The sequence below is a fragment of the Magnetovibrio blakemorei genome, assembly GCF_001746755.1.
GTDB lineage: Bacteria > Pseudomonadota > Alphaproteobacteria > Rhodospirillales > Magnetovibrionaceae > Magnetovibrio > Magnetovibrio blakemorei.
The window spans coordinates 57,672-105,305 of sequence record NZ_MCGG01000020.1 but is presented as its reverse complement, the minus strand read 5'-3'; the positions used below and the strand labels follow the sequence as shown (position 1 = coordinate 105,305).

Here is a 47,634-nt window from a genome sequence, read left to right as displayed (position 1 = left end):
TCTGGGGGTCGTGAGTTCGAATCTCGCCGGGCGCACCATTCTCTCTACAGAAGTCTGTATAGCGTCCCCGTCTTGCTATACAGTTGAGGCTCAGTTGAATCGCAACCTTTTCGGCGGAGCTGATGTGCGCATTTTAACAAGCATCACGGCAATCAGAATTTTAATTGGCGGGTTCGGGTTCATAGCCCTTCTCCTGGTCGTTATGGCCGCCGTTTCCATTCGCCAGACAAACATCTTGGCGGATCAAACGGTACGCATGTACCAGCACCCGTTAACCGTGAATAATATTGTCCTTAAAGTGAATATTGGCATCAGTGCCATACAGCGGCGCATGAATGATATTGCGGTGACGCAAAGCCGTGCGGATTTGGAAAAATTCGCAGCCGAAATTGAGGATATTGAAAAAAATCTTTATCCCTATTTTGACCTCCTTTCTGAGCGGTTCCTTGGCGATCTGTCCACAATAACTGACGCCCGCAAAGCCTTTTCGGATTGGAAAGACAGCCGCACAACCGTCATCGAATTGGCACGCGCCCAAAAGCATTCCCAAATGGACTCATTGGTCAAGGCCAAGAGCGATGAGAGCGCCCAATCTCTATCCACACAGATGAACGATATCGGAGACTTTTCCCGAAACAATGCTGCTGACTTTCTCTTGGAAAGTGAAGCCATTCACGACCAAAGTGTTTTGGAAATCGTCTTGTATATGGCGGTCCTGTTGATTGCGGCCGGGGCAATTGCCTTTTACGTGGTGAAAACAGTGATGCTGACGGAGCGTAATCTCAAAAACATAATCGTCGATATGGACCGCCAGGAACGCCTGTTCAAAAGCATGTTTCACGCCACTTCGGACGGTATCGTTTTGACCGATACGGATCGCAAAATCATCATGGCGAATAAAGGTATGAGAACGACTTTTGGCTATGAAGAACACGAACTTCTCGGCCATAAAACATCAATACTTTACGAAAGCATCGAAGAATTTGAGCGACAAGGTCGAATTCGCTTCAATATGTCAGCCGAGGAAAAGGCAAAACCCTACGTTGTCCGTTACCGTCACAAAGATGGCCACGTCTTTCCCGGTGAAACCATCGGCACGATCATCAAAGACGAGAACGGTGAAGTCCTCTCTTTTTTGGGGGTAATGCGCGATATTTCCGAGCGGGTAACAATGGAAGAGACGCTACGCCATGCCCAAAAAATGGAATCCCTCGGCAACCTCGCTGGAGGCATTGCCCACGACGTAAACAACATGCTGTTGCCGATTATTTCCTTATCTGAGATGACACTCAAAGATGTTCCCGAAGAAAGCCAAGCCCACAAGCGCCTTGAAAAGGTTATCCAGGCCGGAATAGCGGCAAAACAGTTGATTGCGAGCATTCTGACGTTCAGTCACCGTTCTGATTTAAAGGTCAAAAAGGAAAAGGTTAATATTGTGAGCGTGATTGAAGACGCCCTAAAATGCCTTCGCCCCTTGGTGCCATCCAACATTTCCATGACAGACAATTTAGACCCCAATACCGGTCACGTTTTCTGTGATAAATTTCAAATTGGCAATATTCTCAATTACTTGACTACAAATTCCATCGACTCCATAGAAGATCGGGTTGGATCAATTCACGTTTCTGTATCCCAAACCACATTGACGCCCCCATTGGCCGATAAAATTGGCAAATTAGCCCCTGGAAAGTACGCCCATATATCTTTTTCGGATACGGGGTGCGGAATTGATGCTGACAATATGGTCAAAATTTTTGATCCATTTTTCACCACCAAAGACGTGGGCAAAGGTACCGGGCTTGGTTTGTCCATGGCCTATGGCATTATTGAAAGGCACGGCGGTGTCATAAACGTTTCAAGTCAAGTTGATGCAGGAACGACATTTGAAATTTATCTGCCCCTCATGGATCAATCGGGCTCATAGCCTTTTTTGAATATGGTTTTTCTCATAATCACGCCATTGAATGCTGGTGTGCGCCCTTGATGTGGGTAAAATTTTCGAGATCGGATCATCAAAAGCTGGCTTAAAAGACGTTGCTGAGGCACACTACCGGGCAAAACGTTTTGTAACGTTTAAACCGCGAAATCCTCCCCCTTAACACAACGGTCTTCGATGCGTATCCGCGAAATTCCATACAACTACACCTCTTATTCCGATCGCGAGATCATTGTGCGTCTCTTAGGTCTTGAGATGTGGGATGTTTTGAACCAGTTGCGCTCCAAGCGGCGCACCGGGCGATCCGCACGGATGCTGTTTGAAGTGTTGGGCGACATTTGGATCGTGCGCCGCAATCCGTTCATTCAAGACGACTTGACCACCAACCCGAAACGCTTCTTGGACTTGCAAGACGCCATGATCAGACGCTTGAACCTGATTGATGAGCGCGCGGCCGGCAATCAACTGGTTTTGCAATTGGCCAAACGGACCCGCGAAGTCGCCGTGGAATTCATCGCTTGGCTGGGCCAGCAAAAAGCCCTGCGCAGCAAGGCCGAAAAACACTATTCCCGCTACACCCGGCGCGATCATATTGATTTCAGTGGCGAAGCCCGGGTTGCCCATGTTACCGACGCCACCGATTGGCGCGTGGAATATCCTTTGGTGGTGCTAACGCCGGGCGAAGAGTTGGAAATCGCACCGCTGATCAAGGCGAGCATCGAACTGGGCCTCACCGTCATTCCGCGCGGCGGCGGTACCGGCTACACCGGGTCCGCGGTGCCGCTCTATGCCGACACCGCCATCATCAACACCGAAAAACTTGATTTCATCGACCCCATTGAATGGCAAATCATTCCCGGTCATTTAGCCCCCGTCGCCACCATCCGCGTGGGTGCGGGCACCGTGACCAAGCGGGTGTCCGAGGCCGCTGAGCGCGCCAATTGTATTTTTGCCGTTGATCCCACGTCGCAAAATTCATCCACCATCGGCGGCAACATCGCCATGAATGCGGGCGGCAAAAAGGCCGTCATGTGGGGCACCACGTTCGACAACCTGTTGTCTTGGCGCATGGTCTCGCCCGACGCCGACTGGATAGAGGTCACACGCCTCAACCACAACCTGGGCAAAATTCACGACCAAGCGGAAAGCCAATTCGAAGTGCGGCGGTTTGCCCCTGATGGCGTCACCCCCATCGGCGAGGTGGAAATCATCACCCTAACGGCCGAAGAAATCCGCAAGCCCGGTCTGGGCAAAGACGTCACCAACAAAGTGCTGGGCGGATTGCCGGGTATTCAGAAAGAAGGCTGTGACGGTTTGGTCACCAGTGCGGTTTTTGTTTTGCATGCCAAGCCCAAACACATCCGCACCGTGTGTCTGGAATTTTACGGTCAAGAATTGGGGGCCGCCGTTCCGGCCATCATCGAAACCTTGGCCTATCTGGAAAGCCAGCCCGGTGTCGCCTGCGCGGCCCTGGAACACCTTGACCAGCGCTACGTGCGTGCCGTCGGCTACAGCCCCAAATCCATGCGCGACCAATTGCCCAAAATGGTGTTGGTGGCCGATGTGGTGGGCGAAGACGATGCCCGCGTGGCGGAAGCCTCCGCGCACATTGTGGGCTTGACCAAAGCCCGTGGCGGGGAAGGCTTTATCGCCACCAAGCCCGCCGCACGGGCTCAGTTCTGGGCCGACCGTTCCCGCACCGCCGCCATCGCGGCACATACCAACGCCTTTAAAATTAACGAAGACGTGGTGATCCCGCTGCCACGCTTGGCGGATTATAGCGAAGGCGTAGAGCGCCTTAACATCGAACAGTCCATGACCAACAAAATCCGTCTGGTCGATGCTGTGCGCGACTACATCAAAGCCGGTGCCTATACGCATTTGCTGCCCGCTGATTTTACCGCCGGAGGCGTCAACGCCGACATCGTCGACAACAAGCAAGCCGCCGCCCTTGCGCTGTTGGATCAAGTGTCCGAGCGCTGGAGTGCGATCGTCAACAATTTTGACAAAGAGGCCTACAACTGTCCGACGCTGAACAAGTACGCGCCCCCACCTGGCGAATTTCCGACGGCCTGGGAAGGGCAAACGGTCATTCGACTTTTGCTGCGGGGCGACATTCGCATTTCCTATCGCCAAGAAGTTGAACGGCCGCTGAAAAATATTTTGGCTGGTGATTTGTGGGTGGGTGTCCGCGAGGCCTTAGATGGTCTGCATGCCGATGTACGCTCCAGCCGCTTGTTCATTGCCTTGCATATGCACGCGGGTGACGGCAACGTGCACACCAACATTCCGGTGAACTCAGACGATTACGAAATGCTTCAAGAAGCGGAGCGTCTGGTCGATCACATCATGGCTTTGGCCCGCGAACTGGGCGGTTCCATTTCCGGTGAACACGGCATAGGCCTCACCAAGTTCGCCTACTTGGACGACGACAAGATCGAAGCCTTCCGTGTCTACAAAAACAAGGTCGATCCCAACGGTCATTTCAATCGCGGAAAACTTCTGCCCATTTCCGCACAGCACGAAGCCTACACACCGTCGCTGCGTCTGGTTCAGCAAGAAGCGCTGATCTTGAAAGAAAGTGCGTTGGAAGTTCTCAACGACATGACCCGCCATTGCCTGCGTTGCGGCAAGTGCAAAGAGGTCTGCGCCACCCATGTTCCCGGTGCCAACTTGCTGTATTCACCGCGCAACAAGATTTTGTCCTTAAGCCTCATCATCGAAGCGTTCTTGTACGAAGAACAAACCCGGCGCGGCGTGTCGCAACATCACTACGATGTGCTGAACGACGTCGCCGATCATTGCACCGTGTGCAACAAATGCGTAACGCCCTGTCCGGTGAACATCGACTTTGGCGAAGTCACCGTAAAAATGCGCGAAATTTTGCTCAACATGGGCAAACGAAAAACTTCGGTCGGGGCCAAGTTGGCATTGGCTTTTCTGTCCACCTCCAGCCCTCGGGCCATTCGCTTGGCGCGCACCGGCTTCATTCGCGCCGGCTACGCCGGACAAGCCCTCGCCCATAACGTTGCGAAATTCAGCGGTGCGCTCAAGCACGACCCGGAACCGCCTGCGACCACGGGGGCCGCGGGCCCCATCACCGGGCTGACCCATATGCTGCGCACCCCGCTGCCCATTCAGCAGGTTCCGGCTAAGTCGGCGCGCGATTATCTGGACATGCGCGACGATGGCGCCAGTGTGCCCATCGTACGCTCGCCCAAGTTCCCCGACCCACGCCAGGAAACCGTCTTTTATTTTCCCGGCTGCGGCTGCGAACGCTTGTTCAGCGATGTGTCGTTGGCCACCGTCGCCATGCTCAACGAACAAGGCGTGCAGGTTGTTTTGCCGCCACAACAAATGTGTTGCGGCTTCCCCCAAGCCAGTGCCGGTGACGCGGCGCTCGGTCGGTCCATGACCACCAGCAACCGGGTGTCGTTTCACCGGGTTGCCAACATCCTCAATTATCTGGACATCAAAACGGTGATCGTGTCGTGCGGAACGTGTCGCAAGCAACTCACCAACTATGCCTTCGACCAAATTTTTCCAGGCTCCAGGCTTTTGGACATTCACGAATTTCTCTATGAAAAGAACGTTCAGGTAGAGCAATCGGAAGATGACGGCGGCTATATTTTCCACGAACCGTGCCACAGTCCTTTTTCGGTTTATTCCCCCACCGAAGTCGCCGCCAGCTTGCTGGGGCGTCCGACCAATCTGACCGAGCGGTGCTGCGGCGAGTCGGGAACCTTTGCCGTCAATCGCCCGGAAATTTCCACCCAGGTGAAGTTCTCCAAATCCTCATCCATCGCCTCGGCATGTCAAACCAGTCAAGAGCTGACCGGACATGCGCCGCAAAAGATGCTGACCTCGTGCCCATCTTGCCTGCAAGGACTGGCCCGTTTTCAAACGGAAGCAGGGGTTCCCGATGCCGAGTTCCTGGTTGTGGAACTGGCCAAAAAAATGCTCGGCGACGATTGGCGCAAAACGTTTTTGCAAGACGCCCGCAATGGCGGAATCGAATACGTTTTGCTGTGAGCCCGTGCCTATAAGTGGCGCTTCAGGTGCGCGTTTATTGCCTTTGTTTTCTTGGCCTTGGCTGAAAAAATCGGGCGCAATCAACCAAAAGCATTTTCTTGGCGACAAATTTCGCTCATACTCTGCATCATAAATTGTGTGCACACTGTGTAATGCAGGCGTGGGGGTTGTTTTTTTCTAAGGTTATTCGAATTTGAAACGTCTCTTTTTGGCAATTTCAATGCTCGCGCCTATTTTGGCCACCCTGTTGTTCACCCCGCAAAGCCGTGCGGAAACGTTGGTGTGGGGCACGACCTCCTTTCCCCCCGGTTACATCACCGAAGGACCGGACAAAGGCAAAGGCTACGCTGATCTTCTTGAACAGTTTATGCGCGAAAAACTACCGCAGTATGAGCATAAAATCGTTGAATCGCCGAACTGGGAACGTCAGTTGCGAATGATGAGGCAAGGCCCGCTGGTGTGCACCTCGATTTTGTTTTATCGCCCTCCCGAAGACCGCGCGGCGCTTAAAGGCTCCTATATCCTGTCCGCGCCGAACAGCGTTTTTTTTCTCCACGACGTGGTCGTGCACAAGGATAATCGACATCAGTTCGGTGAGGAAGTTTCATTTGCCAAGCTGCTGCAAAACCAAGATCTGACGTTTGGATACAACCGTCCTTATGGCGTCGTCTACGATCAGATTTTAGCCGATTATATTGGCATTCCAGACGATGTCGCGTTTGACGCCCTGGAGTCGGTGACGCGTAACACATACCTTACATCACGCAAAAATATCTTCGTGCGAAATGGGGCCAACATGATCGACGGCATGCTGGAAATGTTGCGACGCAAACGCGTCGACTACATCTTAGAATACGAGGTCATGTCGCGTTATTACCAACAACAAGAGGGTCGTGCGAATGATTTGGTAGCCATCCCTGTTACCGAAGTCAAAGGCAAGGTCAATCTCACCGCTTTTGCGTGTTCAGATACACCCGAAGGGGAAAAAGCCATTGCAGACATCAATTCCGTATTAAAAAAATACAGAGAAACCGATGCATTTAAAAAGACACTGTCTTTGCTCATTCCTTCCGGTCGGGATGATCTGTATTGGCGAGAATACGAAAAAATATTGAACATATACGAATAAGAGCACATCTCGGTTTCTCACTCGTCCGTCCCTGATCAGATGATCTTTTGAACCCCTTTTTGAAACAACAGCTACGTTAGCAACTTTTTTGCCTCCCTTTTTATTCTACAGTACACAACCATAAGAATACCAGGAGCGAGAAGATCAATACAGACCCTCTAAACCGCAAGGATCAACGCCCCCAGGTTGATGATCTGACACAGTGTCCAGATGCGCAAAACCCATCCAGCAGCGCAAGCTTTGGCGCGTCCCTGATTCACCCCGGCGTTTTTAGAAAAAGCATCAGCATGCGCCTGCTGATCAACATTCTCCTCTTCAGCTCCTTTATCACCCTCCTATTGACGACCGCACAACTCTATCTCGATTATCACCGCGACGTCTCCGCCATTGAACAGCGTCTGAATGAAATCCGCGAAGGCTACGCAGACAGCATCACCGCGAGCCTCTGGAATATCGATAAAAATCTTTTGCAGAGCCAACTTGAAGGCATTGCCAGCCTTCCCGATATTGTCCAAGCCACGGTCACGGAAACCGTTCGTGATGATGGGAATACGCTGATCATTTCTGCGGGCCGAAAGGATTCCGAAGTTCACATCTGGCGGGATATTGACCTTTTCGACAGCAGCCGCGGACAAAAACAGCACATCGGAATCCTCCGGCTTGGGGCGACGTTAAGCGATGTTTATCGACGCCTCATCGACAAAACGATGATCATTTTGCTTAGCCAGGGCCTGAAAACCTTTATCGTTTCCTTTTTTATTTTGTATGTGGTCCACCAACTGATCACCCGCCACCTGATTAAGATTTCCAATTTCGTTTCGCACATGAGCCTTCGCGATAAACTTGCCCCCCTATCGCTTGATCGAACCGCGCCCAGGCACTTCGACGAATTTGACCACATGATCGATGCGTTCAATGGCATGCAGATCAATTTGGAAGCCGCATATGATCAACTGCGCCAAGCCAACAGCACCTTGGAAACGCGCGTTCAAGAACGCACCCATTCTCTCGAAGACCAGATTGTTGAACGACAAGCCATCGAAAATTCCCTGCGCGAAAGCGAAGAACGGTTTCGTGATGTCGCCGAAGCCGCGTCGGATTGGTTTTGGGAGCTTGATGCCGATCTTGTTTTTACCTTCATTTCCGTGCGGATTTTTGAACTGACCCAATTGCCCCATGACGCCCTGATCGGCAAAACGCTCCCTTACCTCATGGATAAAGGGTATCTCTCGATCAATGGCGACAACGCGGAGACTCTCCGGGTTTTGCTTAACGAGCACCATCCCCTTCACGCCATTGAAGGGCGCATTCAAAGCGCCAACGGGAAGGGTTTTGATATCCAAATCGATGGCAAGCCGCTCTTTAATGCCGATGGGGCATTTATCGGTTATCGGGGTGCTGGACGCGATATTACGATCCGCAAAGCGGCCGAAGAAGCCATCAAGCGATCACACAAAGACCTAGAACTTCTGGTCGAAAAACGCACCGCAGAAGTGCATAAGCTTTCGCAAGCGGTGGAACAAAGCCCCGTTTTGGTCACCATTACCGATACCATTGGGACCATTGAATACGTCAACTCAGCCTGCATGAAAATTTTCGGCTACAGCTGCGATGCGTTGATTGGGCAAAATATGTCCATCTTGCGAAGCGGCCTAACGCGCAACTCGACGTACCATGATCTTTGGCAATCGATTTCATCGGGAAACGAATGGTCGGGGGAAATTCTAAACAGCAAAAAAGATGGCTCCACCGTGTGGATGCAAGTGCACATTGCCCCGGTCAAAGATGAAGACGGCATCATCAGTCATTACATTGGCATTGAAGAAGATATTTCTTTGCGCAAGGAACACGAAGAACGCATCCTTCACCAAGCCCAATATGATGACCTGACCAATCTGCCCAATCGCATGCTGGCGATGGATCGCCTCAACCAAGCCATTATCATGTCTAGCCGCAACAATACCCAGGTCGCGCTGATGTTCATCGATTTGGATGACTTCAAAAAGGTCAATGACTCATTGGGTCATGAAGTCGGCGATGCGCTGCTGGTGGAAGCCACGAGCCGATTGCTGAACGCCGTGCGCGAAGGGGACACCGTCGCGCGCCAAGGTGGGGATGAGTTTCTGATCATCCTTGCCGGGCTGCACAATCCCAACGATGCAGAGCCCGTCATTCAGAAAATACTTTCTGCCTTCACCGCGCCCTTTGTGATCAGTGGTTCTGACTTTGTGATATCCCCCAGTATCGGACTTTCCATTTATCCAAACGACGGAAACGACGCTGTGACGTTGCTGCGCAATGCCGATGCGGCCATGTACAAAACCAAAGAACAAGGCGGCAACGGGTACAGCTATTTCACCAATTCAATGAACGAGGAGGGTTTGAAACGTTTGGATATTGAGCGGCACCTGCTTGGTGCCCTTGGGAACAATGAACTCAGTTTAGCTTACCAACCGATCATCGATGTCAAAACCAGAACGATCGTTGGTACAGAAGCTTTGATCAGGTGGAACAGTCCAACGCTTGGTTTTGTCAGCCCCGAAGAATTCATCCCCATAGCGGAGCGCACGGGTCTGATTATTCCCATCGGCCACTGGGTGATGGAAACCGCCTGTGCTCAGGTGTCTGATTGGAACAAGCGCTTTAACTTCAACCTGGGCCTGGCCGTAAACGTATCGCCCCGCCAGTTTCGCAATCAACATATTTTGCAAACACTCGACGTCGGCCTGGCTACGGGATTGGCGCCTTCCCTGCTTGAAATTGAAGTCACGGAAGGTCTGCTGATCACCAATAAGGCCCCCGCGGTCACCTTGCTGAATGCCCTGAAAGAAAGAGGTGTCAACCTCTCCATGGATGATTTCGGCACTGGCTATTCATCGCTGAGCTACCTCAAAACCTTGCCCTTCGATACCTTAAAAGTGGACCGCAGTTTTATTCGCGACATTGTCGATGATCCAGATGATTTGGCCCTTGTGTCTGCTGCGATCAGTATGGCGAATGCGCTTGGGTTAAAAGTGATTGCGGAAGGCGTCGAAACTCAAGAGCAATTCAAAATTCTCAATGCGCTCAACTGTCACCAGGTCCAAGGGTACTTCTTCAGCAAACCTATCGCAGCCCCCTTGTTTGAGGCCCTGCTGATGGAAAATAAAACATTTGGGCACGTGCAAGCGTAATACCCAAGCGACACCAACAGCCGGCAACTATTTTTGTGGGCTCCAAACGGCGCTCATCAAGATAGCATCGCGTTTGTTTTCATTGCCCACCCACGAGGCTTGGCGCGCCTTGAGAAGGCTCTGCCCTGGCCAATGGTCTTTATGACTGTCGACAAACTCCAGCGCCGGGGCGTTTGGCGTGTCCACGACGGGCCAGGCCATCAGCCCCAAAGCTCCGGCAACGGCTAACGGCAAAACAATGCGCATCTTCTCACCCCTCTATTTGCGCCAGTATGGCGTGGCTCACTCTTCCAGGATGGTATTTAACGCACCTTTTGCGTCCCTTTCCGGGCGGCATTAAGGCCTTTTTCAGGCACAAAAAACCGGGCCCAATCGGACCCGGTTTTTTTGTTTTGGCCAAAGTGCCAAGCGGTGCGCTTAGATCACTTTGCGCATCTCAATAATGAAGGCGTCCATTTCGTTGCCAAGCACAACTGCTTGTTTGGACAATTCGCCCGCGGCACCCAACACGTCGTGCGCGCTGTGGCCTGTTTCGTTGGCAGCTTGAGTGACCTGGACGATATTGGTCGTCACCTCGGTCGTACCGCCAGCAGCCTGTTCAACGTTGCGGGCAATTTCTTGCGTCGCAGCGCCTTGTTCTTCCACCGCCGCCGCAATGGCAGAAGCGATTTCGTTCATTTTGCTGATGGTGCCGCCAATAGAACCAATGGCCGCCACGGCCTCTTTGGTCGCCCCTTGAATGCCACCAATTTGCGCCGAAATTTCTTCGGTCGCTTTGGCCGTTGCATTGGCCAGGTTTTTGACTTCAGAAGCCACAACCGCAAAACCTTTGCCCGCTTCACCGGCACGCGCCGCTTCAATGGTGGCGTTCAAGGCCAGCAAGTTGGTTTGATCGGCAATGTCCGTAATCAACGCAACCACTTCGCCAATTTTGTTGGCCGCATCGGCCAGTCCTTGAACCTTGGCGTTGGCGCTATCGACTTCGATAACCGCAGCACCGGCGATTTGCGTGGACTGGGAAACCTGACGGGAAATTTCGGAAATCGAGCTGGAAAGCTCTTCCGCCGCACTGGCCACCGTTTGCACGTTGGTCGAAGCTTCTTCCGCAGCCGCGGCCACCGTGGTGGCCTGTTGGCTTGTGGCCTGAGCCGTGCTTTCCATGCCCTGGGCCGTGGATTGCAATTCCGTCGCAGCGGCGGCGACGGTGTCGACGACCTGCTTCATGTTGCTTTCAAAGTTGTCAGCAACCTTGGAAAAATTATCCACCTTGGTCTTCATGGAATGGGTGGCTTTGTTGACCGTATCGGCAGCGGTTCTAAAGCTGCCCACCATGCCTTTGGTCAATATGGTGCGAAAATATTTGTTCGCCGCCACATAATCCAAGCACGCCATCGATTCACGCACGTACGCATCGGCGCGGTTGATCATGCCGTTGACCGAATTCTGCATTACGCCGATATCGCCGCCTTCAACGATGCCGATGATACGGACCTCAAAGTCACCCCGGTCTGCCGCTTGGCAGACGGCGACGGTGCGTTTGATTTCACTGGTGACCTTGGTCACAAAATACAGACCGCTAAAAGCCGCAATAAAACTGATCGCCGCCAGAATTTCGTTCAGATACACAGGCAAGCCAATGAGTTCGCCAACCCCCGTTGCAACACCGGCAAGACCGGCAACAATCAGCGCGATCTTAACGTTGGAGAGAGAAGATGAACTCATCGTACGCGACCCCTTTTTCTTCAAGAATTTTCAGCAGTTTTTTGAAAGCCGCATTCATGCCGTCTTTGGCATTGGAATGGCTCTTTTCGATATCGAGCAACTGTTTGTAAAGCGGCTCAATCACGGTTTTGATCACCTGCTTATCAACCGTACGACGGTTGGAGTGATAGCCAACAATCTCGCCGCTGGGGCCGAAGCTTGGCGTGACGTGGGCCAAAACCCAATAGTGATCGCCATTCTTTGAACGGTTGACCACATACGCAAACAATTCTTTGCCCGCTGAAATGGTGTCCCACAGCAGCTTAAAAACACAACGCGGCATTTCAGGATGACGAATAACGGAGTGTGGTTGACCAAGTGTTTCCGCTTCCGTCATGCCCGCCAGACGCAAAAAAACGTCATTTGCGTAGATTAGGCGGCCAGAAGGATCGGTTTTGCTGACGATGATTTCATTGTCATCGAATGTGCGCTCGACCCCAGTTAGAGTTACATCTCTTGCCATAGAACGGTTCCAAATACCCAAAAATTACATAATAACCAATCCAGCCAAATTTCATCAGCATCCCCATCCTGACAAAATTACGCTGAGCGTATCTTTCAACTGCGCAGATATGCATCTCTAGTGCTCTTCGAGCACGCCCACCCACTTATAAATATAGAGTATAGAATGCCAGAGTTAAGACAAAATAAACAATATGCTATGTATCGTACTAAAAATCACACCATGCGGGTATTGCGCGCCCGCAAGCTCGCATTGGTCATCATTTCAATTAAAAATACATACTATTTATCATGTAGGCGATCTACTTTGCGGTTCAACCGCGCAATTCGCCACCCGTCGCCTTTTCAACGTTTGACACCAGCTTTTGCGCAATCGCCTCGATTTCTTCATCGGTCATGGTTTTGTCGAACGGTTGCAGCGTCACTTGAATGGCGACGGATTTTTTACCCTCGGCCACCCCTTGGCCCTGATACACGTCAAACAGCTGAACGTCGCTGATCAGAGTCTTATCTGCTCCATAGGCGGCGCGCACAATGTGCGCGACCTCAACACCCGCGTCCACGACGAAGGCAAAATCACGCTCCACGCTGTGAAACGCAGACAGCTTAACCAACGGCCGGGCCTGGCTCTTTTTGTCTTTGAGCTTGGGCAAATTGTCGAGAAACACTTCGAACGCCACAAGCGGTCCTTTGACGCCCATTTTCTTGAGCGTGCCGGGATGCACTTCACCAAAACTGGCCAACACCGTTTTCGGCCCCAGGCGCAAGGTGCCGGAGCGTCCGGGGTGATACCAGTTCGGCCCGCCCTCTTCAGCCGCAAAGACCTGGAGATTGTCCGTCGGTGCACCAGCCGCCTGTAGCGCGGCAATGGCGTCGGCTTTGGCATCAAACGCATCGACTTGACGCGCCGGGCTCGCCCAGTTGCGCCCAACCGCTTGACCCGCACGCACCCCGGCGGCGACCAAGCTTTGATCCGTCGCCGCGTCCCCTGCAAACTGCGGCCCCACTTCAAAGAGCGCGCCATCATCAAGACCGTGCGCCGCGTTGCGCCCAATGGCCGCGATCAAGTTGGGCAGCAAGTTCGGGCGCATCACGTCCAATTCCGCTGAAATCGGATTGGTCAAGCGCAAGCCGTCGGGCACACCGCCAACGGGAGCAAACAGGTCCGCATGGGCGCTGGGCAAAAACGAATAGGTGACGGCTTCGATCAAACCCCGGCTGGCAAGCGTACGACGCACCGTGCGACGGCGACGCATCGCCGGGTTGATGGCCGGGTGCGGCAACGCGTCCAAGCGTTCCATGGAAACGTGGGGAATGTTGTGATAGCCGTTCACGCGTACGATTTCTTCCACCACGCACGCTTCGCCGACCATATCGCCACGCCAGGCGGGAGCCTCAACATTCCAGCTGTCCGTACTCTTGGCGACGGTAAAGCCCAAGACGGTGAGGATGCGTTCCATTTCCGTTTCGTCAACTTGAACGCCGGTCAATCCGGCGACGCGGCTGGGGCGAAACGCGATGGTCTTGCGCCAATTTGGCCCGTCGCCTGCAACAATGATTTTGGACGGCTCACCGCCGCACAGTTCCATCACCAAGCGGGTGGCATTTTCGCAACCATCCACGGCAAAGTCGTTATCAACGCCGCGTTCAAAGCGATAGCGCGCATCGCTCATAAGATTCAGTTTGCGTCCCGTAGCTGCGGTGCGCACGGGATCAAAAAGGGCGCTTTCGATGAACACGTTGACGGTGCTTTCTGTGCACCCTGATTCTTCGCCGCCCATGACGCCGGCAATGCCTTCGGCCTTTTGGTCGTCGGCAATCACGCACATCTGATCGTCCAAGGTATAGTCTTTGCCGTCCAACGCCAGCAGCGTTTCGCCGTTGCGTGCCAGACGCGCCGAAATGTTGCCCGAAACCTTGTCGGCATCAAACACGTGCAAGGGACGACCCAAATCGATGGTCGAATAGTTGGTGATGTCCACCAAGGCGGAGATCGGGCGGAGGCCTATGGCGAGCAAGCGGTCCTGCATCCATTTGGGGCTGGGGCCGTTTTTCACCCCGCGCACATAGCGCCCGACAAATTGCGAGCACGCCGAAATTGCGTCTTCGGGAAAATCCAGTTTAACGTCGATGGGACTGTCGAATACACCGGCAATCGCCTGGATGCCATGCGCTTTGAGTGTCCCCAACCCCGATGCCGCCAAGTCCCGGGCAATGCCGCGCACGCCCAAGCAGTCGCCGCGGTTGGGCGTAATGGCGATTTCAATCACCGGATCGCTGAGCCCCATGACGTCCACCGCCGCCGCGCCAACGGGCGCACTTTCATCGAGTTCAACAATGCCCGTGTGCGCATCGCTCAAACCCATTTCACGCTCGGAAAGCATCATACCGTTGGAATCGACGCCGCGAATGGTGGCGGCTTTGAGCGTCACGTCCAGACCCGGCACGTACATGCCCGATGCCCCAAACACACCCTTCAAGCCTTTGCGCGCGTTGGGCGCGCCGCACACGACTTGCAAAATCTCAGAGCCGTTGTTGACCTTCAGAATTTGCAGCTTATCGGCGTCGGGGTGTTTTTCGGCCTCCAAAACTTCACCGACAACAAAGTCTTCCAGACCTTTTGAGCGTTCTTCAATGCCTTCGACTTCCAGGCCCAACATGGTCAGGCGTTCGGACACCTGTTGCAAGGTTGCGTCGGTGTCTAGGTGGTCTTTGAGCCAGCTGAGTGTGAACTTCATTGGTTGAGCCCTCCCACCATGGATGGCACATCCAAGGCTTGAAATCCGTAATGGCGCAGCCAGCGCAGGTCCGATTCATAAAAAGTCCGCAGGTCGGGTATACCGTATTTCAACATCGCCAAGCGCTCAATTCCCATGCCAAAGGCAAAGCCCTGGTATTTGGTGGAATCGATGCCGCAGTTTTCCAAGACCTTGGGATTGACCATACCGCAGCCCAAAATTTCCAACCAATCCGCGCCGCCGATTTTGAATTCGCCGCCTTCGCGCGAACAGCCGATGTCGACTTCCGCCGACGGTTCGGTGAACGGAAAATAACTGGGGCGAAACCGCACCGGCAAATCGTCGACGCCAAAATAAGCGCGACAGAAATCGATCAAGCAGCCTTTCAAGTGACCCATGTGGGTGGCTTCATCCACCACCAAGCCTTCGATTTGATGGAACATGGGGCTGTGGGTGGCGTCGTAATCGCAGCGATACGTGCGTCCCGGCGCAATGATGCGCACCGGCGGCGTGCTGTTCAACAAGGTACGAATTTGCACCGGCGAGGTATGCGTGCGCAAAACCTTGCGGCCCTTATCACCGACACCGGGCAGATAAAACGTATCGTGTTCTTGGCGGGCGGGATGGTCTTCGGGAATGTTCAAGGCGGTGAAGTTGTACCAGTCGTCTTCGATCTCGGGACCTTCGGCGACCTGAAAGCCCANCTCCCCCAAAATCGCCACGGCTTCTTCGATGGTCTGGCTGATGGGGTGCACATAACCACTCGATTCAGGACGCGTGGGCAAGGTCACATCGATTTTTTGCGCCAGCAGTTGGGCGTTCAACGCGTCATCGGCCATGCGCGTTTTTTTGGCGTCCAGGGCGGCGGCGATTTCGTCCTTCAAAGCGTTGAGCGCTTGACCTGCGATTTTGCGTTGTTCGGGATCCAGCGCGCCCAGATTTTTCATCTGCGCCGTGATCTCGCCTTTTTTACCCAGGGCGGAAACGCGCACATCTTCCAATGCGGCTAAGCTGTCAGCGGCATCGACTTGAGCCAGCAAAGCGGCCTTGAGTGTATCCGTGGATGATTGCAAATTCGGCACGTGTATTCCCCCAACTGGGCTTAAATAGGCAAACAAAAGGGGCCAGCGTCAGGCGCCGGCCCCTCTCGAAACAACTCTCAGATCACGCTGTGACCCGGTGTTTTACTTGGCGAGAGCGGCCTGGGCCTGTTCCACCAAGCTTTTAAAGGTTGCCGGTTCGCGCACGGCGAGGTCGGCAAGCACTTTACGATCCAGTTCAATGCCGGCCACATTGAGGCCGTTCATGAACGTGGAATAGGTCATGCCGCTGAGGCGTGCGCCAGCATTGATGCGCTGAATCCACAATTTGCGGAAATCGCGCTTTTTGTTGCGGCGATCACGGTAAGCGTATTGCAGACCTTTTTCGACGCGTTCAATGGCAACGCTGTAAACGTTTTTACTACGACCGCGGTAACCTTTTGCGGCTTTGATGACTTTTCTGTGGCGGGCGTGTGTTGTTACACCACGTTTCACACGGGACATATCTTTTCTCCGTCTCTTATATCGGCTGCGATGCTATTTCAGCACGCCGTTATTTGGCATAGGGCATGTAGCTCAGAACAATCTTTGCATCTTGGGCACACAGAATCATTGTGCCACGAGCTTGGCGTTTCATTTTCTGAGAACGCCGACGCAACATGTGCTGGGTACAAGCGGCACCGGAGCGAACTTTGCCGGTACCCGTGAGACGGAAGCGCTTTTTGGCGCTGGATTTCGTCTTCAGCTTGGGCATTTTGCTTATCCTTAGTCTGGGGATGCACGGCCGAAGGAGGTGCATCCGATTTTGCAGTTCTAGGCGATCCAGGCATGCCCTGCCATGTCGCCCGTATAATCCCTTCCCGCAGGCTCATTGAGCAGACGGGGCAGGAACGCCGGGTTATAGCCAATGCCCGGGACCAATGCAAGCGGTGAATCGCTTGGAAACTTGGGCTCTTGCAACCAATTTACGGCAAAAGACGCCCCCCGCGCCAAAATCGAGTGCGCGGGGGGCGTTTTTCAGCCGTTTTAAGCCGCCAAAAGGTCCGGCATTTCGCGACTGAGGCTCTGGCGGGCTTTGGTTTCAGAGCCGGTTAAGGCAAAACCCAATTGTTCACCCGCCTGACCGATGAAGACCGCGCGGCGGTTTTGCCCCTGGCCTTCTAAAACCCATCTACCCTCAACGCCCGGCGAAGGTGGGCACACCACGGTGGGCAGAGCCGGCGTCTTCACCGTCACAGCCAAGGCGGGCAGGCTGAGCGGCGTGGGCGTGCCCATCAATGTCTTTGCCAGGGCGCGAGCGGCGCCCATCAGCGGCAAGATGAAGGGCAACACACCCGCATCGGTTTCGGCGCAGTCGCCCAAAGCAAAGACGTTTGGATCAGAGGTACGCAACAGCGCATCCACACGAATGCCGCGTCCGACCTCCAACCCGGCACTTTGGGCCAGTTGGGTGTTGGCCACCAAACCGATGGCGGTCAACGCCGTGTCAAAGGCAATGCTGGTACCGTCATCCAATGTTGCCGTGTTGCCGTGAGAACCTTGGGCGACCCGGGCAATGGTGCGGCCCATATAAAAGGTGATGCCTTGGTCCGTTAGCGCGTCTTGCATCACTTGACCCAATTCATCGGGCAACAGCCGCGACAAAGGTTTGGGGGCGGGGTCCACCAAGGTGACGCTATAGCCCGCAACGGCCAGATCATTGGCAAATTCCACACCGATCAATCCCGCGCCGACAATCAGCACTCGCGCCCCGTCTTTCAGATTGGCCCGCCAACGTCCATAGTCAGCCAAGCTGTTGACGGCGGGCAGAGCCACTTCATCACTGCCGTCGACCGTGTAGGGGCGCGGATTGGCCCCCACCGCCAGCACCAAATGGGTGTAGGTGATGAGGCCTTGGCCTTCCGCTCCTTCTACGCTGACCGCCTTGGCGACGCGGTCAATGGTGTGCACGCGGTTGAAGGGACGGACTTCGATGTTCAGCTCTGCCGCCATCTGTTCTGCGCTTTTTTGCACCAGTGTGTCGGGTGTTTTGCCTTGCTTAAAAGCGTTTGAAATCATTGGCTTGGAATAGACCGCCCCGTCGTCGGCAGAAAGCACGGTGATGCGGGTTTCCGGGTCCAAGGTGCGCAGCTCGCGTGCCAAGGTGTACCCGGCCATGCCGGAACCAATGATAAGCGTGTCAGCGTGGGTTTGATCGGCGGTCATGGCTTTGTCCTTTTCGTTTTGAATGGCCAGGAGGGGCGGCTTAAGCCGCCTCCTCCATCGCTTCGAAGTCGGCTTTCGCCACACCACAATCGGGGCATTCCCAATCGTCGGGGATATCGGCAAAGGCGGTGCCGGCGGGGATACCGTCTTCGGGCATGCCGACGGCGGGGTCATAGACGTAGTTGCAAACAACGCAGATGTATTTTTGGTTTTTCATAGCTTGATATCCTTATGGGTTTTGATGCTCTTCAGCGGTTATTCGGCGGCAACCGATTTGGTGCGAACTTGGTCGAGTGCGGCTTGGTAATGTCCGGCATGGCGTTCTTCAACTTTGGCCAGTGCGGCAAAACGTTTGGCGGCTTTTTCCAATACGGCGGCGAACATTTCAGCATGTTCACGGCTTTCTTCGATTTGTTCGTCCATTTCCTTCACCGCGTCCATGCGGCCTTCTTCAACGGCCAAGTGGCGGAACTTGGGATACATTTCGGTGTACTCGTAGGTTTCCCCTTCAACGGCCAGTTCCAGCATGCGTTCGACAGTTAATTCGCTGGACGGATACAAAAGTTCCAAATGACCGAAGGCGTGGGCGGTTTCTTGTTCCGCAGTGGCTTCGAAAACTTCGGCCACGTCATCCATGCCCAAAGCCCGGCAGCGGCGTGCGAAATAGAGGTATTTGCGGTTGGCCATGGATTCCCCGGCAAAGGCCGCTTCCAGGTTTTGAATGGTGACGGAATTTTCTGCTGTTTTGCTCATGTTGGTTTCTCCTGGTTGAGTGTGGTGCTGTTCGTTGAAAGCACCATACGGCCCTTGAATAAATCGATCCAATTGATTAAACTGTATTCAGTTAGTGAAGGAATCGATTATGTATCTGCCCACTTTGCGCCAATTGGAATACTTGATCGCGGTCGTAGATTTGTGCCATTTCGGCCAAGCGGCGGAGCGCTGCCACGTGACCCAATCGACGCTCAGTGCCGGATTGAGCGAATTGGAAAACCTGCTGCAGGCCGAATTGGTCGAACGCACCCGACGCAAAGTGCAGCCGACGCCCTTGGGTCTTGAGATCGCGGAGAAAGCGCGCACCGTGTTGGAAGGGGCACGCGACATTGCGGAAGTCGCCACCGCCGCAGGTCTGCCGCTCAGCGGGCGCATGCGCATGGGCATCATTCCCACCATCGGGCCATTTGTGCTGCCCCGCGTATTGGGCGGTTTGCGCCAAGCCTACCCGGACTTAAAGCTCTACTTAACGGAAGGCCAAAGCGCTGATGTTTTGGACCAACTGCACAGGGGCGATTTGGAGGCGGCCATCATCGCCCTGCCGTACGACACAGGAAACCTCAAAACCTTCGATTTGGGTGGCGATGCTTTTTGGGTGGCCTTGCCCAAGGGTCATGCTCTGGCCAAAAAGCGCAGCCTTTCGCCCGCAGACTTGCCAACCGACGAGCTTTTGATGTTGGCAGACGGTCACTGCCTGCGCGATCACGCCTTGGCCGCGTGTTCTCTGGCAGGCTTCAAGCACTCGGGCGAGTTCGCTTCCACCAGCCTCTACACCCTGGCGGAAATGGTTGCCAATGGCTTGGGCATCACGTTTTTGCCGGAAATTGCCCTGAACTCGGGCATGATCAACACCCAGGCGTTGGAGCTGCGGCCGCTGAAAACCAACGGTGCGCCGCGTCAAATTGCGTTGGTGTGGCGCGCCTCATTCCGCCGCGATTTGGACATCGCGGCACTCGGCGCTTACTTGCGCGGGCGCATGGCGGGGCTGCGGGTAAAACGCAAAATTTAGATCGTCACTATTTTTACAGGGTGATCAGTCGAACATCGCATCGATGTCGGCTTGGCTGACGCTTTCTTCACTGGCCAGCGCCGGACCATGCATGGCCTCGCCATTGTGTTCGTCTTTATCCGTGGGCTGCACCGGCAAGGCGGCGATGGAATCTTTGCCGATGATTACCACCAGCGAGCTCAGCGTGCCTTCCAAAAGGTTCATGGTTTGCACGATTTTGCCAATGCGCTGTCCGGTGATGTCTTGAAAGGTGCACGCTTCAAACACTTTGTTGGCATTATCGATGATCAGATCCAGATCATCCGTCACTTCCCCAATGCGGATGTGATCTTTCAACTTTTCGGCAATGGTCGACGTGGCTTCCGTCGCGGCCATGATGGTGTTGGTTGCTTCTTCGGTGGCGGTGACGATGGCGGCCAGTTGATCGGCGGCCTTGTTAAAGTGATCCACCTTGGAATTGGGGTGCTTTACGGCCGCAATTTCGCTCTTAATGCGCTCCATATAGCCATAGAGCTGCACAATTTGGCGCGACAATTCGTCATACTGGGCATTGTGGATGTGGTCGGTCATTCCCTGAATTTATCACTCCCCAGGCCGTCATGCACGCATGTTTACAGGAAACTTTTTGGGGCTGCCCCAGCTAACCAAAATTTACAGGTTTTCATGGAGCAGCCCCAAGTTATATTGGCGTGGACGCCTGAATTTAATCAAGCAAACCGGGATACACATCCAATACATTTGTATTGTCGAGACGATCAAAATAGCGCGCCCGATAGATCAACCGTTTGTGCGTTTCATCGTCGCTGAAGCCTGAACGGTCATGCAAAACGTTGGTGCTGACCAGGCCCATGCCCGATTCCAAACGACCTTGATAAATATAGGGGCTGTCGCTTTCCAAAAGTTTTTCCAAGAACGCAATCGCTTCCAAGGTGACGGCATCATTTTTCCACAATACATTTTGCTCGCGGATGGTATAGCGCATGTGCAGGTTGCCTTGGGCCGTGACCGAAAACACCGGACCGGGTTGGTCTTTGCGTGCCACGGTGCCGCCTTCATCGATGCGTGCCGGAATGGTCATGGCATCGGGAGCACACAAAGCCCGGATGTAATCCGGATTTTCCCGCCGCAGTTCCATATAGGCGATTTCATGATCCATCAGGCGATTTTCGCCGCCTTCGGCCGCGGGACAGACACAATGGAGATTGAGCGTCTGGATTTGCTTGTCGGCGGTGTTGTAGTAGCCGTCGGTGTGCCATTTGATCAAACGATTGGTGTAGGGAATGTAATGGTGGCGGGTGCCGTCATCGACCACGGTCAAAGACGTCAAACCATCGTCGTCAGCCAGCCAGTTGTGGTTCAAACCCGCCGCGCCCAATTGGGCCGCCAATTTCAAGGGAATGGCGCGATCAGGATCGTCGCCCGTACCACCAACGTAAACCGCCATGTTGGCCTTTTGCAGACGCACCAACAAGGCGCCATGTTCAGCCGCCGTCAAAGCGCGGGGGTCTTTCACTTCGACCACCAAATCGCCCAAAGAACTTGGGTAATCCTTTAATTTTTGCTCACACCACGCATCAAACAATGCCGTGTTGGACAGATCGAAGGGGCTGTTTATTAAGTCTTGATGGGCTTGATGAGCGCGCATGTTAAAATCCTTATGGGTCAAAACAACGTTCTCCCTCAGCCCACATCGGAAGATTTTCGACGCACATAATACAAAGTACGTATAGCGCATCCTTGACCGTCGTCAGGCGGCCTTGTAGTCCCCCCATAAACCAAAAACCCCCGCCGAAATTGGGCGGGGGTTTTGAATTCTTGTGGTCTTTGACGTCTGCAGCGGACCTATTTAGGCGCGAGCACCATCGTCATCATGCGGCCTTCGGACTTGGGCATTTGTTCGACCTTGGTCAATTCCTCAAGTTCGTCGCGCATTTTAACCAAAACTTTAAGGCCTAAGTCCTGGTGAGCCATTTCGCGGCCACGGAAGCGGATGGTGACTTTCACCTTATCGCCATTGTCCAAGAACTTGCGCGCGGCCTTCATCTTGACTTCATAGTCATGAATGTCGATGCCGGGGCGCATCTTGATCTCTTTGATCGCGATGACCTTTTGCTTTTTCTTCGCCTCGTTGCGCTTTTTCTGTTCCTCGTACTTGTACTTGCCATAGTCGAGGATTTTGCACACCGGCGGTTCTGCGTTGGGGGAAACCTCAACCAGGTCCAGGCCGTGTCCGACTGCGATTTGAATAGCTTCCTGGGTGGTTTTAACGCCGATCATTTCACCTTCGGGTCCGACAAGGCGGACTTCCTGGGCGGTGATACGTTCATTGATGTTTGGTCCATCAAAGGTCGGCTTTTTGTTAAATGGTGGTCGGGCGATGGCCCTTCTCCTTCTGTTATGCGCTTCCGGCGGCGCTTAAAAACGTACAGTGCTGTTATTATATGGGACGAAAATGACCTCAACTTCCGGACAGCGGGCCCTTTGCCTCGGCCGAGAGGATATCAATTGCCTCTGCAAGCGCAAGGATTTCTTGATCTTTACCGTCAAGACGGCGCACCGCCACCTTGTTTTCTTCGGCTTCACGTTTGCCCACGACAAAAATCGCGGGGACTTTTTTGTGGCTGTGCTCGCGAATTTTGTAGTTGATCTTTTCGTTGCGCACATCGATTTCGGCGCGAATTCCCGCCGTTTTCAAGGCTTCATAAACATCCAGCGCATAGTCGTCGGCGTCCGACGTGATGGTCGTCACGACCGCTTGAACGGGGGCCAACCACAGGGGGAATTTGCCCGCATAGTTTTCCATCAAAATTCCCAAGAAACGCTCAAAGGACCCCAAAATGGCGCGATGAAGCATGACCGGGCGATGCTTTTCACCGTCCACACCGATATAAGTGGCGTCCAAACGTTCAGGCAAAACGAAGTCGACCTGCAAGGTGCCGCACTGCCAATCGCGACCGATGGCGTCACGCAGCACGAATTCCAGCTTCGGTCCGTAGAACGCCCCTTCGCCCGGATTGAGGGTCCACTCCAGCCCTGCGGCCTCGGTGGCTTCCTTCAGCGCACTTTCGGCCTTGTCCCAGGTTTCATTGCTGCCGGCGCGGACTTCGGGGCGGTCGGAGAATTTAACCTTCACCTCTTCAAATCCGAAATCTTTGTAGATTCGCAAAAGCAAGTCGCAAAAATCTTTGGTTTCCGACGTGATCTGGTCTTCGGTGCAGAAAATATGCGCATCGTCTTGGGTGAACGCACGCACCCGCATCAAGCCATGCAGCGCGCCCGAAGGTTCGTTTCTGTGACAGCTGCCAAATTCCGCCATGCGGATCGGCAAATCGCGATAGCTGGTGGTGCCTTGTTTAAAAATCTGCACATGACACGGGCAGTTCATCGGTTTGATGGCCAACAGGCGGTCTTCGGATTCGGCCACAAACATGGCTTCACGGAATTTTTCCCAGTGCCCGGAATCTTCCCACAGCTTGCGATCCACCAGTTGCGGGGTGTTGACCTCAACATAGCCCGCCGCTTCCAAATTGGTGCGCATGTAATCTTGAACGGCGCGATAGAGCGTCCAGCCCTTGGGGTGCCAGAAGACGCTGCCCTGGGCGACGTCTTGCAAATGGAACAGCTCCATTTCCCGGCCCAAACGCCTGTGATCGCGTTTTTCGGCCTCTTCCAACATGGTCAAGTACGCGGCCAATTGCTTTTTATCAGTCCATGCGGTGCCGTAAATGCGTTGCAGCATTTCGTTGTTGGAATCGCCGCGCCAATAAGCCCCCGCCAGCTTCATCAGCTTGAACGCTTTGCCCAGTTTACCCGTCGACGGCAAATGTGGGCCGCGGCACAGGTCGATGAAATCGCCTTGGCGGTACAAGCTGACGTCTTGGTCTTCGGGGATGGCTTCGATGATCTGGGCTTTATAATGTTCGCCCTTTTGTTTGAAGAAATTGATGGCGTCGTCGCGCGCCCACACTTCGCGGGTGATGACTTCGTCGCGGTCGACAATTTCCGCCATGCGCTTTTCGATCTTTTCAAGATCTTCAGGCACAAACGGTTTTTCGCGGGCAAAATCGTAATAAAAGCCGTTTTCGATGGCCGGTCCGATGGTCACCTGGGTGTCGGGATACAGCTCCTGCACCGCTTCGGCCATGATGTGCGCGGCGTCGTGACGCAGCACTTCCAGCGCGTCTTCATCCTTCGCGGTGACAATGGAAAACGCGACATCTTCGGTTATGGAACGCGACAAATCTGCCAGTTCCCCGTTGATTTTGACCGCCAAGGCGGCCTTCGCCAAACCCGGACCGATATCCGCAGCAACGTCTGCGCCCGTTATGGGGGCGTCATACTTACGGATGGAACCGTCGGGAAGTGTCAAGTTAACCATTAACATATGCCTTCGTTCGATGAAGCGTGCTTGAAAAGCGCGAATGTAAGGGGATTCAGGCCTCTGTCAAGGCACCAAAGCGGCTGTACGCTCTACCACGTCCCAAACTTCCGCCACCGAAACGTCTTCCAACCGCGTTTTGCGCACAATCTCAACGCTGGGGCCCCGTTGCGCGCACAAGGCCGGGTCACTGTCGGATGAATACAGCACAATGCTGGGGCAGCCCGCCAAGGAAATCATATGCATCGGACCGGTATCGTTGCCCACCGCCAGCGCCGCGCCACGCGCCAGCACGGCGATGTCGATAAAATCGGTTTTGGCGCACAGGTTCACCGTGCCGGGAGCATCCCGTTCAATCAGGGTCAAAATCCCCTGTTCCGCGCGCGCGCCCAACAAGACCGGGGTAATGCCCTTGACAAACAGGCGGTTGGCCAGTTCTGCGAAGTCTTTTGCAGGCCAGCGTTTGGCCGGACGGTGCGGCGCGCCGCCGGGAACCAAAAGCGCATAAGGCTTTTCAATACCAAAACGATAAATGTCTTTTTGCGCGAAACTTAAATCCGCCATGCCGACATCCGTAATGCCCGCCACCGCCAATTGATCGATTTGGCGTTCAATGGTGTGCATCCGGTCGCGTTCCGGATGGGTATGACGGTGCGAACAGCCCCGGGCAATGCCCGACCACAGGGGACGTTTAAAGGGGCCGAGAATATGAAAATAAAAGCTTGAGCGATCCGACGTCTGCAAATCGTAAACGTGGGTAAAATGGCCCGATTTCAGCTTTTCCCTTAAACGCCGAACCCGCCCGATTTGCCACGGCTTGGGCCGCTCTTCATCAACCCAAACGTCGTCGAACAAACCCGTCGCCCGCGCCAAATCAACATACGGCTTGGTGGTCAGTAAAATAACCGAAGCGGCGCCCAACGGGCTTTGATGATGACGGCGAATGGCCGCCATTGGCCCCAAAGCTTGGACAAAATCGCCCAATGCCCCCAGTTTGATGATGAGAACCCGTTCGACCGCGCCGCCCACCAGACTAGATGTCCTTATAGCGCTCTGGATCGCGCTCCTGCAGAACTTCTCTGTAAACGCTCAAGGTTTTGGCGCACATCAAGTCTTTGGAAAAATGCTCGCTAACACTTTTTGCCGCCTTGGCGGCAAACGCACGGCGTCCGTCCTCGTCCAGATCCAAGGCTTTTTGCATCACCGCCGCCAGCGCCATTTTGTCGCCGGGCGGGAACAGCCAGCCGGTTTCGCCATCGATGATGGTTTCGCACGCGCCACCGTGATCGGGCGCCACCACCGGACGGCCCAGGGCTTGGGCTTCGACCACGACCCGGCCAAAGGCTTCGGGATCGGTTGAGGCCGACACCACCACGTCAGCCATCATGTAAGCGGCGGGCATATCGTCGCAGTGATCGACAATGCGCACCACCGAATTCAAACCGTTCGCTTCGATCAGGCGTTCCAGTTCTTTGCGGTAGCCGCTGCGGCCTTGATCGGAACCGACCAAAACGCAGCGAATGTCTTTGCGCCCCAACGCCGCAATGGCTTCGATAAACACCGATTGGCCTTTCCACCGGGTCAAGCGACCGGGCAACATCAACACCGGAAAGCCATCGTCCAAGCGCCACGTTTGCGCCAGCGTGATCACCCGTTCGGCGTTGACCAAAGCCGGATTGAAACTATCCAGATCGACGCCGCGATGAATGACGCGAATTTTTTCCCCCGGCGCGCCGTACATTTGTTTTAAGTGCCCGGCGATAAATTTAGAAATCGCAATCACCCGGTCGCCGCGGGTCATCACCGAATTGTAAATGCGTTTGAACGCCGAGCCGACCGAATAGGTGCCGTGAAAAGTGGTGATAAACGCCGTATTGGTGCGTTTGCAGGCATAATAGGCACTCCACGCCGGGGCGCGCGACCGCACGTGCACCAGATCGATGCCTTGGGTCTTGATCAGCTTTTCCAGCTTGGCGATGTTGGCGTAAATGGTCAGCGGATTTTTGGAATGCAGCGGCAATTCGATGTGCTCAGCACCCGCGCGCTGCAACTGATACACCCGCGCGCCGCCGCTGGACGCCACCAAGGAACGCCAGCCTTGGGCTGAAATACAGCCGGCAATTTCCACGGTGCCGCGTTCCACGCCACCACTGCCGCCCAAGGCGGGCAGAACCTGCAACACGGTCACAGGGGCGGGTTTGACAAGGCCTTCGCCTCCGCCAACGCCTTGTGTATCCGGCGCGCACAAACGTGCCGGAGGAAAAATGGTCAGGTTCTGCTTAATGGTCTGGGCCCCTTATTGTCTTGACCGTGCGGTCACTGAATGTATTTTTATCATGTAACTTCTGGCACGGCCAAATAATCGTTACAGTTCATAGGTGAGGTGTCCAGAGAAATGCAAGCTTCTTCTAACGAAACGCCCCCCCAAATCCTCACCCGTGAAGACGGCGCGACCATCGCCTACCACTTCACGCCGGGCCAAGATTTACCCCAAAACACCCCCGAATCGACGCATAACCGAATCGGGGTGGTGTTTTTGAGCGGTTATAAATCCGATATGCAAGGCTCCAAAGCGCTCGCCCTGGAAGCGTGGTGCCAAGCCCACGGACGGAGCTTTTTGCGCTTTGATTACACCGGACACGGGCAATCGTCGGGCGCTTTCATCGACGGCACCATCGGCCAATGGGCCAATGATGCGATCTATGCCCTGGATCACTTGACCCAAGGGCCGCAAGTTCTCGTCGGCAGTTCCATGGGTGGGTGGTTGATGCTGTTGGTGGCGCGCGAACGCGCTGAGCGTCTGCGCGGCCTCATCGGGCTGGCCGCCGCACCCGACTTCACCGAAGATTTGATGGCCAACGCCTTCACCGATGCGCAGCGCCTGGAACTGGAACAGACCGGCCAAGTGGCACTGCCCAGCGACTACAATCCGCAAGACCCTTACATCATCACCAAGGCTTTGATTGAAGACGGCAAGACCCATCTGGTGCTGCGCGAGCCGCTCAACCTGAAAATGCCCGTGCGCCTGATCCAGGGCATGAAGGATTTGGACGTACCGTGGCAAACGGCGCTGCAAATCCAGGACGCTTTGGTCAGTGATGACGTCGAAATTCAGTTTGTCAAAAACGGCGACCATCGATTGTCCGAAGAGGCCGACCTCAAACGTCTCACCCGCACGCTGAACAATTTGTTGTCTGATTTGGAAAGTGAACCTGTATGACGCCCATTCTCAACAAACTGATTTTTGGCTTCACGTTTTTTCGCGAAAAATATTTTTCCGAACGCAAGGACCTCTACCGCCGTTTGGTGCGCGACGGGCAACGCCCGAACATCGCCATGGTGGCGTGTTCCGATTCCCGCGTTGACCCGGCCCTCGTTTTGCAATCTGATCCCGGCGACATCTTCGCCATTCGCAACGTCGCCAATCTGGTGCCGCCGTTCGAGGAAGACCAAGCGGGCGAAACCTCTTATCACGGCACCTCGGCGGCTTTGGAATTCGCCGTCGAGCAATTGGGCGTTGAGCACATCGTCATCTTCGGCCACGCCCACTGTTCAGGTGTCAAAGCCATGGTCATGGGCCAAGAAGGCACGCCGGTGGCGGGACGATTTGTGCCGTCGTGGACCTCTATCGTCAACAAAGCCTACACCCTGGCCAAAAGCAAAAACCCGTCAGCCGAAGGCGAAGTCCTGGACCGCTGCTGCGAACGCCAAGCGGTCATCGTGTCCCTGGAAAACCTGATGACTTTCCCCTTCATCCGCGAGCGCGTGGAAAACCAAACCCTGCAAATTCACGGCTGGTATTTGGACATCGCCGAAGGCGAACTCAGCAGCTACGACCCCGCCCAAGATAAGTTTTCACCGTTGGTGTAAAACCTAAGTTCTGCAGGCCACGGAACGTCATTGCGAGAAGCGCAGCGACGAAGCAATCCATCTCACAGCACGCCCGCTCCCCCTGGATTGCCACGCGCCAGATAGGCGCTCGCAATGACAACAGGCGGAGGCAAAATGCCCCTACACCCCCTCCGCTTCCAGCACCGCTTTGAGGCCGGACTTGTAGTCGGGGTAGAGGAGTTTGACGCCCAGTTCGTCTTTGATTTTGTCGTTCATGATAAGACGGTTGTCGGCCCAGAAGGTTTGCGCCATGGGGGACATGGTTTGCACCGCTTCTTCATAGGGGATTTCTTTGGGCACGGGTTTGCCCAGCAGTTCGCAGGCGTACTTGATGACGTCGCTGGGTTGGGCCGGGTCGTCGTCGCAGACGTTGTAGATACCGCCCGGATCGGGCTTGGCCATGGAGGCTTTCAGCACGTTGGCGATGTCGGCCACGTGGATGCGGGAAAACAAATGTCCGGGGCTGTGGATGCGCTGAGCGCGACCGGCGCGGACTTTGTCAAAGGGGCTGCGGCCCGGCCCATAAATGCCTGCCAAGCGAAACACCTGCAACGCCAAGCGGCTGCGCACCGCCAAATTCTGCCAGCGGGTTTCGGCGAGGCCGCGAAAGCGTGAGCGTTCTTGGGTTGGCAGCAGCCGGGACGTTTCGTTCACCGGTTTGCCGCCAGTGTTGCCATAGACCCCCACGGTGGATAAATAGCCCAGCCACTGGATATGAGCCGCATGACGGGCCAAATCTTGGCCGTGCACGTCCAACACCGGATCACCCGCACCATCGGGCGGCACGGAGACCAGCACGTGGGTGACGTCGGCGAACAGGATATCGAAGTCTGCTAAGGGGTGATCGCGGTCAAAGACCAAGCGATTCTCATCTGAGGCCTGTTCGCGCGTTTCCTCGCCAAAACGATGCGTGCCGGAGACCCGCCAGCCTTCGTTTTTCAACTCACGCGCCAGCCACCGGGCCGAATAGCCCAGGCCAAAACAAAACAGATGCGGCGTTTTATTGATCATAACCACCCTTGCTTTTTTTCCATCAGAAGGCAACTGTAGCCATCATGACGCGCCCGATCCAAATGACAACCGTGATTATTCTGTGCGCCCTCTCTTTGACGGGGGGAATGGCGCAGGGCGAAACCACCCTCGATGCACACATGCGCTATAAGGCCTGCATGGACAAGGTGCAAACCCATGCCGAGGCCGCGTTTGACGACGCCACCACTTGGGAAGGTCTGGGCGGCGGCTATCCAGCACGCCATTGTGCCTTGGCCGCCTTGGTCAAAATCGGCCATTACGGCGAGGCGGCCCAGGGCCTGGAAAAACTCGCCGATCTGGTCCACGCCAACAAAGCCTTTAAGGCCAAATTGCTGATGCAAAGTGCCCGCGCGTGGATTGCCACAGACGACCCCCAGCACGCCGCCGCCGTTCTAGACGCCGCATTGACCCTGTCCCCTGGTGAGCCACACATTTTGCTGGTGCGCGCGCAAGCCTTCGCGTTGCAAGGCGCATACGACCAAGCGGTTGAAAACCTCAGCCTCATTATAGAAGGCGCACCCGGAACTGATAAAACCTTCGTCGATGCCACCTTGGGGGTGGACGCTTTGGTGCTTCGTGGTGCCGCTTATCGCCAATTGGACAAGAAGGACTTAGCGCTTGCCGATTTGGACCAGGCCTTAAGCCTTGACCCGAACCATCCCGAAGGCTTGTTGGAGCGCGGCATCGTGCATCGACTGGCCGGACACAACGAAGCGGCACGCGCAGACTGGAAACAGTTGCTGGACACGGCCCCCAAAACGGATGCCGCCCGCGCCGCCGCCGCCAATGTGCATATGCTGGATAGTGGTCTTGAAGGTGGGGAATAACTGGTAAGCGTGGCCCAGGCTCCCTATATTAGACGAAACTCATTTAAGGGCCGGCATATATCGGCTGCAAAAAAATTAATTAGGGACGCACCATGAGCAACAACACCCACTTAGACACCCCGGACTTTCCGCTTCATTCCAGTGGCGATGTGGACGGGCCAGCCCACCGCCAAGCCCACGAAATCGGTTGTGGGGCCGTTGTCATCCGCACCACCAGCGACAACGACGGAAACCGCCATACGGTCTGCCTGAAACTGAACCGCATTGGCAAAGAATACCTGCATCACTATGTCGTCACCCTTGACCCCACGGCCAAAGACGCGCTGGCGCTGATTTATGTCGACCCTGAGGAGCTGCTGTTCGATTGCTTTGCGACCTTGGAGTTGGACTTAGGGGCCAGCGCCGACATTGCTCCCGAACCCGGCCATGCGTTTGAAAACAAGGACGGCCATTTCATCAAGGTTTTGGACGATCCCAAAAGCCAGAAAATGTTCGGCTTCATCGAGCCCGCCAGTGGGCTGGTAAAATTGCGCCAGGAACGCAATCTCAAAAGCGTCCACCCCAACTGGACCGCGCGCGCCAAGCTCAACGACGAAATCGTTGAACTGACACACCTTTTGCAACGTTTTGCCGCACAGCTTTAAGATTAGCGCCTTAAGCTTAAATCGATTCGACGCATTCATTTAGGCTCAATTACTTAAACACAAATAATTGAGCCTAAATTTCATTCTGCCGATGGAGCCGGATATACGCCATTTTCATCGTGCACTTCCAACCCTGACAACGGCGGATTGAAGACGCATATCATGCGCATTTCCTGTTCTGCGCGCAGCAAATGTTTTTCATGGCCGTCCAGCGCATAGAGCGTGCCCGGTTCGATGGCATAGGTTGGGCCGTTGGGCAGAACTTCGATTTCGCCTTTGCCGGCAATGCAGTACACGGCCTCGAGATGGTTTTGATACCAAATCAAGGTTTCCGTGCCCGTATGGATCAAGGTGTCGTGCATGGAAAAGCCCATGCCGGCATCTTTCAACAGCAAGCGACGACTGGTCCAGTTGCCGCCTTTGACCTCGTGCTCGGTGCCCAGCACATCGTCCAGTGTTTTAACGATCATGTATAAGGTCCTGTCTTAAGCAACGGACTTGCCATAGGCATTGGGGAAACGACGCGCCGCCACCTGGGCAATCGCGTTTTCTAAGATGTCGAGGCCTTGTTCCAAAACCACTTCATCTATGGTCAGCGGCGGCATCACCTTGGCGACTTGCGAACGCACCCCAGCCGTTTCCATAATCAGACCGTTGGCGAACGCTTCGGCACAAATTTCTTCGGCGAAACCATCCAGTTTGCTTTCCAACGCCTGAATCATGCCGCGTCCACGCGCGACCAGTTGCGCTTTGGGAAATTGCCCGGCCAATGCGTCTAAGCGTTCACGCACCCGCAAGCCCTTGAACACAATGCCTTCTTCAAGCTTGTCGTCGCGCCAATAGTCCAGCGCTTTGGTGGCGGCGACAAAGGCTAAATTGTTGCCGCGAAAGGTGCCATTGTGTTCACCGGGCGACCACACATCCAAATCGGGGCGAATCAACACCAACGCCATCGGCAGACCCATGCCGCCGATCGCTTTGGACAGGCACACCATATCGGGGTGGATACCCGCGATTTCAAAACTGAAGAACGTACCGGTGCGGCCACAGCCCATTTGAATGTCATCGACAATCATCAAGATGTCATGGCGACGACACAATTTTTCCAAATTGCGCAGCCACTTCCAACTGGCGACGTTGACGCCGCCTTCGCCCTGCACGGTTTCAACGATAACCGCGGCGGGTTTATCCTGACCTGAGCCGGCATCGTTCAGGAACGCCTCAAAATACGCCAAGGTATCGGCATCGACGCCCAAGTAACCATCAAACGGCATCGTCGTGACGTTGCCCAGCGGCACCCCGGCCCCGGCGCGCTTGGTGGCATTACCCGTCAACGCCAGTGAACCCAGCGTCATGCCGTGAAAACCGTTGGAAAACGATACCACTTCGGTGCGCCCGGTCACCTTGCGCGCCAACTTCAACGCGCTTTCCACCGCGTTGGTGCCGGTGGGTCCGGGGAACTGAATTTTGTATTCCAGACCGCGCGGCTTCAAGATGACGTCGTTAAAGGTTTCCAAGAAGGTGCGCTTGGCTTCGGTGCCCATGTCCAGGGAATGGGTGATGCCATCACCCATCATGTATTCAACCACCGCCTCTTTGATCTTGGTGTTGTTGTGGCCATAGTTCATGACCCCGGCGCCGGCGAAAAAATCGATGTAGACGTTGCCGTCTTCATCCACCATGTGGGCGTCTTTGGCGGTCGAGAAAACCACCGGGAAGTCCCGGATATAGCCACGTACGTTGGATTCAAGCTTATCAAATGTTTTCATCGTTCGTTCCTCTGTTTCAGATTTAGCAAATCAATCGATGGGATGAAGGGGATGAATAACGAACAGGCGTTCCGCATCACCCGGCGCATCGTCGGGAAAGTCTGTGCTGGCAAAACCTTCACGAATGTCCAAACACGCACCTTGGGTTTTTGCAAACCCCCTAAACAGCGCTTCTGATGCGCCGTTGGATGGCGTGACGGTGGTTTCCATCGTGCGCACCGTGGCGCAGCCTGGAAGCGTGACCAAGCCGTCCAGCAAGCGCTGGCCTATGCCCAAACCGCGAAATTCGGGCAACACCGCGATCTGCCACACAAACAGCACCTGGGGGCGTTTGGGCAGGCGGTAGGCGGTCACAAAACCTGCGGGCTGGCCATACACTTCAACCACGGCCGACGTGTCGCAGAAGTTTTGACACATCATCATGTACGCATAGGGTGAATTCAAATCGATGCCCTTGGCGTCGCGGGCGATTTCCCACAACAGGGCACCATCGCTTTCCAGCGCCGTGCGCACGGCCACGCCGTCTTTATCAAGAAGAGCTTCGCTGTCCTTGATCATCGCCGCGGACATTTTCATGTCGGCATTTAATGAGGGGGTTTGATGTTGCGATGAGCCTGTGCCGACACCTTGGGGTGTCACATAAAGATCAGTCATACTGTCCTGCTTTTTCTGTTAGATGGTGACGCAATGTGGCCCGCCAATGCCTCGACAAACGCAAGGACGAGCAGGGGTAAACAGTCGATACTGCTATCGACGGGTCATGCGCTCAATTTAAGAAGGGAATGAGATGCTCGGAATGGGGCATGCTATGGGCCCCCACAAACACCCACCCCAGAGGACGACTGTTGCGCGTCGCGGTGTTCGAAACACTTAACGCACACGTCCCTGCGCCAGCCACTTCGCGCGGAGCAAAGGTCAGCGTTTTATCTTCAGGTTCCAACGGGGTATTTTGATCTAACATCAGCTTCAATGGTAAGGATTTGCGCAACAATGTCAAATCCGTCCCTGTGAAAAGCATGTGAAGAGTTTGTAACAACGCCGATTAGGCTTAAAAATCAAGGTCCTGGTAGTGTCTTGGCGGGGGTGCGCCGGGAATGTGATCTTGCAGCAAGGACCGAAAACTGGGGCGCGATTTGATCCGGGCGTACCAGTCTTTGGCCAAGGCAAAATTCGCCCACGGCACGTCGCCCAAATAATCCACGCACGACACATGCGCGGCCGCCGTAATATCGGCCAAGGTCAGATGATCGCCCGCCAACCAGGTGCGCCGTTCAACCAAATAGCCGATGTACGCCAAATGGTGATTGATGTTGGCCTTGCCCGCGCGGATGGCCGTGCTATCTGGCGAACCAAGACCCAAGAACCGCTTCATGATTTTTTCGCCCACCAAATTGACGGTCACTTCGCGGTCGAATTTTTCATCAAACCATTGGCACAGACGCCGCACTTCGGCGCGTTCCAACGGCCCCGCTCCCATCAAGGGTGGGGTGGGGTGAGATTCGTCCAAATATTCCGAAATCACTTGGCTACCGGAAATCGCCGTGCCGTTGGCTTCCACCAACACCGGGACTTCACCAGCGGGGTTCAGGCGCAAAAAGCCTTCACGTCGCTCCCAGGTTTTTTCCACCTCAAGATCGAACGCCAACTTTTTTTCCCCCAAAACAATCCGCACCTTGCGGGAATGGGGAGACAGCCAATTGTGATACAGCGTGCGCATGGCAACCTTATACAACAAATTTTGCGGCCCAAAATAGTCTCTGAGCCAAAATAGACAGAAAGAACGTCCCGGCGACACAACCGCTGTAACCTTTGGCGTCTTTGGGCGAATACCATCAATAACACCATGAAACCGCCGCATTGAAACCTTACCTGTAGAACAGTTAAAAAAGATTATCGGAGTGACCCATGCTGATCAAAATCCCTAAATCGTGGCAATTGCGCGACTCTGACGCGACCCCTCAAAACATCTACAAGGATCGGCGGCGCTTTATGGCCGGTGTTTTGAAGGGCACGGGGGTCGCCATGGCGGGCGGCATAGCGGGCAGTTTGATCGGCCGGGACGCCTTTGCCGCTTGGGTCAGGGGCGAAAAACTGGCCAACGTGGTGAAAAGCCAATACACCGTGGATGAAGACCTCACCCCTTACGAATCGGTCACAGAATACAACAACTTCTACGAATTCGGCACCGGCAAGGATGACCCGTTCGACAACGCCAAAGATTTTGTCACCCGCCCCTGGACCATCGAAATCGCGGGCGAAGTCGCCAAACCCGGCACCTATGACATTGAAGATTTGCTCCGCTCCGAACAGCTGGAAGAACGCGTTTACCGACACCGCTGCGTCGAAACGTGGTCAATGGTGGTGCCGTGGGTGGGGGTGTCGCTGGCCTCCATCATCAAGCGCTTGGAACCCACGTCCAAGGCCAAATACGTGGCCTTTGAAACCCTGCTCGACCCCGAACGCATGCCCGGACAACACCGCCGCGTGCTGCAATGGCCCTATGTCGAGGGCCTGCGCCTGGATGAAGCCATGAACCCGCTTACCTTGCTGGCCACGGGCGTCTACGGGGAAGTTCTGCCGCCGCAAAACGGCGCACCGATCCGCTTGGTGACGCCCTGGAAATACGGCTTCAAAGGCATCAAATCCATCGTCCGCATCACCTTTACCGAAAAAGAACCGCCGACCTCTTGGAATTTGTCGGCCCCTCATGAATATGGCTTTTACGCCAACGTTAACCCCGACGTTTCCCATCCCCGTTGGTCGCAGGCCAAAGAACGCAAAGTCGGCGAATTTTTTAAACGCCCAACGGTAATCTTCAACGGCTATGGTGAAGAGGTCGCAAGTCTGTACACGGGTATGGATTTGGCGAAAAAATTCTGATGAGCACGCGCACCTTGACCTTACCAAACAGCCTCTCCATCCAAGCGCCCTACCGCGTCACGTGGTGGCTGATGTTCACCGTCATGGCGTTGCCGTTGGCGTGGTTGGTGGGCTTGGGTTTAACCGGCGGGTTGGGGGCCAACCCCATTGAATTCATCAATCGCTATTTGGGCGATTGGGCTTTGCGTTCGCTGTTGGTGACTTTGGCCGCAACACCGTTGAAGATTTTGTTCGGCTGGGTTTGGCCGGTGCGTATGCGCCGTATGCTGGGGCTGTGGGCGTTTGCCTATGTGGCGCTGCACTTGACCAACTATGTGGTCATCGACAACTTTTTTGCCTGGGGCGACATTTGGAAAGACATCGTTAAACGCAACTTCATCACCGTCGGCATGATCGCCTTCCTCATCCTTTTGGCCTTGGCAGCGACGTCGTGGAACGGGGCCATCAGGCGCCTGGGCGCAAAGTCATGGAAACGCCTGCACAGGCTGGTGTACGTGGCGGCGGCGTTGGGGTGTTTGCATTACATCTGGATGGTCAAAGCCGACTTGCTGGCCCCCACCGTGCACAGCGTTATCTTGGCCCTGTTGTTGTCGGTTCGTGCTTGGCATATCTTCCGATCACAGCCCCGCTAGACAGACTTTTAAATTGTCGGCAATTGATAATCGTCGGTATGGTCGATGTCCCCTTCCTCAAAAATGGACATCAATTCGGCATAAAGCTCCAGCTTCGGCGTCATATAGGGCACATTGATGATGCTGCGCTGATCGTGGGGCTGGCCCAACGGAATGCCGAAATCCATGAAGATGTTGTCAATCCACAGATCGAACAACATTTGCGAGACATGACCATAACTGACCAACAAATCATAATACGTAAAATAGGCCAGCACGCTTCGGTACATACCAAAGCTTCCGCCACCGTCCGGGGGCTCTGCCGCTTCTGCAATACCATCGGCAAATTCATTCCACAGCAAATTGAAGCACCCCTGCAAAGCGATGCCGCCACCGCCCATGGCGACTTCAACCGCATTGCGCACGGTCATATAGGTGCCATCCTTTTTCATATAATAAAATAATCGAGTCCGGTTTTCCGGCGTAACCGGATGGGGTGAACTTGATATGCTGGACACAGTTGTACGCATCCATGATCCCCAGCACCGCCGCGACGGCTGCGGGCATGGTCGCCGGCGTGACGTTGATGCCGATGCGCCAATCTTTGCCCACCACGCCACTGCGCGCCAGCGGCAACGTGACATGCCCACCTGCACCGTAAACCGTGTTGGCGGGATAGACGTGCAGATAGTTATCGGTCGCAAGTTGGGCCTGTTCAGACAAATCCACGTTCAACGGCTGTTGATATTCCAGCAACAGATTGGCGTTGTTCAATTGCGGCCAATCGTCATCTTGCAACACCACCATACGATTGCCGAGCGTCGTAAACGTGGTTGCCATTGCGGTGCGCAAGGGCTGATCGACCAATGCCACCTTGGCGACAATTCCTAAGGGAAGTGTCTGCGCGTAGATGTCATAAATATCATCCATGGCGATTTTGATATCATCGATATCGGTGGTCAGGTCAAGTCCTTGACCCTCAAGAACCTGCATGCGGTTCCACACCAAAGTTTTAAACGTAGCAAAGGATTGTGCGGACGTCGTCGGCATGGCATTTACTCCCATCAGTATGTCAAGTGGACGATGTGCTGCTCTTCAGCCAAAACGCCGTGGCCGCACCGCTCTCCCTGCGAAGCTTTTTCAGCTTGCTCGGGTCAACACTGCCTTTAAGTCGACGAACCACATCAAGTGCCTTAAGCGTGGCACTGTTCAGGTCAGGCTCTGTTTTATGGGACGAACCTGACGCAGATTGAACGGCCGCATTCAGACCCGCCGTTATCTTGTTTACGAAGGCATTTAGGTTGGCCACCAACGCCGCGTCTGCGCCTGATTTCAAGGCTGCGGCTAAAGTCTTCAATCCCGGTTGGTCAAGCGTTGCCGCCTTGGTGAGGTTTTTGAGGTCCATACCCTCCACCCCCGACAAGGCCGTTTCAACGGATGATTTCTGCGCAGACATCAGCGTCATTAAATTCGAAATTTGGGCGGTGGCACCACCATCTTTAATCTTGCCGGATGCAATGTCCGTCTCCAGCGTATCCGCCTGATCGGCGAGAGCCGCCATCTTGACCAACGCGTCTGAAACACTTTTAAGGGTTTCAGAGGTTCGAAACGCATAAGCGGATTTATTCATTTCCGCTTGCCATTGCTGCGTAAACTGATTGCTATAAATATCAAAAAGACTGGCATAGATCGTGGATCTGTCGGCCATGTCAGGCACCCTCAGACTCTGAAATGTGAGCGCGCAACGGCACGCCCTTCCATTATCAGGACGGTCCAGAGGTCAGTTTGTGATGCAAATAATGCTTAAGCGTTTACGGCTTTGCGGGCGCTGTGGATACAAAATACAAAACGGCCCTCACCCCTTTTGGGGGTTTGTCAGACATCCCGCGTCCAGGCTCGGAAGGCGTGCCCTCAATGGGCATCATCCCAATTGGCGCCGATGCCGACATCCACCACCAGTGGCACATCCAGGGTCGCGGCGCTTTCCATCACCGCTTTGACCAAGGTGCGGGTGGCATCCAATTCGCTGTCCGAAACTTCAAAAATCAATTCATCGTGGACCTGCAACAACATGCGCGCCGATAGTCCGGCCTCCGCCAACGCGCCCGGCAAATGCACCATGGCGCGTTTGATGATGTCGGCCGCTCCGCCCTGGATCGGCGCATTGATGGCGGCGCGTTCGGAAAATCCGCGGACCATGGGGTTCTTGTCATTGATACCGCCGACATGACATTTGCGTCCGAACAAGGTGGTGACATAGCCGTGTTCAGCGGCAAACGCCTTGGTGTCGTCCATGTATTTTTGAATGCCGGGGAAACGTTCGAAATAGGCCTTGATGTAATCGCTGGCTTCGCCGCGTGAAATGTCCAACTGGCGCGCCAAGCCGAAGGCGGAAATGCCGTAGATGATGCCGAAGTTGATGGCCTTGGCCCGGCGGCGCACCATCGGGTCCATGCCTTCCAAAGGCACGCCGAACACTTCCGACGCGGTCATGGCGTGAATGTCCAAATCCGCATGAAAGGCTTTTTTCAACTGTTCGATATCGGCCACGTGGGCGAGCAGGCGCAATTCAATTTGTGAATAATCCGCGCTCAGCAATGTGTGTCCCGGCTCGGCGATAAAAGCCTTTCGGATCTTACGGCCTTCTTCGGAACGGATGGGAATATTTTGCAAGTTGGGATCAGACGACGCCAGCCGCCCGGTCGACGTTCCAGCCATGGAATAAGACGTGTGCACCCGTTTGGTGTCCGCATTGATTTGGTTGATCAAGGCATCCGTATAGGTGCTTTTCAGCTTTGCCAATTGACGCCAGTCCAAAACCCGCGCGGGCAGCTCATGACCTTCAGCGGCCAAACCTTCCAAGATATCCGCACCCGTGGCATAGGCCCCGGTCTTGCCTTTTTTGCCGCCTTGAATGCCCATCTTGTCGAACAGAATTTCGCCCAACTGTTTGGGCGAGGCGATGTTGAAGGGCTCGCCCGCGATGGTGTGGATTTCAATTTCCAGATCGCCGAGGCGCTTGGCAAAATCATCCGACAGACGTTTCAGTTCCGTGGCATCGACCTTGATGCCTTCACGTTCCATCTGCACCAAAACCGGAATCAGGGCGCGTTCCAAAGTTTCGTAAACCGTGTTCATGTGCTCAGATGCCAATCGCGGCTTGAGCCTTTTATAAAGCTTCATGGTGACGTCGGCATCTTCGGCGGCGTAATCCAAGGCCTTGTCCAAATCGACCAAGTCGAATGTCACTTGCGCTTTGCCGGTGCCGGCAACGTCTTTGAACTTGATGGTCTCATAGTCCAGATGCAGACGCGCCAGTTCGTCCATGCCATGACCGTGCTGACCGCATTCCAAGACGTAGGAAATCACCATGGTGTCATCCACCGGGGCGATGTTGACGCCGTACCGGCTGAGCACCACCATATCGTATTTGATGTTTTGCCCGACTTTGAGAACGCCCGGATTTTCCAACAACGGTTTCAACAATTCCAGCGCGCGCTTCAAGGGAATTTGCTCCGGTGCGCCTTGGGCGGGGCTGTCTGCGCCGTCGCCAAAATCAAAACCGCCTTGAGCTTGCGGACCTTTGTGAGCCAGCGGAATGTAACACGCGCGGCCCGGCGTCACGCACAACGACACCCCCACCAACGCAGCCGACATGGCGTTGAGCGAAGTGGTTTCCGTGTCCACCGCGACAAGCCCGGCATCTTGGGCCTCAGCAATCCACGCCGCCAAAGCGGCTTCGCTTTGCACAAGTTCGAATTGGACCGCGGGGAGCGGTTCTAATATAGGCGCTACACTGGGTGGGACGCCGGACAAGCCCCCCGATGCAACAGAGACTTTGGCATTGCCGTTGTCGCCGATGGACAAGCCCAACGCTGCGACCTTGGCAAACAAGGATTTAAAATCTTGTTCTTTCAAAAACGCCAACAGCAAATTGACGTCGGGACGCACCACGTCGAAATCATCCAACGGCACGTCGACCGGAACATCTTGGCACAGCGTCACCAATTGTTTGGAGATGCGCGCATTGTCGGCTTGTTCCATCAATTTTTCACGGCGCTTGGGCTGCTTGATGGTGTGGGCGTTGCTCAGCACACCTTCCAAATCGCCAAAGGTGTTGATCAGTTCCGCGGCCGTTTTGACGCCAATGCCCGCAACGCCCGGCACGTTGTCGGAACTGTCGCCCGCCAACGCCTGCACGTCGATGACCCGATCCGGGCCGACACCGAATTTCTCAAACACTTCATCGGGGCCGATCATGCGGTTTTTCATGGCGTCCATCATCACCACGCCGTCGCCGACCAACTGCATCAAGTCTTTGTCCGACGACACGATGGTGACCTGGGCGCCCTTTTCGCGCGCTTGGCGGGCGTAGGTGGCGATCAAATCGTCGGCCTCATAGCCTTCCATATCGACGGCCTTCAAGCCCATCGCCCGGGTCGCTTCGCGCACCAGCTCAAACTGCGGAATCAAATCGTCCGGTGCGGGCGGCCGGTGGGCTTTGTATTCGGGATAAATGTCGGAACGAAAGGTTTTGCGCGCCCGATCAAAAATCACCGCGATGTGGTCCGCATCGGTGTCGGCCAACAACTTCAGCACCATGGCGGTGAAGCCGTACACCGCATTCACCACGGTCCCGTCCGGACGCTTCATGGAATCGGGCAGGGCGTGATATGCGCGAAAAATAAATCCCGACCCATCGATGAGAAAGACGTGTTTCATACCGCTTAGTGCGCTTGGACTTTGGCGTTGGCATCCAGCACGAACACTTGGGAGCAATACGGGCACACCGCCTTGTGCGTGTGCGGGTCAAGCTTCACGTAAACGCGCGGGTGACCGCCCACTGTGTGGTCGCCATCGCAAGCGACGGTGGTGGATGTCACGGTGGTGGGGGCCGTGTCAGTCATGGCATCTGTTCCTTCAGTATCGGGATGGTCGAAAATGGATAACGGGGAGGCGGAATACACCCTTCTATATAAGTAGACTTGCACCGCCGTGCAAAGGGCTTACATTTCACACGAAATCAAATCCCCGGTCAGCAGGCAATTTTTTGTGATGATACCTGAAGATCGGGCGGTTGCAATGCACTGAGGAGTTAATATTCGTGACCTCCCTGACCCAAAGCGGGCCCGAAAACGCGGTCGAGATCCGCAATTTGTCCAAGACCTATAAAGCCCAAGGCCGACGGCCTGAAATGAAGGCCCTGTCCGACCTCACCTTGGACATTCCGCGCGGCTCGTTTTTTGGTCTTTTGGGGCCAAATGGCGCTGGAAAGTCGACTTTAATCAACATTTTGGCGGGTTTGGTATTGAAAACGTCGGGTTCCGTGAACATTTGGGGTCACGACATTTCCACCGATACCCGCGCCGCCAAGCGCGCCATCGGGATTGTCCCGCAAGAGCTGAACATCGACCCATATTTCACCCCCAGCGAAGCCTTGGAAGTTCAAGCCGGCCTTTACGGCGTGCCCAAAAATCAACGCAGGACCGAAGAAATTCTGCATGCCGTAGGGCTATCGGATAAATCCCACGCCTATGCACGCACCTTATCGGGCGGCATGCGGCGGCGTTTGCTGGTGGCCAAGGCCCTGGTCCATACCCCGCCGGTGTTGGTTTTGGATGAACCGACGGCGGGCGTTGACGTCGAATTGCGCCGCCAATTGTGGGCCTATGTGCGAAAACTCAACAAAGAAGACGGCGTCACCGTCCTGCTCACCACCCACTATTTGGAAGAAGCCGAACAGCTATGCGACCGCATCGCCATCATCAACGGCGGGCAGCTGATCGCGTGCGACACCACCAAACACCTGATGGGCAAGTTGGACAGCAAACGCGTCACCGTCATGCTGACCGAGGATTTGGCCGATGTGCCCGACAGCCTCAAAGGCTTTAACGTCGCCCTCATAGACAGCCGCGAATTGCAATTCACCTATCAGCCGAGTTTGGTCAGATCGTCAGACATCATCACCGCCGTGCAAAGCGCCGGACTGAAGTTTGCCGAATTGTCGACCCAAGAACCGGAACTTGAAGACATCTTTGTGCAACTGACGACCAAGACCCAAGACCCTGTCGTTCGTCCCTAAACGCGAAAATACGGGATTTAACCATGACCAAAATTGATGCCCCAATTGGCGACGAAGGGTATCTGCTCGATCCCAACGATTGGACCGAGGCCATCGCCGAACAATTCGCCGCAGCCGAAGGCCTGGTCCTGACCACTGATCATTGGCAGGTGATTCGCTTTGTCCGCGATTGGTACAGCCAGCACGGCGTCGCCCCCAGTGGTCGTGACATGAGCGCATTTGTGAAAGCCAACAACCTGCCCCGAAACCGCGTGTTCGAGCTATTTCCCTATGGCTATGTGCAACAAACCTGTAAGATTTCCGGCATGCTGAAGCCCCGTTCGTGGAGCACCGGCTGAACGGTCATGGTTGAACGGTGTTATAAGGTTTTGAATGCTCGATATCCTCTTGGCTCATCCCGCCGCCAATTTGGTCGGCATTGTCTGCGTCGCCCTAGGTGCAACGTGGCCGCTTTATAAAACGCGCAGCAGTTTGCTGTGGGCACAGGTTGCCGTGCATGGTGCATTTTCCCTGCATTTTTATTTGCTGGAGGCCTTTACTGGCAGCATCATGAATGCCCTTGGCGGCGTGCAGGCGATCAGCGCAATTCCGCTGGGCACCCGTCCCGGTTTTAAAATCATTTATCTGTTGAGCTTGCCGCTGATTGCCCTTGGTGCGTATCTGACGTGGCAAGGCTGGCCATCGGTGTTTTCATCCCTCGCGTTGGCCTTGTTCAGCTTGGCGCGTTATCAAAGCACCATCTTGCCATTGCGGCTGTTGATGATGCTTGGCATTGTGTGTTGGACCGTCCATGACGTATTGGTCATGTCCATACCCGGCTTGTCCGCCGATGCCCTGTCCCTCACCACATCGCTGTGGATGATCTTCGTTGAGCACAGAAAACGTTTGGAAGTTGTCCGATGAACAAAGACAGTTTGCGTATCGCGTTCGTTTCTCTGATCATTTTGGTTGCCGGATTTGGCATTGCCTATCAATTTGTCGAACCCGCTCCGCCCCGCGCGATCACCATCGCGAGCGGCGGTCCCAGCGGTGCCTACTTTGCCTACGCCAACCGCTACGCCGAAATTTTGGCCCGCCAAGGCATCACCTTAACGGTCTTGGAAACGGCAGGTTCGCTCGAAAACATCGACCTGCTGGCGAGCCACAAAGTCGATGTGGCATTTGTTCAAGGCGGCACCGGCGATGCCCACAAAAATCCTGAACTGGTGTCGTTGGGTTCGCTCTATTTCGAACCCCTGTGGGTTTTTGTGCGCGCCGGCCTACAGGTGGAAAAACTCAACGATTTAAACGGCCTTAAGATTGCGGCCGGGGCCATGGGCAGCGGCACCTGGGCGGTGGCGCAGCAACTGCTCGACATCAATCAAATGCCAACAGACGCCCCCACGATCCTCCACATGGGCTCGAACGAAGCGGCAGAGAGCCTCCTCAAGGGCGATGTAGACGCAGCCTTTTTTGTCACCTCGCCAACCTCGGCCCTGATCGGTCAATTGTTGGCGGAGCCCGCACAATCTCAAGTAAAGCTTTTGAATTTTATCCGTGCCCCGGCCTACACCCGCCAATTGCGCGCCTTATCCGCTGTGACCTTAAACCAGGGCGTCATCAGTTTGGGGCGCAACATCCCTGCCCACGACATCACCCTGCTGGCCCCGGCGGCGACCCTGGCGGCACGCGAAGACCTTCACCCCGCCCTGCAGACCTTATTGGTGCGCGCCGCCAGTGAAATCCACAAAGACGGTGGTTTGTTTGAGGAACCCGGCCAGTTTCCGTCCAGTCGCTATGTGGATTACCCCATGAGCGACGACGCCGAGCGTTTCTTGAAAAACGGCCCGTCGTTTTTGGAACGCTATCTGCCGTTTTGGGCGGCGGTGCTGGTGGACCGCTTGAAGGTCATGCTGATTCCGCTGCTGACATTGATGATTCCATTGGCCAAGATTCTCCCCCCGGCCTACCGTTGGCGTATTCGTTCGCGGATTTTTCGCTGGTACAAAGACTTGATCCGCATCGAACAAAGTGCGCTAAAGACCCAAGACGCCAAGACCCGAACGGCGCTGCGGGCAGAACTGCAAACCATGGCCGACGAAGTCAGGGATTTAAACGTGCCGTTGTCGTATACGGATGAAGTTTACAATCTGCGTCTGCACATCGAATTGGTCATGCGCAGTCTTCGTCCCCCATTACAATGAGTACCTTCTCCACCCGCATAGCCGAACGGGGTGACGCGGACAACATCAGCGCTTTGTTGCGGACTTCGTACACGGTTTTGATGGCCGACGATTATCCGCCGGACATTTTGGCCACCGCCCTTCCGCTGATCTGTACAGCCAACCCGGCGTTGTTGACGTGTGGGACCTATTTCGTTGCCGAAGACGCCCAGAACCGCATCATCGGCTGTGGCGGTTGGACGCCAGAATGCCCGGGAGTGCGCCCCGGCCAAGGTGAAGTTCAGCAACATATCGGCCACATTCGCCATTTTGCCACCCACCCCGACTGGATCAGGCGGGGCGTGGGCCGCGCTTTGATGACGCGCAGCAAAGACACCGCGCGCCCACAAGCCATCACCCGTCTTGAATGTTATTCCAGCTTGTCGGCACAAGACTTTTATGCGGCTTCCGGCTTTCAGACGCTCCGCCACATTGAACTTGCCATCAGCGAGTCGTGTCTGTTCCCCAGCGTGCTGATGGATTGCCCGTTGTAGGGCCAAGACAAAACCCGCCCCCCGAAGACGGGAAGCGGGTTATGCATATTCAGCTATGGTTTAACAAACACGGGGATTAATAGCCGCCTTTGCGTTTGGTTTCCGGTAGTCCGGCAATTTTGGTCGCCTGCTTGGACGGCTGCATGGGGAACAGCGTATACAAATCTTTGGTGCTCGGCTTTTCGCCCCAGATGTCCGCCATGGCTTTGACCATATTGCGTTCATTGGGCTGATTGCCGTTGTTGTTCACATATTCATCGCGCAAAAATTTAATCAGGTCCCAGTGTTTGTCGCTCAGATCGTGCAGGTCTTCTGCGGCAGCAATTTCCTTGGCAACGTCTTCATTCCAGTCGTCCAGGTTGACCAGGAAGCCTTTTTCGGTTTTCTCTAAATCTGCGTAACCCATCTTTATTCCTCACTGTTTGTCATTTTTTAGCGGTTTTGAATGTTGCGTCATCGACAAGCGCGCCGACATCTCAGCGCGCCCTTCTATATGAGATGGGACTAATATAATGTGCACTCGAGAAGATTTCCAGATGCACGTTCATGCCCACAGTCAAAACTTGGCGCAAGGTCAGGACTTAATCGCCAAAAAATTCCAGCAACCAGTCCATTTCGTCATCAGAAAGCGGAAAACCGCCATTTTTGGGTTTGAGCACACTGGGTGGTTTGATGGCGCCAAAGCGCTTTTGCATGATCAAAATGCTTTCCGGTTCCAGACCCGCTTTCCAGCACAAAGACACAACCGCCTTGGCATTTTCCGCCGTGGCAATTTTTTCCACGGCCGCAACCGATTTACCCGCCAGCACCGCAAGCGCCGCGATGGCATATTCCTTCTGCCCCGCTTTCAAGGCACTTTCCACCATGCTGGGCGCCAGTTCGCCATTTTCATGGAGCCGCTGGGCCTTGCTATAGGGTGTTTCGGTGGTCGCGGCGGCTTCTTTTTCGGCCGCCTGGTCAAGACGCCACGAAACCTCTTCGCGCACCGCCGCCGCCGTTACCGGGTCTAAGTCTTTGCGGTTCAACAACGCTTTAATCAAGTGATCGGCGACAAAATCGGCCAGCCGCAAGGCCACGCCCTTGGGCAACGTCGGACGGTGTACCAGGGGGTCTTGCAAAGCTTTGACGGTTCGCGATTTGTCACAAATGCGTTCCAGCAAATCTTCTTTAATGGACACCGAACCATTACCCAGCAACCCCGCCACGGCGGCGGAATCGTTAGACGCAAACAGCTCTTCCATCACTTCGTCGGACAGGCTGGCCCGTTTGGAAATGGCGCTCAACGCACCATCCGTAGGATTGAGGTTGATGATTTGAATCAAGTCGCGTTCGGTCAGCACCGGAGAATTTTCCAGCACTGGGGCGCACACCACCAATTCAGTGTCTTCGGCCAGATGACGGATCACATCGGGCGGCGCATCGGCCATGTCTTTTAAGGTTTCGGCGACGATTTGACGCACTTTGACGGCTTGGTCACGGGCCAAGGTTTCCAGCGCCTCATAGGTCATGCGGCGCAATTTATCCACTTCATTGGCGCTCAATCCCGGTGCCAGCTTGGAAATTTTCGCCGCCAACTGGCTGCGCACAACTTCATCGACGTCCTTGGTCAGCAGCACATCGGCGAGGCGCGGTGTGGCCGAGTTGTTGGCGATGGCGGCGCGCACCGAAGCCACTTTGTCGGTGGCCAGAAAATACAAGATTTCCGGTTGAGCACGGGGGTGCTCCGCCACCTCTTGACGCACTTTTACGTCTTGATCACTCGCCAGTTCCTTGGCTTCTTCATAATCGAGGGTCGTGCCCTTGCGGAATTTATCCAGCAAACCTTTAAACATTACGAGCCATTCATCCTTCCCAAAAGCGCCCCAATCTGCGCACTCGACCCAACCGGGTCAAGATGCTCATATAATTGACCGAATAGCCCAAGACAGCAAGTGCACACTGAACACGAAGCGACGCTTGCGGTCCAGCGCCCTAAACGCTAATGTGCGCCCCACGCACCCGTAGCTCAGCTGGATAGAGCGCTGCCCTCCGAAGGCAGAGGTCATGAGTTCGAATCTCGTCGGGTGCACCATTATTTATCTATGATTTCAATAACTTATAAAGCCTCGTTGACGATCAGTCAGCGGGGCTTTATAGTTATCTGAGCATATATAATCGTATATAAAGTGTTTGATATCAGGTAGATAGGCGCTTGTGGGATGGGAAGTGAGGCTGTTCATTTTGTAAATGGTAAGCCCGTCGCTGTCGTTTACGACATGGCGCACACGAAGGCACTATACATCCGCGTCAAGAACAGTGGCCAAAAAGGCTGGAAGTCCAAAGCAGCCGGAACGTCCAATCACGACGAAGCCAAGAACCGCGCCATTGCTTGGTATTTTGAACGTGAAGGTGATTTGAAGGCTGGCTTCCAGCTCAAGTCCAAGCAGTTCAAAGATGTCGCTGAAGCGTTCCTCGATAACTACAAATCCAATATGGATGCTGGCCTACCGAAACACTCCGCAACCGCATACGCTGAAAAGAAGGCGCTGATCCATCGCTACTTTCTACCGTTTTTCGGCGACATGGG

45 protein-coding genes and 1 tRNA gene (1 of these 46 cut by a window edge) are annotated in these 47,634 nt (G+C 54.8%); 18 read left to right on the top strand and 28 right to left on the bottom strand.

Annotated features, from left to right (window positions below; translation table 11 throughout):
• The 4 genes from BEN30_RS07075 to BEN30_RS07060 all read left to right on the top strand — a co-directional run.
• Positions 1–1,924 (top strand): PAS domain S-box protein (locus BEN30_RS07075; RefSeq protein ID WP_139134900.1); only part of this gene is annotated, 1,924 nt, incomplete at its 5' end.
• Between the two features lie 189 nt (positions 1,925–2,113).
• On the top strand, positions 2,114–5,968 hold the full coding sequence (locus tag BEN30_RS07070) for a DUF3683 domain-containing protein (protein ID WP_069957635.1): 3,855 nt from the start codon (positions 2,114–2,116) through the stop codon (positions 5,966–5,968).
• Between the two features lie 220 nt (positions 5,969–6,188).
• Positions 6,189–7,097, top strand: coding sequence for a hypothetical protein (locus tag BEN30_RS07065; RefSeq protein WP_069957634.1), 909 nt, complete (start codon positions 6,189–6,191; stop codon positions 7,095–7,097).
• A 287-nt stretch (positions 7,098–7,384) separates the two neighbouring features.
• Complete coding sequence (locus BEN30_RS07060) at positions 7,385–10,270, top strand: EAL domain-containing protein (RefSeq protein ID WP_069957633.1); 2,886 nt, start codon at positions 7,385–7,387, stop codon at positions 10,268–10,270.
• A gap of 27 nt (positions 10,271–10,297) precedes the next feature.
• Here the strand turns inward: BEN30_RS07060 and BEN30_RS07055 are convergent, their stop codons facing one another.
• The 10 genes from BEN30_RS07055 to BEN30_RS07010 all read right to left on the bottom strand — a co-directional run bounded on the left by BEN30_RS07055 (position 10,298) and on the right by BEN30_RS07010 (position 19,229).
• The gene (locus tag BEN30_RS07055; RefSeq protein WP_069957632.1) at positions 10,298–10,516 is read right to left on the bottom strand and encodes a hypothetical protein; all 219 of its coding nucleotides are present in this window, start codon (positions 10,514–10,516) and stop codon (positions 10,298–10,300) included.
• Between the two features lie 171 nt (positions 10,517–10,687).
• Complete coding sequence (locus tag BEN30_RS07050; RefSeq protein ID WP_069957631.1) at positions 10,688–11,992, bottom strand: methyl-accepting chemotaxis protein; 1,305 nt, start codon at positions 11,990–11,992, stop codon at positions 10,688–10,690.
• Positions 11,964–12,494, bottom strand: coding sequence for a PAS domain-containing protein (locus BEN30_RS07045; protein WP_069957630.1), 531 nt, complete (start codon positions 12,492–12,494; stop codon positions 11,964–11,966). The genes BEN30_RS07050 and BEN30_RS07045 overlap by 29 nt, the downstream gene beginning before the upstream one ends.
• Positions 12,495–12,807: 313 nt before the next feature.
• Positions 12,808–15,231, bottom strand: coding sequence for a phenylalanine--tRNA ligase subunit beta (pheT, locus tag BEN30_RS07040; protein WP_069957629.1), 2,424 nt, complete (start codon positions 15,229–15,231; stop codon positions 12,808–12,810).
• Positions 15,228–16,304, bottom strand: a complete 1,077-nt coding sequence (gene pheS, locus BEN30_RS07035; RefSeq protein WP_069957646.1) for a phenylalanine--tRNA ligase subunit alpha — start codon at positions 16,302–16,304, stop codon at positions 15,228–15,230. The genes pheT and pheS overlap by 4 nt, the downstream gene beginning before the upstream one ends.
• Positions 16,305–16,415: 111 nt before the next feature.
• Positions 16,416–16,775, bottom strand: coding sequence for a 50S ribosomal protein L20 (gene rplT, locus BEN30_RS07030; RefSeq protein ID WP_069957628.1), 360 nt, complete (start codon positions 16,773–16,775; stop codon positions 16,416–16,418).
• A 49-nt stretch (positions 16,776–16,824) separates the two neighbouring features.
• A complete protein-coding gene (gene rpmI, locus BEN30_RS07025) occupies positions 16,825–17,025 on the bottom strand; it encodes a 50S ribosomal protein L35 (protein WP_069957627.1) in 201 nt (66 codons plus the stop codon).
• Positions 17,026–17,297: 272 nt separating this feature from the next.
• Positions 17,298–18,476: an NAD(P)/FAD-dependent oxidoreductase gene (locus BEN30_RS07020; RefSeq protein WP_069957626.1), complete on the bottom strand. Its 1,179-nt coding sequence runs from the start codon at positions 18,474–18,476 to the stop codon at positions 17,298–17,300.
• A 40-nt stretch (positions 18,477–18,516) separates the two neighbouring features.
• Entirely contained in the window at positions 18,517–18,693 is a 177-nt protein-coding gene (locus BEN30_RS07015; RefSeq protein ID WP_069957625.1) for a rubredoxin, read from the bottom strand.
• Positions 18,694–18,731: 38 nt separating this feature from the next.
• Complete coding sequence (locus BEN30_RS07010; protein ID WP_069957645.1) at positions 18,732–19,229, bottom strand: rubrerythrin family protein; 498 nt, start codon at positions 19,227–19,229, stop codon at positions 18,732–18,734.
• Between the two features lie 109 nt (positions 19,230–19,338).
• Between BEN30_RS07010 and BEN30_RS07005 the strand changes: the two genes are divergently transcribed.
• Positions 19,339–20,259: a hydrogen peroxide-inducible genes activator gene (locus BEN30_RS07005; RefSeq protein WP_069957624.1), complete on the top strand. Its 921-nt coding sequence runs from the start codon at positions 19,339–19,341 to the stop codon at positions 20,257–20,259.
• A gap of 24 nt (positions 20,260–20,283) precedes the next feature.
• Here the strand turns inward: BEN30_RS07005 and BEN30_RS07000 are convergent, their stop codons facing one another.
• The 6 genes from BEN30_RS07000 to BEN30_RS06975 all read right to left on the bottom strand — a co-directional run bounded on the left by BEN30_RS07000 (position 20,284) and on the right by BEN30_RS06975 (position 26,885).
• Entirely contained in the window at positions 20,284–20,829 is a 546-nt protein-coding gene (locus tag BEN30_RS07000) for a protein phosphatase CheZ (RefSeq protein ID WP_069957623.1), read from the bottom strand.
• A 133-nt stretch (positions 20,830–20,962) separates the two neighbouring features.
• Positions 20,963–21,904, bottom strand: coding sequence for a TauD/TfdA family dioxygenase (locus BEN30_RS06995; protein WP_069957622.1), 942 nt, complete (start codon positions 21,902–21,904; stop codon positions 20,963–20,965).
• A gap of 197 nt (positions 21,905–22,101) precedes the next feature.
• Complete coding sequence (gene infC, locus BEN30_RS06990) at positions 22,102–22,638, bottom strand: translation initiation factor IF-3 (protein ID WP_069957621.1); 537 nt, start codon at positions 22,636–22,638, stop codon at positions 22,102–22,104.
• A gap of 79 nt (positions 22,639–22,717) precedes the next feature.
• Complete coding sequence (thrS, locus tag BEN30_RS06985; RefSeq protein ID WP_069957644.1) at positions 22,718–24,637, bottom strand: threonine--tRNA ligase; 1,920 nt, start codon at positions 24,635–24,637, stop codon at positions 22,718–22,720.
• Positions 24,638–24,703: 66 nt separating this feature from the next.
• Entirely contained in the window at positions 24,704–25,666 is a 963-nt protein-coding gene (locus BEN30_RS06980) for a glycosyltransferase family 9 protein (RefSeq protein ID WP_069957620.1), read from the bottom strand.
• A gap of 4 nt (positions 25,667–25,670) precedes the next feature.
• Positions 25,671–26,885, bottom strand: coding sequence for a glycosyltransferase family 4 protein (locus BEN30_RS06975; RefSeq protein ID WP_084005177.1), 1,215 nt, complete (start codon positions 26,883–26,885; stop codon positions 25,671–25,673).
• Positions 26,886–27,032: 147 nt separating this feature from the next.
• Between BEN30_RS06975 and BEN30_RS06970 the strand changes: the two genes are divergently transcribed.
• On the top strand, positions 27,033–27,857 hold the full coding sequence (locus BEN30_RS06970) for an alpha/beta hydrolase (RefSeq protein WP_069957619.1): 825 nt from the start codon (positions 27,033–27,035) through the stop codon (positions 27,855–27,857).
• Positions 27,854–28,507, top strand: a complete 654-nt coding sequence (locus BEN30_RS06965) for a carbonic anhydrase (protein WP_069957618.1) — start codon at positions 27,854–27,856, stop codon at positions 28,505–28,507. The genes BEN30_RS06970 and BEN30_RS06965 overlap by 4 nt, the downstream gene beginning before the upstream one ends.
• 141 nt (positions 28,508–28,648) lie before the next feature.
• On the opposite strand, the gene BEN30_RS06960 is transcribed toward BEN30_RS06965, so the two are convergent.
• On the bottom strand, positions 28,649–29,539 hold the full coding sequence (locus BEN30_RS06960; protein WP_069957617.1) for an SDR family oxidoreductase: 891 nt from the start codon (positions 29,537–29,539) through the stop codon (positions 28,649–28,651).
• A 44-nt stretch (positions 29,540–29,583) separates the two neighbouring features.
• On the opposite strand from BEN30_RS06960, the gene BEN30_RS06955 reads away from it, so the two are divergent.
• Positions 29,584–30,387: a tetratricopeptide repeat protein gene (locus BEN30_RS06955; protein WP_069957616.1), complete on the top strand. Its 804-nt coding sequence runs from the start codon at positions 29,584–29,586 to the stop codon at positions 30,385–30,387.
• A 92-nt stretch (positions 30,388–30,479) separates the two neighbouring features.
• Positions 30,480–31,031, top strand: coding sequence for a hypothetical protein (locus tag BEN30_RS06950; RefSeq protein WP_069957615.1), 552 nt, complete (start codon positions 30,480–30,482; stop codon positions 31,029–31,031).
• Between the two features lie 80 nt (positions 31,032–31,111).
• Here BEN30_RS06950 and BEN30_RS06945 read toward each other — a convergent pair whose 3' ends face one another.
• The 4 genes from BEN30_RS06945 to BEN30_RS06925 all read right to left on the bottom strand — a co-directional run bounded on the left by BEN30_RS06945 (position 31,112) and on the right by BEN30_RS06925 (position 34,517).
• Positions 31,112–31,501 carry an ectoine synthase gene (locus BEN30_RS06945; protein WP_069957614.1) on the bottom strand — a complete coding sequence of 130 codons (390 nt, stop codon included), beginning with the start codon at positions 31,499–31,501 and terminating at the stop codon, positions 31,112–31,114.
• Positions 31,502–31,516: 15 nt separating this feature from the next.
• Positions 31,517–32,800, bottom strand: coding sequence for a diaminobutyrate--2-oxoglutarate transaminase (ectB, locus tag BEN30_RS06940; protein ID WP_069957613.1), 1,284 nt, complete (start codon positions 32,798–32,800; stop codon positions 31,517–31,519).
• Positions 32,801–32,830: 30 nt separating this feature from the next.
• On the bottom strand, positions 32,831–33,454 hold the full coding sequence (gene ectA, locus BEN30_RS06935) for a diaminobutyrate acetyltransferase (RefSeq protein ID WP_211563313.1): 624 nt from the start codon (positions 33,452–33,454) through the stop codon (positions 32,831–32,833).
• 394 nt (positions 33,455–33,848) lie between these two features.
• Positions 33,849–34,517, bottom strand: coding sequence for a glutathione S-transferase family protein (locus tag BEN30_RS06925; RefSeq protein WP_069957611.1), 669 nt, complete (start codon positions 34,515–34,517; stop codon positions 33,849–33,851).
• A gap of 188 nt (positions 34,518–34,705) precedes the next feature.
• Between BEN30_RS06925 and msrP the strand changes: the two genes are divergently transcribed.
• On the top strand, positions 34,706–35,680 hold the full coding sequence (msrP, locus tag BEN30_RS06920) for a protein-methionine-sulfoxide reductase catalytic subunit MsrP (protein ID WP_069957610.1): 975 nt from the start codon (positions 34,706–34,708) through the stop codon (positions 35,678–35,680).
• A gap of 71 nt (positions 35,681–35,751) precedes the next feature.
• The gene (locus BEN30_RS06915) at positions 35,752–36,312 is read left to right on the top strand and encodes a protein-methionine-sulfoxide reductase heme-binding subunit MsrQ (protein WP_139134901.1); all 561 of its coding nucleotides are present in this window, start codon (positions 35,752–35,754) and stop codon (positions 36,310–36,312) included.
• Positions 36,313–36,320: 8 nt separating this feature from the next.
• Here BEN30_RS06915 and BEN30_RS06910 read toward each other — a convergent pair whose 3' ends face one another.
• The 5 genes from BEN30_RS06910 to BEN30_RS06890 all read right to left on the bottom strand — a co-directional run bounded on the left by BEN30_RS06910 (position 36,321) and on the right by BEN30_RS06890 (position 41,198).
• Positions 36,321–36,722 (bottom strand): hypothetical protein, encoded by a 402-nt coding sequence (locus BEN30_RS06910; protein WP_069957608.1) that lies wholly within the window; start codon positions 36,720–36,722, stop codon positions 36,321–36,323.
• On the bottom strand, positions 36,700–37,341 hold the full coding sequence (locus BEN30_RS06905) for a hypothetical protein (protein ID WP_139134899.1): 642 nt from the start codon (positions 37,339–37,341) through the stop codon (positions 36,700–36,702). Before BEN30_RS06905 ends, BEN30_RS06910 begins: the two co-directional genes overlap by 23 nt.
• Positions 37,342–37,363: 22 nt before the next feature.
• Positions 37,364–37,999 carry a hypothetical protein gene (locus BEN30_RS06900; protein WP_069957606.1) on the bottom strand — a complete coding sequence of 212 codons (636 nt, stop codon included), beginning with the start codon at positions 37,997–37,999 and terminating at the stop codon, positions 37,364–37,366.
• Positions 38,000–38,202: 203 nt separating this feature from the next.
• Entirely contained in the window at positions 38,203–41,013 is a 2,811-nt protein-coding gene (gene polA / locus BEN30_RS06895; protein WP_069957605.1) for a DNA polymerase I, read from the bottom strand.
• A gap of 5 nt (positions 41,014–41,018) precedes the next feature.
• Positions 41,019–41,198 carry a zinc-finger domain-containing protein gene (locus tag BEN30_RS06890; protein WP_069957604.1) on the bottom strand — a complete coding sequence of 60 codons (180 nt, stop codon included), beginning with the start codon at positions 41,196–41,198 and terminating at the stop codon, positions 41,019–41,021.
• Between the two features lie 197 nt (positions 41,199–41,395).
• Here BEN30_RS06890 and BEN30_RS06885 point away from each other — a divergent pair, with 197 nt between their 5' ends.
• The 5 genes from BEN30_RS06885 to BEN30_RS06865 are packed head-to-tail and all read left to right on the top strand — an operon-like array spanning position 41,396 to position 45,068.
• Positions 41,396–42,373, top strand: coding sequence for an ABC transporter ATP-binding protein (locus BEN30_RS06885; protein WP_245649007.1), 978 nt, complete (start codon positions 41,396–41,398; stop codon positions 42,371–42,373).
• Positions 42,374–42,396: 23 nt separating this feature from the next.
• On the top strand, positions 42,397–42,711 hold the full coding sequence (locus BEN30_RS06880; protein WP_069957603.1) for a TusE/DsrC/DsvC family sulfur relay protein: 315 nt from the start codon (positions 42,397–42,399) through the stop codon (positions 42,709–42,711).
• A gap of 34 nt (positions 42,712–42,745) precedes the next feature.
• The gene (locus BEN30_RS06875) at positions 42,746–43,276 is read left to right on the top strand and encodes a YgjV family protein (protein ID WP_069957602.1); all 531 of its coding nucleotides are present in this window, start codon (positions 42,746–42,748) and stop codon (positions 43,274–43,276) included.
• Positions 43,273–44,556 (top strand): TAXI family TRAP transporter solute-binding subunit, encoded by a 1,284-nt coding sequence (locus BEN30_RS06870; protein ID WP_069957601.1) that lies wholly within the window; start codon positions 43,273–43,275, stop codon positions 44,554–44,556. The genes BEN30_RS06875 and BEN30_RS06870 overlap by 4 nt, the downstream gene beginning before the upstream one ends.
• A complete protein-coding gene (locus tag BEN30_RS06865; protein ID WP_069957600.1) occupies positions 44,553–45,068 on the top strand; it encodes a GNAT family N-acetyltransferase in 516 nt (171 codons plus the stop codon). The genes BEN30_RS06870 and BEN30_RS06865 overlap by 4 nt, the downstream gene beginning before the upstream one ends.
• A 76-nt stretch (positions 45,069–45,144) precedes the next feature.
• On the opposite strand, the gene BEN30_RS06860 is transcribed toward BEN30_RS06865, so the two are convergent.
• On the bottom strand, positions 45,145–45,474 hold the full coding sequence (locus BEN30_RS06860) for a TusE/DsrC/DsvC family sulfur relay protein (protein ID WP_069957599.1): 330 nt from the start codon (positions 45,472–45,474) through the stop codon (positions 45,145–45,147).
• Between the two features lie 175 nt (positions 45,475–45,649).
• Complete coding sequence (locus BEN30_RS06855) at positions 45,650–46,900, bottom strand: DUF2336 domain-containing protein (protein ID WP_069957598.1); 1,251 nt, start codon at positions 46,898–46,900, stop codon at positions 45,650–45,652.
• 162 nt (positions 46,901–47,062) lie between these two features.
• Here BEN30_RS06855 and BEN30_RS06850 point away from each other — a divergent pair.
• A tRNA-Arg gene (locus BEN30_RS06850) sits at positions 47,063–47,139 on the top strand.
• A 127-nt stretch (positions 47,140–47,266) separates the two neighbouring features.
• On the top strand, positions 47,267–47,634 hold the 5' portion of the coding sequence (locus BEN30_RS06845) for a tyrosine-type recombinase/integrase (RefSeq protein ID WP_084005175.1). It continues 892 nt past the right edge of the window; 368 of the gene's 1,260 nt are visible here — the first part of the coding sequence; the start codon lies at positions 47,267–47,269; its stop codon lies beyond the right edge, outside the window.

What these genes read in the sequence shown, in the direction of transcription:
- BEN30_RS07070 (WP_069957635.1), top strand. Translation starts at nt 2,114, where the DNA reads ATGCGTATCCGCGAAATTCCATACAACTACACCTCTTATTCCGATCGC.
- BEN30_RS07065 (WP_069957634.1), top strand. Translation starts at nt 6,189, where the DNA reads ATGCTCGCGCCTATTTTGGCCACCCTGTTGTTCACCCCGCAAAGCCGT.
- BEN30_RS07060 (WP_069957633.1), top strand. Translation starts at nt 7,385, where the DNA reads ATGCGCCTGCTGATCAACATTCTCCTCTTCAGCTCCTTTATCACCCTC.
- BEN30_RS07055 (WP_069957632.1), bottom strand. Translation starts at nt 10,516, where the DNA reads ATGCGCATTGTTTTGCCGTTAGCCGTTGCCGGAGCTTTGGGGCTGATG.
- BEN30_RS07050 (WP_069957631.1), bottom strand. Translation starts at nt 11,992, where the DNA reads ATGAGTTCATCTTCTCTCTCCAACGTTAAGATCGCGCTGATTGTTGCC.
- BEN30_RS07045 (WP_069957630.1), bottom strand. Translation starts at nt 12,494, where the DNA reads ATGGCAAGAGATGTAACTCTAACTGGGGTCGAGCGCACATTCGATGAC.
- pheT (WP_069957629.1), bottom strand. Translation starts at nt 15,231, where the DNA reads ATGAAGTTCACACTCAGCTGGCTCAAAGACCACCTAGACACCGACGCA.
- rplT (WP_069957628.1), bottom strand. Translation starts at nt 16,775, where the DNA reads ATGTCCCGTGTGAAACGTGGTGTAACAACACACGCCCGCCACAGAAAA.
- rpmI (WP_069957627.1), bottom strand. Translation starts at nt 17,025, where the DNA reads ATGCCCAAGCTGAAGACGAAATCCAGCGCCAAAAAGCGCTTCCGTCTC.
- BEN30_RS07020 (WP_069957626.1), bottom strand. Translation starts at nt 18,476, where the DNA reads ATGACCGCCGATCAAACCCACGCTGACACGCTTATCATTGGTTCCGGC.
- BEN30_RS07015 (WP_069957625.1), bottom strand. Translation starts at nt 18,693, where the DNA reads ATGAAAAACCAAAAATACATCTGCGTTGTTTGCAACTACGTCTATGAC.
- BEN30_RS07010 (WP_069957645.1), bottom strand. Translation starts at nt 19,229, where the DNA reads ATGAGCAAAACAGCAGAAAATTCCGTCACCATTCAAAACCTGGAAGCG.
- BEN30_RS07005 (WP_069957624.1), top strand. Translation starts at nt 19,339, where the DNA reads ATGTATCTGCCCACTTTGCGCCAATTGGAATACTTGATCGCGGTCGTA.
- BEN30_RS07000 (WP_069957623.1), bottom strand. Translation starts at nt 20,829, where the DNA reads ATGACCGACCACATCCACAATGCCCAGTATGACGAATTGTCGCGCCAA.
- BEN30_RS06995 (WP_069957622.1), bottom strand. Translation starts at nt 21,904, where the DNA reads ATGCGCGCTCATCAAGCCCATCAAGACTTAATAAACAGCCCCTTCGAT.
- thrS (WP_069957644.1), bottom strand. Translation starts at nt 24,637, where the DNA reads ATGGTTAACTTGACACTTCCCGACGGTTCCATCCGTAAGTATGACGCC.
- BEN30_RS06970 (WP_069957619.1), top strand. Translation starts at nt 27,033, where the DNA reads ATGCAAGCTTCTTCTAACGAAACGCCCCCCCAAATCCTCACCCGTGAA.
- BEN30_RS06965 (WP_069957618.1), top strand. Translation starts at nt 27,854, where the DNA reads ATGACGCCCATTCTCAACAAACTGATTTTTGGCTTCACGTTTTTTCGC.
- BEN30_RS06960 (WP_069957617.1), bottom strand. Translation starts at nt 29,539, where the DNA reads ATGATCAATAAAACGCCGCATCTGTTTTGTTTTGGCCTGGGCTATTCG.
- BEN30_RS06955 (WP_069957616.1), top strand. Translation starts at nt 29,584, where the DNA reads ATGACGCGCCCGATCCAAATGACAACCGTGATTATTCTGTGCGCCCTC.
- BEN30_RS06950 (WP_069957615.1), top strand. Translation starts at nt 30,480, where the DNA reads ATGAGCAACAACACCCACTTAGACACCCCGGACTTTCCGCTTCATTCC.
- BEN30_RS06945 (WP_069957614.1), bottom strand. Translation starts at nt 31,501, where the DNA reads ATGATCGTTAAAACACTGGACGATGTGCTGGGCACCGAGCACGAGGTC.
- ectB (WP_069957613.1), bottom strand. Translation starts at nt 32,800, where the DNA reads ATGAAAACATTTGATAAGCTTGAATCCAACGTACGTGGCTATATCCGG.
- ectA (WP_211563313.1), bottom strand. Translation starts at nt 33,454, where the DNA reads ATGACTGATCTTTATGTGACACCCCAAGGTGTCGGCACAGGCTCATCG.
- BEN30_RS06925 (WP_069957611.1), bottom strand. Translation starts at nt 34,517, where the DNA reads ATGCGCACGCTGTATCACAATTGGCTGTCTCCCCATTCCCGCAAGGTG.
- msrP (WP_069957610.1), top strand. Translation starts at nt 34,706, where the DNA reads ATGCTGATCAAAATCCCTAAATCGTGGCAATTGCGCGACTCTGACGCG.
- BEN30_RS06915 (WP_139134901.1), top strand. Translation starts at nt 35,752, where the DNA reads ATGTTCACCGTCATGGCGTTGCCGTTGGCGTGGTTGGTGGGCTTGGGT.
- BEN30_RS06910 (WP_069957608.1), bottom strand. Translation starts at nt 36,722, where the DNA reads ATGACCGTGCGCAATGCGGTTGAAGTCGCCATGGGCGGTGGCGGCATC.
- BEN30_RS06905 (WP_139134899.1), bottom strand. Translation starts at nt 37,341, where the DNA reads ATGCCGACGACGTCCGCACAATCCTTTGCTACGTTTAAAACTTTGGTG.
- BEN30_RS06900 (WP_069957606.1), bottom strand. Translation starts at nt 37,999, where the DNA reads ATGGCCGACAGATCCACGATCTATGCCAGTCTTTTTGATATTTATAGC.
- polA (WP_069957605.1), bottom strand. Translation starts at nt 41,013, where the DNA reads ATGAAACACGTCTTTCTCATCGATGGGTCGGGATTTATTTTTCGCGCA.
- BEN30_RS06890 (WP_069957604.1), bottom strand. Translation starts at nt 41,198, where the DNA reads ATGACTGACACGGCCCCCACCACCGTGACATCCACCACCGTCGCTTGC.
- BEN30_RS06880 (WP_069957603.1), top strand. Translation starts at nt 42,397, where the DNA reads ATGACCAAAATTGATGCCCCAATTGGCGACGAAGGGTATCTGCTCGAT.
- BEN30_RS06875 (WP_069957602.1), top strand. Translation starts at nt 42,746, where the DNA reads ATGCTCGATATCCTCTTGGCTCATCCCGCCGCCAATTTGGTCGGCATT.
- BEN30_RS06870 (WP_069957601.1), top strand. Translation starts at nt 43,273, where the DNA reads ATGAACAAAGACAGTTTGCGTATCGCGTTCGTTTCTCTGATCATTTTG.
- BEN30_RS06865 (WP_069957600.1), top strand. Translation starts at nt 44,553, where the DNA reads ATGAGTACCTTCTCCACCCGCATAGCCGAACGGGGTGACGCGGACAAC.
- BEN30_RS06860 (WP_069957599.1), bottom strand. Translation starts at nt 45,474, where the DNA reads ATGGGTTACGCAGATTTAGAGAAAACCGAAAAAGGCTTCCTGGTCAAC.
- BEN30_RS06855 (WP_069957598.1), bottom strand. Translation starts at nt 46,900, where the DNA reads ATGTTTAAAGGTTTGCTGGATAAATTCCGCAAGGGCACGACCCTCGAT.